The organism is Neorhizobium sp. SHOUNA12A, assembly GCF_023006505.1.
Lineage (GTDB): Bacteria > Pseudomonadota > Alphaproteobacteria > Rhizobiales > Rhizobiaceae > Neorhizobium.
In genome coordinates, this window is record NZ_JALBGV010000044.1 from 1 (window position 1) to 47,782 (window position 47,782).

48 protein-coding genes and 2 pseudogenes are annotated in these 47,782 nt (G+C 62.9%); 32 read left to right on the forward strand and 18 right to left on the reverse strand.

What is annotated here, in order from left to right; all coding sequences use genetic code 11:
• Both MOV63_RS19215 and MOV63_RS19220 read left to right on the forward strand, forming a co-directional pair.
• Positions 1-124: pseudogene (locus tag MOV63_RS19215) on the forward strand (sugar O-acetyltransferase); the annotation flags it as partial.
• Positions 125-252: 128 nt separating this feature from the next.
• Entirely contained in the window at positions 253-1,323 is a 1,071-nt protein-coding gene (locus tag MOV63_RS19220) for a GH25 family lysozyme (RefSeq protein WP_247035901.1), read from the forward strand.
• Between the two features lie 51 nt (positions 1,324-1,374).
• Here MOV63_RS19220 and MOV63_RS19225 read toward each other — a convergent pair whose 3' ends face one another.
• Positions 1,375-2,727: a PLP-dependent aminotransferase family protein gene (locus tag MOV63_RS19225; protein ID WP_247036006.1), complete on the reverse strand. Its 1,353-nt coding sequence runs from the start codon at positions 2,725-2,727 to the stop codon at positions 1,375-1,377.
• Between the two features lie 215 nt (positions 2,728-2,942).
• On the opposite strand from MOV63_RS19225, the gene MOV63_RS19230 reads away from it, so the two are divergent.
• A complete protein-coding gene (locus tag MOV63_RS19230; RefSeq protein ID WP_247035903.1) occupies positions 2,943-3,806 on the forward strand; it encodes a DMT family transporter in 864 nt (287 codons plus the stop codon).
• A gap of 88 nt (positions 3,807-3,894) precedes the next feature.
• Positions 3,895-4,218 carry a hypothetical protein gene (locus MOV63_RS19235; RefSeq protein ID WP_247035905.1) on the forward strand — a complete coding sequence of 108 codons (324 nt, stop codon included), beginning with the start codon at positions 3,895-3,897 and terminating at the stop codon, positions 4,216-4,218.
• Positions 4,219-4,284: 66 nt separating this feature from the next.
• Here the strand turns inward: MOV63_RS19235 and MOV63_RS19240 are convergent, their stop codons facing one another.
• The 5 genes from MOV63_RS19240 to MOV63_RS19260 form a co-directional block, all read right to left on the reverse strand.
• The gene (locus MOV63_RS19240; protein ID WP_247035907.1) at positions 4,285-4,956 is read right to left on the reverse strand and encodes a DUF2161 domain-containing phosphodiesterase; all 672 of its coding nucleotides are present in this window, start codon (positions 4,954-4,956) and stop codon (positions 4,285-4,287) included.
• 39 nt (positions 4,957-4,995) lie between these two features.
• Positions 4,996-5,433 (reverse strand): type II toxin-antitoxin system PemK/MazF family toxin, encoded by a 438-nt coding sequence (locus MOV63_RS19245; RefSeq protein WP_247035911.1) that lies wholly within the window; start codon positions 5,431-5,433, stop codon positions 4,996-4,998.
• On the reverse strand, positions 5,430-5,690 hold the full coding sequence (locus MOV63_RS19250; protein ID WP_247035913.1) for a type II toxin-antitoxin system prevent-host-death family antitoxin: 261 nt from the start codon (positions 5,688-5,690) through the stop codon (positions 5,430-5,432). Before MOV63_RS19250 ends, MOV63_RS19245 begins: the two co-directional genes overlap by 4 nt.
• A gap of 82 nt (positions 5,691-5,772) precedes the next feature.
• The gene (locus tag MOV63_RS19255) at positions 5,773-7,491 is read right to left on the reverse strand and encodes an ABC transporter ATP-binding protein (RefSeq protein WP_247035916.1); all 1,719 of its coding nucleotides are present in this window, start codon (positions 7,489-7,491) and stop codon (positions 5,773-5,775) included.
• 121 nt (positions 7,492-7,612) lie between these two features.
• Positions 7,613-8,554 (reverse strand): LysR substrate-binding domain-containing protein, encoded by a 942-nt coding sequence (locus MOV63_RS19260; RefSeq protein WP_247035918.1) that lies wholly within the window; start codon positions 8,552-8,554, stop codon positions 7,613-7,615.
• A 182-nt stretch (positions 8,555-8,736) separates the two neighbouring features.
• On the opposite strand from MOV63_RS19260, the gene speB reads away from it, so the two are divergent.
• The 13 genes from speB (at position 8,737) to MOV63_RS19325 (ending at position 21,677) form a co-directional block, all read left to right on the forward strand.
• Positions 8,737-9,795: an agmatinase gene (gene speB, locus MOV63_RS19265; RefSeq protein ID WP_247035920.1), complete on the forward strand. Its 1,059-nt coding sequence runs from the start codon at positions 8,737-8,739 to the stop codon at positions 9,793-9,795.
• 74 nt (positions 9,796-9,869) lie between these two features.
• On the forward strand, positions 9,870-10,958 hold the full coding sequence (locus MOV63_RS19270) for a PotD/PotF family extracellular solute-binding protein (protein ID WP_041364026.1): 1,089 nt from the start codon (positions 9,870-9,872) through the stop codon (positions 10,956-10,958).
• A gap of 188 nt (positions 10,959-11,146) precedes the next feature.
• A complete protein-coding gene (locus tag MOV63_RS19275) occupies positions 11,147-12,184 on the forward strand; it encodes an ABC transporter ATP-binding protein (protein ID WP_247035923.1) in 1,038 nt (345 codons plus the stop codon).
• Positions 12,181-13,035: an ABC transporter permease gene (locus MOV63_RS19280; protein WP_247035925.1), complete on the forward strand. Its 855-nt coding sequence runs from the start codon at positions 12,181-12,183 to the stop codon at positions 13,033-13,035. Before MOV63_RS19275 ends, MOV63_RS19280 begins: the two co-directional genes overlap by 4 nt.
• Positions 13,032-13,826, forward strand: a complete 795-nt coding sequence (locus tag MOV63_RS19285; RefSeq protein WP_247035927.1) for an ABC transporter permease — start codon at positions 13,032-13,034, stop codon at positions 13,824-13,826. Before MOV63_RS19280 ends, MOV63_RS19285 begins: the two co-directional genes overlap by 4 nt.
• 12 nt (positions 13,827-13,838) lie before the next feature.
• Positions 13,839-14,609 (forward strand): carbon-nitrogen hydrolase family protein, encoded by a 771-nt coding sequence (locus MOV63_RS19290; protein WP_247035929.1) that lies wholly within the window; start codon positions 13,839-13,841, stop codon positions 14,607-14,609.
• Between the two features lie 112 nt (positions 14,610-14,721).
• A complete protein-coding gene (locus tag MOV63_RS19295; RefSeq protein WP_247035930.1) occupies positions 14,722-15,801 on the forward strand; it encodes an iron-containing alcohol dehydrogenase in 1,080 nt (359 codons plus the stop codon).
• 59 nt (positions 15,802-15,860) lie between these two features.
• Positions 15,861-16,763 (forward strand): IclR family transcriptional regulator, encoded by a 903-nt coding sequence (locus tag MOV63_RS19300; protein ID WP_051900293.1) that lies wholly within the window; start codon positions 15,861-15,863, stop codon positions 16,761-16,763.
• Between the two features lie 121 nt (positions 16,764-16,884).
• Positions 16,885-17,934 (forward strand): gentisate 1,2-dioxygenase, encoded by a 1,050-nt coding sequence (gtdA, locus tag MOV63_RS19305; RefSeq protein ID WP_247035947.1) that lies wholly within the window; start codon positions 16,885-16,887, stop codon positions 17,932-17,934.
• Between the two features lie 25 nt (positions 17,935-17,959).
• Entirely contained in the window at positions 17,960-18,829 is an 870-nt protein-coding gene (locus MOV63_RS19310; RefSeq protein WP_247035949.1) for a fumarylacetoacetate hydrolase family protein, read from the forward strand.
• A complete protein-coding gene (locus MOV63_RS19315; protein ID WP_247035951.1) occupies positions 18,826-19,326 on the forward strand; it encodes a MarR family winged helix-turn-helix transcriptional regulator in 501 nt (166 codons plus the stop codon). The genes MOV63_RS19310 and MOV63_RS19315 overlap by 4 nt, the downstream gene beginning before the upstream one ends.
• A gap of 318 nt (positions 19,327-19,644) precedes the next feature.
• Positions 19,645-20,703, forward strand: coding sequence for an alcohol dehydrogenase (locus tag MOV63_RS19320; RefSeq protein WP_247035953.1), 1,059 nt, complete (start codon positions 19,645-19,647; stop codon positions 20,701-20,703).
• Positions 20,700-21,677 (forward strand): thioesterase family protein, encoded by a 978-nt coding sequence (locus MOV63_RS19325; RefSeq protein ID WP_247035955.1) that lies wholly within the window; start codon positions 20,700-20,702, stop codon positions 21,675-21,677. Before MOV63_RS19320 ends, MOV63_RS19325 begins: the two co-directional genes overlap by 4 nt.
• Positions 21,678-21,714: 37 nt before the next feature.
• Here MOV63_RS19325 and MOV63_RS19330 read toward each other — a convergent pair whose 3' ends face one another.
• The 6 genes from MOV63_RS19330 to MOV63_RS19355 all read right to left on the reverse strand — a co-directional run bounded on the left by MOV63_RS19330 (position 21,715) and on the right by MOV63_RS19355 (position 28,950).
• On the reverse strand, positions 21,715-22,776 hold the full coding sequence (locus MOV63_RS19330) for a class I SAM-dependent methyltransferase (RefSeq protein WP_247035957.1): 1,062 nt from the start codon (positions 22,774-22,776) through the stop codon (positions 21,715-21,717).
• Between the two features lie 216 nt (positions 22,777-22,992).
• Positions 22,993-23,715 (reverse strand): enoyl-CoA hydratase/isomerase family protein, encoded by a 723-nt coding sequence (locus tag MOV63_RS19335; protein WP_247035959.1) that lies wholly within the window; start codon positions 23,713-23,715, stop codon positions 22,993-22,995.
• A 10-nt stretch (positions 23,716-23,725) separates the two neighbouring features.
• Positions 23,726-26,077 (reverse strand): xanthine dehydrogenase family protein molybdopterin-binding subunit, encoded by a 2,352-nt coding sequence (locus MOV63_RS19340; RefSeq protein WP_247035961.1) that lies wholly within the window; start codon positions 26,075-26,077, stop codon positions 23,726-23,728.
• A gap of 285 nt (positions 26,078-26,362) precedes the next feature.
• Positions 26,363-27,133, reverse strand: a complete 771-nt coding sequence (locus MOV63_RS19345; RefSeq protein ID WP_247035963.1) for an alpha/beta fold hydrolase — start codon at positions 27,131-27,133, stop codon at positions 26,363-26,365.
• A 14-nt stretch (positions 27,134-27,147) separates the two neighbouring features.
• A complete protein-coding gene (locus tag MOV63_RS19350; protein WP_247035965.1) occupies positions 27,148-28,272 on the reverse strand; it encodes an LLM class flavin-dependent oxidoreductase in 1,125 nt (374 codons plus the stop codon).
• Between the two features lie 66 nt (positions 28,273-28,338).
• A complete protein-coding gene (locus MOV63_RS19355; RefSeq protein ID WP_247035967.1) occupies positions 28,339-28,950 on the reverse strand; it encodes an NADPH-dependent FMN reductase in 612 nt (203 codons plus the stop codon).
• Positions 28,951-29,144: 194 nt separating this feature from the next.
• Here MOV63_RS19355 and MOV63_RS19360 point away from each other — a divergent pair, with 194 nt between their 5' ends.
• A complete protein-coding gene (locus MOV63_RS19360) occupies positions 29,145-29,852 on the forward strand; it encodes a GntR family transcriptional regulator (protein ID WP_247035970.1) in 708 nt (235 codons plus the stop codon).
• Positions 29,853-29,906: 54 nt separating this feature from the next.
• Here MOV63_RS19360 and MOV63_RS19365 read toward each other — a convergent pair whose 3' ends face one another.
• The 4 genes from MOV63_RS19365 to MOV63_RS19380 all read right to left on the reverse strand — a co-directional run bounded on the left by MOV63_RS19365 (position 29,907) and on the right by MOV63_RS19380 (position 33,223).
• Complete coding sequence (locus tag MOV63_RS19365) at positions 29,907-30,578, reverse strand: spermidine synthase (protein WP_247035972.1); 672 nt, start codon at positions 30,576-30,578, stop codon at positions 29,907-29,909.
• Between the two features lie 133 nt (positions 30,579-30,711).
• Positions 30,712-30,873 carry a hypothetical protein gene (locus tag MOV63_RS19370; RefSeq protein ID WP_157885280.1) on the reverse strand — a complete coding sequence of 54 codons (162 nt, stop codon included), beginning with the start codon at positions 30,871-30,873 and terminating at the stop codon, positions 30,712-30,714.
• Between the two features lie 407 nt (positions 30,874-31,280).
• Positions 31,281-32,441: an LLM class flavin-dependent oxidoreductase gene (locus tag MOV63_RS19375; RefSeq protein ID WP_040124067.1), complete on the reverse strand. Its 1,161-nt coding sequence runs from the start codon at positions 32,439-32,441 to the stop codon at positions 31,281-31,283.
• On the reverse strand, positions 32,438-33,223 hold the full coding sequence (locus tag MOV63_RS19380; protein WP_247035973.1) for an alpha/beta fold hydrolase: 786 nt from the start codon (positions 33,221-33,223) through the stop codon (positions 32,438-32,440). Before MOV63_RS19380 ends, MOV63_RS19375 begins: the two co-directional genes overlap by 4 nt.
• Positions 33,224-33,616: 393 nt before the next feature.
• Here MOV63_RS19380 and MOV63_RS19385 point away from each other — a divergent pair, with 393 nt between their 5' ends.
• The 6 genes from MOV63_RS19385 to MOV63_RS19410 all read left to right on the forward strand — a co-directional run bounded on the left by MOV63_RS19385 (position 33,617) and on the right by MOV63_RS19410 (position 42,073).
• Positions 33,617-34,408: an SDR family NAD(P)-dependent oxidoreductase gene (locus MOV63_RS19385; RefSeq protein ID WP_247035977.1), complete on the forward strand. Its 792-nt coding sequence runs from the start codon at positions 33,617-33,619 to the stop codon at positions 34,406-34,408.
• A 139-nt stretch (positions 34,409-34,547) separates the two neighbouring features.
• On the forward strand, positions 34,548-36,011 hold the full coding sequence (locus tag MOV63_RS19390) for an NAD-dependent succinate-semialdehyde dehydrogenase (RefSeq protein WP_247035979.1): 1,464 nt from the start codon (positions 34,548-34,550) through the stop codon (positions 36,009-36,011).
• 61 nt (positions 36,012-36,072) lie between these two features.
• The gene (locus MOV63_RS19395) at positions 36,073-37,773 is read left to right on the forward strand and encodes a thiamine pyrophosphate-requiring protein (RefSeq protein ID WP_247035981.1); all 1,701 of its coding nucleotides are present in this window, start codon (positions 36,073-36,075) and stop codon (positions 37,771-37,773) included.
• A gap of 12 nt (positions 37,774-37,785) precedes the next feature.
• Positions 37,786-39,015 (forward strand): alpha-hydroxy acid oxidase, encoded by a 1,230-nt coding sequence (locus MOV63_RS19400; protein ID WP_247035983.1) that lies wholly within the window; start codon positions 37,786-37,788, stop codon positions 39,013-39,015.
• Positions 39,015-40,700, forward strand: coding sequence for a thiamine pyrophosphate-requiring protein (locus MOV63_RS19405; RefSeq protein ID WP_309500839.1), 1,686 nt, complete (start codon positions 39,015-39,017; stop codon positions 40,698-40,700). Before MOV63_RS19400 ends, MOV63_RS19405 begins: the two co-directional genes overlap by 1 nt.
• A complete protein-coding gene (locus MOV63_RS19410; protein WP_247035988.1) occupies positions 40,697-42,073 on the forward strand; it encodes an FAD-binding oxidoreductase in 1,377 nt (458 codons plus the stop codon). The genes MOV63_RS19405 and MOV63_RS19410 overlap by 4 nt, the downstream gene beginning before the upstream one ends.
• Positions 42,074-42,096: 23 nt before the next feature.
• Here MOV63_RS19410 and MOV63_RS19415 read toward each other — a convergent pair whose 3' ends face one another.
• Positions 42,097-42,600, reverse strand: coding sequence for a hypothetical protein (locus tag MOV63_RS19415; protein ID WP_247035989.1), 504 nt, complete (start codon positions 42,598-42,600; stop codon positions 42,097-42,099).
• Positions 42,601-42,764: 164 nt separating this feature from the next.
• Between MOV63_RS19415 and MOV63_RS19420 the strand changes: the two genes are divergently transcribed.
• From MOV63_RS19420 to MOV63_RS19455, 8 genes are all read left to right on the forward strand, one after another.
• A complete protein-coding gene (locus MOV63_RS19420) occupies positions 42,765-43,028 on the forward strand; it encodes an AbrB/MazE/SpoVT family DNA-binding domain-containing protein (RefSeq protein WP_247035990.1) in 264 nt (87 codons plus the stop codon).
• Positions 43,028-43,399 carry a type II toxin-antitoxin system PemK/MazF family toxin gene (locus tag MOV63_RS19425; RefSeq protein WP_247035992.1) on the forward strand — a complete coding sequence of 124 codons (372 nt, stop codon included), beginning with the start codon at positions 43,028-43,030 and terminating at the stop codon, positions 43,397-43,399. Before MOV63_RS19420 ends, MOV63_RS19425 begins: the two co-directional genes overlap by 1 nt.
• A 64-nt stretch (positions 43,400-43,463) precedes the next feature.
• Positions 43,464-43,838, forward strand: coding sequence for a GFA family protein (locus MOV63_RS19430; protein WP_040124052.1), 375 nt, complete (start codon positions 43,464-43,466; stop codon positions 43,836-43,838).
• Between the two features lie 59 nt (positions 43,839-43,897).
• Complete coding sequence (locus MOV63_RS19435) at positions 43,898-44,317, forward strand: HD domain-containing protein (protein WP_247035993.1); 420 nt, start codon at positions 43,898-43,900, stop codon at positions 44,315-44,317.
• A gap of 90 nt (positions 44,318-44,407) precedes the next feature.
• Positions 44,408-45,190: an SDR family NAD(P)-dependent oxidoreductase gene (locus MOV63_RS19440; RefSeq protein WP_247035994.1), complete on the forward strand. Its 783-nt coding sequence runs from the start codon at positions 44,408-44,410 to the stop codon at positions 45,188-45,190.
• Between the two features lie 639 nt (positions 45,191-45,829).
• On the forward strand, positions 45,830-46,393 hold the full coding sequence (locus MOV63_RS19445; protein ID WP_247035995.1) for a hypothetical protein: 564 nt from the start codon (positions 45,830-45,832) through the stop codon (positions 46,391-46,393).
• Between the two features lie 140 nt (positions 46,394-46,533).
• A complete protein-coding gene (locus MOV63_RS19450) occupies positions 46,534-46,767 on the forward strand; it encodes a hypothetical protein (protein ID WP_247036001.1) in 234 nt (77 codons plus the stop codon).
• A 226-nt stretch (positions 46,768-46,993) separates the two neighbouring features.
• A complete protein-coding gene (locus MOV63_RS19455) occupies positions 46,994-47,551 on the forward strand; it encodes an isochorismatase family protein (protein WP_247036005.1) in 558 nt (185 codons plus the stop codon).
• Positions 47,552-47,557: 6 nt separating this feature from the next.
• Here the strand turns inward: MOV63_RS19455 and MOV63_RS19460 are convergent.
• Positions 47,558-47,782, reverse strand: a pseudogene (locus MOV63_RS19460) (ABC transporter ATP-binding protein); the annotation flags it as partial.

Below are 47,782 nucleotides of genomic sequence, written 5' to 3' on the forward strand. Positions count from 1 at the left end.
CCTCGGCGGCATCACGATCGGCGATGGGGCGATCGTCGGCGCCGGCTCGGTGGTGACGCGGGACGTGCCGCCCGGCGCCACGGTTGCGGGAAATCCAGCCCGGCTGATCACGCCGCGCGTCTGATTTCAGAACATCGCCGCGCGTAAAGATTGGATTCAGCATTTTTTGGTAATTTTCCGTTAGCAATTCCTGTCAGGGGTTCTCGACGGCAAGGGGCGGCCGTCTTCGTTGTTTTGCGTACGGGTTATCAAATGCGTTTATCGGCTGTGCCAGCACTCCTCGTCACCTGCTTCGCCTTGGTGGGCTGCGCCTCGACATCCGGCCCGGAAGAGCTGGTGGCCGGCGTCGCGACGCAGGAGAAGACGGGCTCCGTCGACCTGCCCGCCGCCCCCGTTCCATCGGTCGGTGTAGGCAAGACCTCCCGGATCAGCCCACCGCAAACACCCCAGCGGCAGGCACCGCCACAGCAGGATATCGCCTGGACCGGTCCGATGCCGGAGCCGCAAGCCTTCGTGCGGGAAACGACGGTCGGCATGCCGCTTCCCGCCGAGCGACCGGTCGCCATGCTGATGCCCGACAGTCCGGAGGCGGAACCCGCCCCCCGCCGCGGGCGAATGCAGATCTACAGCCGCCAGTTCCGCGATGCCAAGCCGATCAACTTCGGCAGGATCTCGCCGAGAAGTTATGCCGTCCACGGCGTCGACGTGTCGCGCTGGCAGGGTGATATCGACTGGGCGAAGCTGAGGACGCAAGGGGCCAACTTCGCCTATATCAAGGCGACCGACGGCGGCGACCATCTCGATCCGATGTTCAAGACCAATTGGCGCCGGGCCAAGGAAGCCGGCATCAAGCGCGGCGCCTACCACTTCTTCTACTGGTGCCGCACCGCCGGCGAACAGGCCGACTGGTTCATTCGAAACGTGCCGCGCGATCCGGACGCACTGCCGCCGGTCATCGACGTCGAATGGAACGGCGAGTCGAACTGCAGGGCAAAACTTTCGCGCGCCCGGGTGCTCGACAAGATGCAGGTCTTCATGGACAAGCTGGAGCGCTATTACGGCCAGCGGCCGATCATCTACACGGCGCCGGATTTCTACGAGGACAACCTGTCGGGCGAGCTTCTCAACTATCCCTTCTGGCTGCGTGCCGTTGCGCAGCATCCCTCCAAGGTCTATCCGGGCCGCAAATGGCTGTTCTGGCAATATTCCGGCTCCGGCCTGTCGCACGGCGTCGCCGGCAAGATCGACCTCAACGTCTTCCATGGCTCGGAAGAGCAGTGGCACAGCTGGATCGGGCCGCGCACGACGCTGGCGCAGAACTGAGCACGACGGCAGGCGACCCCCTGAGCCCGGTTGACAGCTGTCAACTCATTGTTAACCACAACGGCCGAGCGCCCGTTCGAGGCTCCGGAATATCCTCGCGTCCTCCGACTGCGCCACGTTGAAGCGCAGGAAACTTCCGGCATTCTGGGAGAGGCTGAACGCGTTGCCGGGAGCGAGCACGATATTGTCGGCAAGGCAGGCGCGCGCCACATCCGCCGCCTCTATCCCGTTCGGAAGCCGGCACCAGAGAAACAGGCCTGCGCGCGGCTGAAGCCAGGGGGTGATGCCGAGCGTTGCGAGCCGGCCCGTCGTCGCGTCCATTGCCCGCGACAGCCGGACGCGCAGTTCTTCCAGATGTTTCCGGTAGCTGCCGTCGGTCAGCAGCAGCAAGACGAGCTCCGAGGACAACCGGCCCGCCGCGAAGCTGGTGGCGATCTTCAGGTCGACCAGACCTTCGATCCATTCCGGCCTGGCGGCGATAAAGCCGCAGCGGACCGAAGCCGACAGGGTCTTCGAAAAGCTGCCGATATGCACCACGCGGTCAAGGCCATCGAAGGCGGCAAGTCGCGGCGCCGGATCGTGTTCCAGGTCGGCGAAGATATCATCCTCGATGATCGTCAGGCCGGCGCGGTCGGCGAGTTTCAGCAGCCGGTGCGCCACGACCGGCGAAAGCGTGGCGCCGGTCGGATTGTGGATTGCCGAATTGGTGATGTAGAGCCGCGGCTTGTGCGCCTCGATCGCGTTTCCGAAAGCCTCGACATCCGGCCCGGCCGGCGTCATCGGCACGCCGACGACCTTTGCGCGATGCGCACGCAGCAGGGCATGGAAATTGAAATAACAGGGATCGTCGACCAGAACCGCATCGCCCGGCTCGATCAGGAAACGGCAGAGAAGGTCGATCGCCTGGGTGCCGGATTCAGTGAGGATGATCTGGTCCGGAGCGGCCGGTATGCCGTGTTCGCCCATTCGCCGGGAGAGGAGCTGCCGCAATTGCGGCGAGCCGAGCGGCGTGCCGTAGTCGGACAGGACCCGGTCCTCGCTGCGCGACAGGCTGCGCAAAGCCCTCCGGATCGCCGCCTCCGGCATCCAGGAGGACGGCAGCCAGCCACAGCCGGGCTTCAGCAGGTCACCCTCCTCCAGCGCCTGGCGTGACACCCAGAACGGATCGACAGCCCTGTCGAGCTTCGGGCCGATCTCGGACAGCGACAGCGGCGCCAGCGGGGTCGACACGTAGAAACCCGATCCGGGTCGCGAGCGGATCAGCCCCTCGGCGGCCAGCCGCTCATAGGCCTCCACCACCGTCGAGGCGGAGACATGCATCGCCTTGGCGAAAGCCCGCACCGAGGGAAGCCGCGCGCCGGGCACCAGTCCGCGCCCGGCGATGCGACTGCGGATCTCCGCCATGACGGCGCCGATACGCTGGCCACCGCCCTTCTGATCCGCCCTTGCATCCACCGTACTGCTCCGCAAACCATAACAGTTTCTGGAAATTGTATCGCATTGTCTCTGGCGCCGCCATGGCTTCCGGCCGATAGCGGGAAAATACCCAAGGAATGTCTGCGAGGAACGTCCAAGGGAGACGTTCAAGGGCGATGCTTCGCCAATACAGGAGACTTTCGATGAGCAACACGACAAGCGGCTGGATCAGCGGTTTTGTTGGCGTTCTGATCTTCAGCGGGTCGCTTCCCGCGACCCGCATTGCCGTTGCGGATTTCGATCCGCTGTTCCTGACCGTGGCCCGCGCCACGATCGCCGGGCTGCTCGCCATATGCCTGCTGCTGGCCTTTCGCGAAAGACGCCCGGCACGCTCCGATCTCCTGCCGCTCGCCATCGTCTCGCTCGGCGTCGTCATCGGCTTTCCGCTGTTGACGGCGCTGGCGCTGAAGCACATCACCTCGGCCCATTCCATCGTGTTCGTCGGCCTGCTGCCGCTGTCGACGGCGATCTTCGGGGTGCTCCGGGGCGGCGAGCGCCCGAAGGCCGTCTTCTGGCTGTTCTCCTGCCTCGGCAGCGCCATCGTCGCCGGTTTTGCGCTGTTTCAGGAAGAAGCCGCCTCGTCGGTCGGCGATCTCCTGATGCTCGGAGCGATCCTCGCCTGCGGGCTCGGTTATGCGGAAGGCGCCAGCCTGTCGCGCAAGCTCGGCGGCTGGCAGGTCATCTCCTGGGCGCTGGCGCTTTCCCTGCCTGTGATGCTGGCCCTGTCGATTGCCGTCATGCCGGTCTCCTTGCCCGATCTCGAGAGCACGTCCTGGTTCGGTCTTGCCTATGTGTCGCTGTTCAGCATGCTGATCGGCTTCATCTTCTGGTATCGCGGCCTGGCGCTCGGCGGCATTACCGGAGTGAGCCAGCTGCAGCTTCTGCAACCCTTTTTCGGCCTGGTCCTGGCCGCCGCCCTCCTCGGCGAAAAGGTCAATCTCGGCATGTTCGCAGCGACGCTTGCGGTGGTTGCCTGCGTGGCGGGCGCCAAGAGATTTGCGCGTTAATTCGGCACAGCCTGGATTTCCCGGTTCACGAAATCGGGAACCAAAGGCGTATCGAGGCATTATCCGGCTGCAGAAGGAGGAAGCAAGCATGACTTATGATCCCAATGACAGAAAGTTCGAGACCCGTGATCCGGACCTCCGGACCACTGAAGTTCGGAGCAGCAGTTCTTCGTGGGTACCGTGGGTGGCGGTGATCGCCGTCATTCTGGTCGGCGCATTCGTATGGTCGCAGATGGGCGGCTCCTCGACCGACCAGCAGACCACGTCTTCGACCAACCCGCCGGTAACCGACAACTCCAAGTCGTCTCCCGCACCGGCTCCGATGACCCCGGCAGCCCCGCCGGCTAACAATGCCACTCCGGCAACTCCGCCGGCTGGCGGCGCAACGGGCGGCACCGGCACACGGCCTTAAGCCTCCCGCACGAGAGATTATCAAAGCCGCCCGCGTTCGAAGCGGGCGGCTTTTCCGTTGGTGCAATTAAAATTCGACGTCGCCAGGCACCGCCTGCGGCCACCGCTGCAGCGCCTGCCGCCCGACCTCCGTCAGTCCGTAGACGCCCTTGTCGATCCGTTCGAACCAGCCATAATAATTGGCGCGCAGGATCGCGCCGGCAGTGGATGCCGCTTGCTTCAGGTCGCGCGGCCGAAGCGGGCCACCGCTCAGCGCCGAAGCACAGGCGAGCGCCTGCTGGCGATAGGCGGTCATCACCGGTACCTTCGTGCTGCCGCCGACGGCCGGATCGCCGCGGCGCTTGCGATGTTCCTTGACGAGCCGCGTGCGCCGTTTCGGATTGGTGCGCGGCATCGGCGACACCGAACTGACCAGTACGCTGACCTCGCCCTGATCGGAGACACCAAGCATGCCGATGCCCAGCCGGCGGCAGAGATCGCGATACCGCTTGTCCGCCTCCCGGCCCCGGCCCTTGGCGGAAATCCGCGCAGCGATCCAGACCTCGTCCGAAACACCTGCCCGGTCGACCGCCTGCAGGATCAGTTCGAGATTGAAGGTGAGCTTCAGCTCGCAGATCACCACAACCGGCGGATCCGCCTCGCTCAACCCCACCAGATCGCAGCCGCCCACTTCCCCCTTCACCTCGTATCCGAAGCTTTCGAGAAAGGTTTTGACGGGGAGATAAAGCGAAGTTTCCATGCGGTCCGGCGGCGGTGAATCAGTCTGTATACGATAGCACTACTCAGTGCGCCCAACCTGGCCGAAACGACGGCGCCGGTGAGCTTCCAGAATCTTGTCGCGGAGATGTGCAAAGAAGCGCGGTGGCAAAATTCCGAATTCGTAGCGAGCAGGTTTTGAACCGGGCACCGGCCTCAAGTCCGGGCCTGGCCAGATAAAATCGTTCGCTTCCGTCACCACGATCCAAGATGGGATATCGTCCAACCCCAGATGCGCCTTGAGTGCCACCGGGATTTCGACTGCATCGGCCGGATCGTGCGGAGGAGCGTGAGTGACCGGTACTACCGTCACCACTTCCCGACCTTCGATGACTTGGCGCGCCGCGACGATGGCACAGGGCCGGTTCTTGGCGCCCTCCTCAAGTCCGCGTCGACTTTCAACTGCCCAAAGATAAGAGTAACAAATAACGAGGCCTGGTCGCGGGACAGGAAGGCTCACGCTTTCCAGTCTTTCAGCAGATCATCGAGGTCTGCATGGTCGACGGACACGCTGCTGTTTGCGATGGCCTTCAGCGTATCTTCATCCAGATCTTCCACATTGCGAGCAATGCGGCCCTTGATCGCCAGATCGAAGAATTCTGCGGATACCAGGACCGTATGGGTCCGGCCGTTCTTGGTTATAGCAACGGGCGAGCGCTGGGCCGCATCCTGATAGCGGCCGACATTTTGCTGAAATTCGGTGGACGTAACTTTCATTTTATGGCTCCGTTTTATCCATTATAGATAAAACGGATATTCCTGCAATGCGGTTGAAAGGACCGACTATCAGTCCTGCGCGTTACATCATCCCCACCTGCGCCGCATGCAGCCGGGTATAAGCGCCGCTTTTGGCGATCAAGTCCTGGTGGGTGCCCTGTTCGAGGATGCCGTTGCCATCGATGACGACGATGCGGTCGGCGCCCTGGATCGTGGCGAGGCGGTGGGCGATGATCAGCGTCGTGCGGCCTTGCGAGAGCTCCGCAAGGGAACGCTGGATGGCGCGTTCCGTCTCGGTATCGAGCGCCGAGGTCGCCTCGTCGAGGATCAGGATCGGCGGGTTTTTGAGGAACATGCGGGCGATCGCGACGCGCTGCTTCTGGCCGCCCGAGAGTTTCACGCCGCGCTCGCCGATCACCGTGTCGAGCCCCTGCGGCAGACCGGCGAGCATTTCTTCCAGCCGCGCCTGCCGCGCCGCCTCGATAATATCCGTTTCGCTGGCGCCGAGGCGGCCATAGGCAATGTTCTCGCGGATCGTCCCGCCGAACAGAAAGACGTCCTGTTGGACGATGCCGATCTGCTGGCGCAACGATACTTTCGTCATCCTGCGGATGTCCATGCCGTCGATGGTGATGCTGCCGCCGCCGATCTCGTAGAATCGCGGCAGCAGCGAGCAGATCGTCGTCTTGCCCGCACCCGATGGCCCCACAAAGGCGATCGTTTCGCCCGCGCGGATCGCCAGGTTGACGTTTTCGAGCACCGGCTTGTCCGGGCTGTAACCGAAAGAGACGTTCTGATAGGCGATCTCGCCCTTCAGGTAATCGACGTCGACCGCGTCGGGCGCATCGGCGATATCCGGTTCGGTATCGATCAGTTCGGTGAAGCGGCGGAAACCGGCAATGCCCTTCGGATAGGTCTCGATCACCGAATTGATCTTCTCGACCGGCCGGAAGAACACGCCGACCAGCAGCAGGAAACCGATGAAGCCGCCGGCGGTCAGTTCGCCCGACAGCACGAAATAGGCGCCGGCGATCATCACCACCATCTGGGTCAGCCGCATGCTCATGTAGCTGAGCGAGCTGCTCGCCGCCATCAGCTTATAGGCATCGAGCTTGACGCGCCGATAGTTCTGATTGTCCTGTTCGAACAGTTTCCGTTCGTGTTGCTCGTTGGCGAAGGCCTGGACCACGCGGATGCCGCCGACATTCTCCTCGATGCGAGCATTGAAATCACCCACGCGCTGAAACAGCCTACGAAAATTATGGGTCATGCGGCCGCCGAAATGGCTGGTGACCCAGGCGGTCAGCGGCACCACGACGGCGGTGATCATCGCCAGCTGCGGGTTGACCGAGAACATCAGCGCGAGAGCGCCGGCAAAGGTCATGATGGCGATGAACAGGTCTTCCGGCCCGTGATGGGCGACCTCGCCGATCTCTTCGAGGTCCTTGGTGAGGCGCCCGACGATATGGCCCGTCTTCTGGTTGTCGAAATAGCTGAACGAGAGTTTCTGCAGGTGGTTGAAGGCGGCGCGGCGCATGTCCGTCTCGATATTGATGCCGAGCATGTGGCCCCAATAGGTAACGATCGCCATCAGGCCGGTATTGATCGCATAGATCACCAGCAGCGCCGCCGAGGCGAGCAGGATCAGCAGCCATTCCTGGCTTAGCAGAAGCCGGTCGACGAACAGCTTCACCGCCATCGGAAAACCCAGTTCCAGCACGCCGGAGATGATCGCGCAGCCGAAATCGAGGATGAAAAGGCCGCGATAGGGCCGGTAATATGAGAAAAAACGGCGGAACATCGGACACTCTGAAATCGATAGATGAGCAACAGGGGCAAGTTTTAGACCCGCTTAGCCGGGTTTGCCGGCAAGGTAAACCTCCGCTCTCCTGATCGCCCGGACAATGGATGCGGGATAGATATCAGGCGCGGCGGCTGCGCAACAACGTGCGGGCCGAGGTATGCGGTTCGGCGAGCTGATCTGCCTCCAGTGAAGCGAACAGCCAGTCGATGAAGACCCGCACGATCGGTGCCGAACGCATGGCCGGCCGGCAGGCGACGTAAAAGGCGTCGTTGGCCGGAACGCTGAGGTCGAAAGGCACGACCAGTTCGCCGCGGGCGATCAGCTTGCTGGCGGTGATCGTGTCGCCGAGCGCGATCCCCTGGCCGTGCAGCGCCGCTTCCGTCGAAAACCGGGCGTCGCCCATGAAATACTGCTGCCGGCGCGGCAGGTCGACGGCGTCGGCAGCGGAAAGCCAGGTGTTCCACTCACGCCCGTCCGCATCGCCATGCAGTAGGACGTGGTCTTCCAGATCGCGCATCGAACGCAGCGGCCGACTGTTGAGCAGGGTCGGGCTCGCAACCGGAAAGAGCTGCAGGTTGCTCCACAGCCGGGTCCAGGCATCCGGCCAGTTGCCGTCGCCGTAAAGGACGGCGACGTCGACATCCGAGGAATGCAGCACCGCCGGATCGTTGGAGGCGGCAAGCTTCAGCCTGACGCCCGGAAACTGCTCGGTGAAGGAATTGAGGCGCGGGACGATCCAGAAGGACAGCAGCGCCGGCACGCAGGTGATCGACAGCTCGCCTGATGTCGCCGGCCGCTTCATCAGCGCGGTGGCGGCGGCGATCTCGCCGAACGCCTGGCTGACGGCGGGCAGCAGCAGCGCACCCTCCGAGGTGAGCTTCAGGCGCTTGGCGCCGCGTTCGAACAGCGAGACCTGCAGCGAGCTTTCCAGCGCCTTGATCTGATGGCTGACCGCGCCGTGGGTGACGTTGAGCTCGCGGGCCGCTGCAGAAACCGAGCCGCGGCGGGCCGTGGCCTCGAAGGCGCGCAGCGGATTGAGGGGCGGCAGGCGGTTGCTCATCTTGATCCCGGACTGATCCTCGAATTGATCTTAAGTGTTAGTTTTTCTCACAGCTACTGCTAGAACAATCTCAATTGCTTTTCCACCCGCACCTGACGGATAATGATGAAAACAAGGGCGGTAAGCCCAGTGGAACAAAAATTAGGCTGCTCACAAGCGGCTGGCAGACAGGCGAGGCGATCATGACATTCGACGCGAAGAAGCTCGACGAATTGCGCGCAAAATATCTCGACAGCCGAGGTGGCGAGATTTTTGACCCGAAATTCAAAAAAGTCGGAGAGAAGATCTTCGACAAGGCCGGCACCCGCGTCGCGCCCTATGCGGGCATTCCCACGCTTCTCGATGCGCCCTACAGGCCGCTCGATGCGGAGAACCCCGATTTCGGCGACCTGCAGGTGGCGATGCTCGGCATGCCGATGGATCTTGGCGTCACCAACCGGCCGGGCTCGCGTTTCGGGCCTCGGGCATTGCGCACGATCGAGCGCGTCGGACCCTATAACCACGTGCTGGAATGCGCGCCGATCTATGAACTGAACGTCGCCGATATCGGCGACGTGGCCTTCCGCAGCCGCTATCGGCTGGAAATGAGCCATGACGATATCGAGAAGCGCGTGGGCCAGATCGTCGATGCCGGCGTGCTGCCGCTCTCGGTCGGCGGCGATCATTCGATCACCCATCCGATCCTGAAGGCGGTCGGCAAAAACGCGCCGGTCGGCATGATCCATATCGATGCCCATTGCGATACGAGCGGCTTTTTCGACGAGACCAAGTTCCACCACGGCGGCCCGTTCCGCAACGCGGTGCTCGACGGCGTGCTTGATCCGACCCGAACGATCCAGATCGGCATCCGGGGTGCGGCCGAATATCTCTGGGAGTTCTCCTACGAATCCGGCATGACGGTGATCCACGCGGAGGAAGTGACCGGCATGGGGCTGCCGGCGATCATCGAAAAGGCCAAGACAATCGTCGGCGATGGCCCGACCTATGTCTCCTTCGATATCGACAGCCTCGACCCGAGCTTTGCGCCCGGCACCGGCACGCCGGAGATCGGCGGGCTCACCACCCGTGAGGTGCTGGAACTCGTCCGCGGCCTCAAGGGCATCAACATCGTCGGCGGCGATGTGGTCGAGGTGGCACCGCAATATGACGCGACCAACAACACCGCCCATGCGGGCGCTCAGATATTGTTCGAAATCCTGAGCCTGATGGTCTTCAGCCCTTCCGTGAAGGGCCGCGCCTGACATAAACTGCTGACAACAAGGGAACTCGCCAGCCGGCAAAGCACCGGCAGGCCTAAAAAACAAAGGAGAACATCATGCGTGACATTCTGAACGCCAAACTCGGACGCCGTAGCGTGCTCGGTGCCGGTCTCGCCGGCGCCTCCATGCTGGCCATGCCCTCGGTGCTGCGCGCCCAGGACAAGTCGCTGAAGGTCGGCGTCTATGGCGGCTTCTTCAAGGATTCGTTCGACAAGAACATCTTCCCCGACTTCACCAAGGCGACCGGCATCGCGATCGAATCCGTCGCCGAGCCGACAGGCGAAGCCTGGCTGGTTCAGCTCGAACAGGCCGCCAAGGCGGGTGCGGCTCCGGCCGACGTCTCGATGATGTCGCAGGTGGCGATGCTGAAGGGCCAGACGACCAAACTCTGGGCGCCGCTCGACGCCGCCAAGCTGCCGAACTCCAAGAACCTCATTGAGAACTTCGTCAACAAATATCCGGACGGCAAGATCGCCGGCATCGGCGCCGTCTCCTGGTACATCACGCTGGTGACCAATACGCAGGCCTACAAGGAAGCCCCGACTTCCTGGGCTGCCCTGTGGGACAAGGCGAATGCCGACAAGCTCGGCCTCCTGGCACTCGTCTCCAACTCCTTCCTGCTTGAAGTGACCGCAAAAACCTTCATGGGCGGCACCAAGGCGCTCGATACCGACGAAGGCATCCTCAAGGCGCTCGAAAAGCTCTCGGAAGTGAAGCCGAACGTCCGCCTCTGGTATCGCGACGAGGCGCAGTTCGAACAGGCGCTGAAGTCGGGCGAAATCCCGATGGGCCAGTATTACCACGACGTCACCGGTCTTGCCGCCTCGCAAGGCAGCCCGGTCCGCTCGACCTTCCCCAAGGAAGGCGGCATCCAGGACAGTGGCTGCTGGGCGCTGTCGCGTGCCTCGAAGAAGACCGAGGAAGCCCACACGTTCATCAACTACATGTGCCAGCCGGCCATCCAGGCGACCCTGTCGCGCAAAGTCGGCACCTCGCCGACCGTCAAGCGCGACCTGCTCGACCTGACCGCCGCCGAATTCGCCTCGGTTTCCTCCGATATCGAGCCGATCATCCCGCGTTACGATCTCTACCAGACCAAGTCTGACTTCCTGAACCAGAAGTGGACGGAGATGATCGCAGGGTGATCACAGCCTCGCGTTCCAAGGCAGCCCCTCACCCTAGCCCTCTCCCCGCTTGCGGGGAGAGGGGACGTGCCCAACGCCCAAGTTTGCGATAGCCGAGACGGTGCGGCATATTCCTTCTCCCCGCGAGCGGGGAGAAGGTGGCGGCAGCCGGATGAGGGCACTAGCCCGTTAAGACACACGGAGACCGAATGTCCGGATTGAACCTCAGCCATGTGACGAAGCAGTTCGGCAACTTCACGGCCGTCAACGACGTGAGCCTTTCGGTTCCGGACGGCACGTTCGTCTGCCTGCTCGGGCCGTCCGGCTGCGGCAAGACCACGCTGATGCGGATGATCGCCGGCCTGGATCTTCCGACCAATGGCTCGATCGAGCTCGGCGGCGCCGATATCACCGCCGTGCCGACCCACAAGCGCGACCTCGGCATGGTCTTCCAGTCGCTGGCGCTTTTCCCGCACCTGACGGTCGGCGAGAACATCGCCTATTCTCTACGCATCCGCGGCACGCCCAAGGACGTGCAGAAGAAACGCGTCGACGAACTGCTCGCGATGATCCATCTGCCGGGCTTCGCCGACCGTTCCGTGGCAAAACTCTCCGGCGGCCAAAGGCAGCGCGTGGCGATCGCCAGAGCGCTCGCCATCTCGCCAAAGCTTTTCCTGCTCGATGAGCCGCTGTCGGCGCTCGACGCAAAACTGCGAGAGGCGATGCAGGTGGAACTGCGCCAGCTGCAGCAGCGCCTAGGCATCACCACCATCGTCGTCACCCATGACCAGCGCGAGGCGATGACCATGGCCGATACCGTCGTCGTCATGAACGGCGGCGAGATTCGCCAGGCGGCCGCTCCGGTCGATATCTACCGCCGCCCGGCCGACAGTTTCGTCGCCGACTTCATCGGCCAGACCAACCTCCTGCCCGTCGCCGCCGACAGTACAGGCCGCGCCAGCGTGCTCGGCGAAGTGATCGAGGGCATCACGCTCCCCGCCGGCGCGGCAAAAGGCATGCTGTCGGTGCGGCCGGAAGACGTGCAGCTCACCGCCCCCGGCCACGGCGCGATTGCCGGCACCGTCACCTTCATCCGCGATCTCGGCGGCGCCATCGAAACCTTCGTGGAGGCGGGCAGCACCCAGGTGATCGCGGTGTCTTCGCCGCGCAACCGGCCGGACGTCTCGGTCGGGCAGAGCGTCGGCATCAGGCTCGATCCGGCCACCAGCGTGGTGCTTGCCAGATGAGACGCGAACCGCCCCAGCGTCTTGCCGATTACGGGCCGCTCTTTTTCCCGGCGGGCATGCTGACCGTGTTCTTCGTGGTGCCGTTCGCCACGATGATCGCCGTGTCCTTTTTCCAGCGCGAACAGGGCGGGTTCTATACGCCCGCCTTCGTGTTCGACAACTACGCCCGTTTCCTCAGCATGTTCTTCGGCAAGGTTCTGGGTTTCTCGCTGTTTCTCGCCGTCGCGGTGGCGATAACCTGCGTGGTGATCGGCATTCCCTTCACCTATCTGCTCTCCCGGTCGGCGCGAAAAATCCAGGTTGTCTGGCTGGTGGCGCTCTTGTCCATCCTGTCGCTCTCCGAAGTGATGATCGGCTTTGCCTGGTCGACGCTGTTTTCGCGCACCGCCGGCGTCACCAACCTGTTCGTCTGGCTGGGGTTGATGGCGCAACCGCAGGCGCTGACCCCGAGTTTCGGCGCCGTCATGACCGCCATGACCTATCAAGCCTTCCCCTATACGGTCCTGGTCCTCTATCCGGCGCTGGTCCGCCTCGACCCGACACTGACCGAAGCCGCGCGCACGCTCGGCGCCTCACCGGTCAAGGCCTTCTTCACCGTCGTGGTGCCGGCGCTGCGCAACACCATTCTGGCGACGCTGATCATGGTCTTCATCTTCGCGCTCGGTTCGTACCTGCTGCCGCAGCTGCTCGGAAGGCCGCAGCACTGGACGCTGTCGGTGCTGATCACCGATCAGGCGATCTACCAGTCGAACATGCCGTTTGCCGCCGCCATGGCCGTTTTCCTCGTGCTCGTGTCGCTGGCGCTGGTTGGCCTGGCCCTTTACGCCGGACAGCAGAGGCAAGCGAAATGACAGCTCTCCGCCGCCTGTTCTTCTTCGTCGTCGGCCTGTTCCTGGCCCTGCCGCTGATCGTCGTCGCAGGCGTCTCGATCAATGCCCGCCAGACACTGGCCTTTCCGCCACAGGGCTTTTCGCTCTCCTGGTACGGCCAGATCTTCACCAATCCCGAATGGCGTAATGCGCTGGTCGCCTCACTGACCCTGGCTGCCTCCTCCGCGCTTCTGGCCCTGCTGATCGCCCTGCCGCTCGCCTGGTTCCTGTGGCGGCGGATCGCCCCCTGGGCCAACATCTTCCAGCTTCTCGGCGTGGCACCCTTCACCCTGCCGCCGGTCATCACCGCGCTCGGGCTCCTCACCTTCTGGGCGACCACCGGCTTCTACGGCCAGGCCTGGACGGCGGTGATCAGCCACGGCATCTTTTTCGTCACCCTGCCGCTGGTGACCTTGTCGCTCGGTTTTTCGGCGATCGATCGTTCGCTGGTGGAAGCGGCCGCCACCATGGGCGCCGACGACGGCAAGATCTTTCGCACCGTAGTGCTGCCGCTGATCCTGCCCTATCTCGTCTCCGGTTACGCCTTCGCCTTCGTTCTGTCGCTGAACGAATATATCGTCGCCTACATGACCGTCGGTTTCACCATGGAAACCCTGCCGATCAAGATCTTCAATGCGCTGCGCTACGGCTATACGCCGACCATGGCCGCCGTGACGGTGCTGTTCCTGGTCATCGCCGCAGTCGTCTTCGGTCTGGTGGCGCGCTTCGGCGACCTGCCCAAACTGCTCGGCGCCATGTCGGACGAGCGCTAAAGGAACAAGCCCATGAAGATCGCCGGCTTCCAGATGCAGCCCGTCGTCGGTGACGTCGAGGCGAACCTCGCCAAGATCGAGGCGGCGGCCGAAGAGGCGGCCGCAAAGGGCGCCGCGCTGCTGATCGCGCCGGAGCTGGCGCTGACCGGTTATGGCGCGGGGGAGAAATTTCCCGATCTCGCCACGCCCGCCCATGGCCCGGTGACCGGCCGGCTGTCGGAGATCGCCTCGAAACACGGGCTGGCGATCGTCGCGGGTTTTGCCGAAAAGACCTTCGAAAACACCTTCAACAGCGCCTTCTTCACCGACGGCAAGGGCCAGACGGCGGTCTATCGCAAATGCAATCTCTACGGCCTCTATGAGCGCAAATGGTTCGCCCAGGAGGACCGCCGCCAGGTTCTGGTTACGCTCGGCGGTATCAGGCTGGGGTTCCTGATCTGCTACGATGTCGAGTTTCCGGAAAACGTCCGGCAGCTCGCGAAAGGCGGCGCCGATCTCGTCGTGGTGCCGACGGCGCTGCCGACCGGCTGGTCCGGTCAGTTCATCGCCGAACACATGATCCAGGTCCGCGCCTTCGAGAACCAGGTTTTTGTCGCCTATATCAACCACAGTGGTTCGGACGACTTGTTCGCCTATGCCGGCCTTTCGCGGATCGCGGCACCGGACGGCAAGCTGATTGCCGAGGCGCCCGCCGAGGGCGAAGCCCTGATCATCGCCGAGGTCGATCCGGCGGCCTACACCCGGTCGCGGGCGGAAAACACCTACCTCGCCGATCTCGTGTGAACTCCAAGCCGACCGGAGTACTCGACCCCAGGTCAATACGACCTTAGACAAGCTCCCATCTCCTTTGATAATGTTGTATAGCATTCAGCGTTACAGCATTCCGGGGGGAGGCATGACACGCATATTCCGGGCGCCGGCCTTTTATATTCAAGGCCCGGGAGCCCTGAGTCAGCTCGGCGAAAAGGCCGCGACGCTCGGCCGGTCGGTCGTGGCGATCTGCGACGCCGTGGTGCTTCCGCATATCGAGGCGGATCTCACCGAGACCCTGAACCGGCAGGACATCACGCCAACCGTGATCCCCTTCGACGCGGACGTCACCCACAGGGAAATGGACCGCCTGGCCGAAATGGTGCGCGCTAGGGGCGGCGAAGTGGTTGTCGGCATCGGCGGCGGGCGCACGCTCGACGTCGCCAAGGGTGTTTCTCGCCGCACCGGCCTGCCCTTCGTCAGCGTACCGACGGTCGCGTCCACCGATGCGCCCTCGACCCGCGGCATCGTCATCTATGACGACCACCACCGGATGATTGCCGTCGAACAGATGGACCAGAACCCGGCCGTCGTGATCGTCGATACGGCGATCATCGCCAAGGCCCCTGCCCGGCTGCTGCTCGGCGGCATCGGCGATGCGCTGACCGCAAAGTTCGAGACGGAAGGCGCCTGGAAGGGCACCGGCCTTTCCAAGCAGGGAACGCGGCCTTTGAAGACCGGCGTGATGCTCGGCGATATCTGTTACCGGATGCTGCTCGAACACGGGCCGGGTGCCATGCGGGTGGCCGGCACCGGAGAGGTGACGCCGGATCTCGAAGCGGTCATCGAGGCGATCCTCTGGCTCAGCGCCGTCGCCTTCGAAAATACCGGTCTCTCCATTGCCCATGCGGTCGCGACCGAACTCGGGGCGATCGAGCCGGTGCGAAAACAGTCGCTGCATGGCGAACATGCAGCCTACGGCACGCTGGTGCAGGCAATGGCGGAAGGCCGCCCCGAGGACGAACTGACGACGCTGTTCGGCTTCTATGACGAGATCGGCATGCCGCGCCGGCTTGTCGACCTCGGCATGCCCGATATCGGCGATACGGCGATCGAAAATCTTGGCGCAGCCTGCGCAAAAAGCCCGTTCCTGGTCAACCAGGAACGGATGCTCGATGCGAATGATCTGGCCGCCGCCTTCCGGGCTGTGGAAAACTACGCTTAAAGCGGGCTCGACCTGCTACAGATATAAATATAATCAACTGGGAACACAGGGGATTTAGGATGCCGTCAGATAAGACCAAGGCGCCGGTGGAATGGACCCAGCGCCGCATTCAATCGATCGAGGTCGGCTTCCAGGTTATTCGCGCCATGGAGGCGGCGAACGGCCCGCTGCCGCTGCGCGATATCGCCGCCGCCGCCGGCATGCCGCCAAGCAAGGCGCATCTCTACCTCGTCAGCTTCGTCAAGGAGGGCGTCGCCTTCCAGGATCCGGTCACCGGGCATTACGGGCTCGGCCGTTTCGCGATCCAGCTCGGCCTGTCGGCCATCCGCCAGCTCGACGTGGTGGAATTCGCCCGCGAAGAACTCGCAGCGCTGCAGCGCACCGCCGGTTTCGCCACCTATCTTTCGCTCTGGGGCGATCGCGGCCCGGGCATCGTTTCCAAGGTGGACGGCGAGCGGCAGGGATCGCTTGCCGTGCGCCTCGGCTACGTGCTGCCGCTCCTGACCTCGGCGACCGGCCAGGTCTTCCTCACCTATCTCGACGAGAGCGAGACCATGGCGGTGCGGCAGGACGAAATTGCCGCGGCCAAGCGGGATTCGTCGGATGACGCGGCCTCGCTCTCGCCGCGCGTTACCAGCACCAAGGAAATCCAGAAGATCATCGAGACCGTGCGCCACCAAGGTTATGCGATGACGGTCAACAGCATCAATTCGAGCTTCGCCGCTATCGCTGCGCCGGTCTTCGATTATAGCGGCCGGATCGTCGCGACCATGACCGTGCTCGGTTCCGACAAACAGCTCGCCGGCCCCCGCAAGAAACCGACGATCGACGCCCTGATGGCAGCCGCCCACCGGCTTTCCGAACGGCTCGGCGCACCCGGCCGCGGGGCAAAGGGCGAGGACAAGGTCAAGCCTCCCGCGCCGCCGAAGCCGACCCGGGCGAAGAGCACGGCGGGACGGTAAGCGGATCTTCCCCTTATTCGGAGATCAGGTACTGCCAGCGGCAATCCCAATGCGATTGACCTCCCCAAATTAATTAGTATACCTTACGATCTTGGCTGGAGGAGCCGAGGAGGAGGATTTCATGCAGGAGATTGCTGCCACCACCGTTGCGAAACGGGAAGAATTTTATGCGCGGCTCAAGCCGCACAACATGGCGCCCCTTTGGGAAGTGATGAAGGGCATGCTGCCGCCCGAGCCGACTTCGAAGGCGCAGGCGCATCGCTGGCGTTACGACGACATCCGCCCGCTGATCCTCGAATCCGGCAATCTGCTGACCGCCGAAGAGGCGGAGCGCCGGGTGCTGATCCTCGAGAACCCCGCCTTCCCGGCCCAGTCGCGGGCCACCTCGACGCTTTATGCCGGCATCCAGATCATCATGCCGGGCGAAGTGGCGCCGGCTCACCGCCACACGCCGTCGGCGCTGCGCTTCATGCTGGAAGGTTCGGGCGCCTATACGACCGTCGGCGGCGAGCGCACCCGCATGGCGTTTGGCGATTTCGTCATCACGCCCGTCTGGGCCTGGCACGACCACGGCAATGACGGTTCCGACCCGGCCGCCTGGCTCGACGGTCTCGACGTGCCGATGATCGCCTTTTTCGAGGCGGTGTTCCGCGAGGATTCCGACGACACCGAACAGGAACTGCTTCGGCCGGAAGGCGACTCGCTTGCCCGGTTCGGTTCCGGCATGCTGCCGATCGGCGGCGCCAGCCCCTACGGCCAGACGACGCCGATCTTCAACTATCCCTACGAGCGCAGCCGCGAAGCCCTCTACCGCGCCTCGCGTGGCGAAGAAATCGACGCCCATATCGGCACGACGCTGCGCTATGCCAACCCGATCGACGGCGGCTGGACGATGCCGACCATGTCCGCATGGCTCAGCCATTTCCCGAAGGGCATGGAAACGGCGAAAATCCGCTCCACGGACCACATCGTCATGTGCATCGCCGAAGGCACCGGCTCGATCACGATAGGCGCCAAAACCTTCGACTTCGGCCCCAAGGACGTGATCGTCGTGCCCGGCTGGTCGTGGCGCTCGTTCAAGGCGAACGACGACGTCGTCGTATTCTGCTTCTCCGACCGCGTGGCGCAGGAGAAGCTCGGCTATTTCCGCGAAGACCGCACCCGCGTCTGAGCGAACGACATCAGGGAGAGAAATCATGCGTTTTTGCCGCTACGACGATAATCGTCTCGGCGTGGTCGTCGGCGATCAGGTGAAGGATGTCACCAGCGTCCTCGATCGCCTGCCGAACTACCGTTACCCCTTCCCCCACGGCGACCAGTTCATGGCCCATTTCGCCGAGCTGCGGCCAGTCATGGAGGAGATGGCGAAGACCGCGGCTTCGAAGCCGCTGTCCGAAGTCGCGCTTCTCAGCCCGATCGCCAATCCGGGCAAGATCGTCGGCGCCCCGGTCAACTACCGGCTCCATCTCGACGAAGTGCTGGACAGCGACCAGCTCCATCACGGCATGAAGATCAAGCCGATCGCCGAGGCCGGCGTGTTCCTGAAGGCGGTGAGCTCGCTGGTCGGCCCCTCGGAAGGCGTCGTCGTCGACTGGGCGGACCGGCGCACCGACCACGAGATCGAACTTGCCGTGATCATCGGCAAAAAAGGTTTTCGCGTGTCGGAAGCCGATGCGCTGGACTACGTTGCCGGTTACGCGATCTGTTACGACATCACCATCCGCGGCCCGGAAGAGCGCAGCTACCGCAAGTCGCTCGACACGTTCAGCGTGCTCGGCCCTTATGTGGTCACCGCGGACGAGATCCCGAACCCGAACAATCTCGACTTCGAACTGACGATCGGCGGCGAGAGCCGCCAGAAATCGAACACCAGCATGCTGATCTTCAATGTCCAGAAGCTGATCGAGTTCGCCAGCAAGGCCTACACGCTTTATCCGGGCGACATCATCATGACCGGCACGCCGGAAGGCGTCGCCCCGATCGCTCCCGGCGACGTGCTGCACGGCAGGTTCGAAGGCATCGGCGCGATGGACGTGAAAGTCTACGGCAACTGGAACAAGACATGAGTTTGGAACCGAATGCACCGGCAGAGAGGGACGGCCATGCCGTCCTTCTCGACGGTGTCGTCGGCATCCGCATCCGCCGCCTGCAGGCGCTGTTCGGCATCCACTGGCAGAACTGGTTTCGCGCCCGCTCGCTCGCCGTCACGCCGGTCCAGGGTGGCGTGCTGCTCCTGATCCGCCGTTATCCCGGCATCAGCCAGATCGCGCTCGCAAGGCGGCTGCGCATCGAACCGCCGACGCTGGTCCAGACGCTTAGTCCCCTCATCAAATACAAACTCGTCGAACGCGACCGCGCCGCCGATGACGGCCGCGTCTCCGAACTGCGGCTCACCAAGGCCGGGCTGGACGCCGCCGCACTGGTGGAAACCTCGCTGCCGCAGCACGAGGCCGACCTGCTGCGGTTTTTGTCCGTCGAGGAGCGGCAAGCGTTTCTGGAACTGCTCGACAAGGCGATTGCCGGCGCTGAGGCGGCGATCGAGGGGCAGGAGAAGGCGGAGTAGCGGGACTCGATACGGCGGCCCTAAGCTGCCCTCGTTCTCCTTTCCTTTATGGAGAGCCATCCCAACCTCTCCGCAGCTATCCAACCTCTCCGTCGTCATCCTCGAGCTCGACCCGAGGATCCATCCACGCGAAGTCCTTCACGTGAAAAGAGCCCTTCGCCGCAGACGCGGCGCTGAATCCTCGGGTCGAGCCCTAGGATGACGGCGTGGTTGGGCAGCCGCCACCGATTTTGAACCAGCGCATAACCCAACTCCAATTCCCAATTGCCATATAACAGGCAGCCTGATACGCTCCATACATCTGGGAGGAGCTGGATCATGCGGTCATGGCAGGTATTTGAAGCATCGGAAGTGCTCCGGGAGATCGAGGAGGCGAACCCGCAGCCGGCGGGCTCGGAGGTCGTCGTTTCGGTGTCTCATTGCGGGCTTTGCCATTCGGACCTGACCCTGTGGAAGGGCATTTTCGACATGGGCGACAGGCAGGTGTCGATCGACAGCATCGGCATGAAATACCCGCTCACCCTCGGTCACGAAATCCTCGGCACCGTCACCGCCGTTGGCCCCGATGCGACGGGCGTGAAAGTTGGCGAAATAAGGCTCGTCTATCCGTGGCTCGGCTGCGGCGAATGCGAAACCTGCCGTGCAGGACAAGAGAACCTCTGCATGCAGGGCCGGCCGCTCGGCATGCGCAGGCCCGGCGGTTTCGGCAGCCATGTGGTGGTGCCACACAGCCGCTATCTAATCGATACCGGAGACCTCGACCCGGCGCTTGCGGCCACCTATGCCTGCTCCGGCCTCACAGCCTATTCCGCCATCCGCAAGGCCGTGCCGGTTCGCCCAGACGAGGCGATCGTCGTGGTCGGCGCGGGCGGGCTCGGCCTCAGCGGCATCGTCATCCTCAAGGCGCTCGGGCACGAAAACATCGTCGTGGTCGATGTTTCCGAAGAGAAATTGAAGATCGCTGCGGATGCCGGCGCCCACAAAACCGTGCTTTCGACCGGCGACGACGTGACGGCGAGGATCGTCGATACGGTCGGCCGGCCGGTGCGCACCATCATCGATTTCGTCAACAACAGCCAGACGGCGGCCTTTTGTTTCCCGGCGCTGGCGCGCGGCGGCCGCATCATCATGGTCGGCATGTTCGGCGGCCAGTTGACCATCCCGACCATGCGCATGGCGCAAGGGGGCCTGAGCCTGATCGGCAGCATCACCGGGTCTCTGCAGGAATTGCAGGATCTGGTGGATCTCGCCAAAAGCGGAAGGCTCGACGCCATCCCCTACGAGGCCGTCCCGAAATCATCGATCAACGGCGCGATGAGCCGGCTCTCCAAGGGCGCCGTCAGGGGGCGTATCGTTCTGGAGGAGGAGCTGGCGTGAGTGCGCAGCAAGGCGAAATGACCGAAGCCCCGATGATCGAGGCCCCGATGATCGAGGTTTGGCGCGGCAGCGTGCGCCAATGGGAAGTGGACGAAAATGCGCACTGGAACACCCAGTATTACGTCGCCCGTGCCAATGAGGGCGTGGCGGTTCTGTTCGGCCTCAACGGCCTGACAGGCCTGTTTTCGCCGAGGTCGGCCACGACGATCGCCTATAACGAACATCATATCCGTTTCCATCGCGAAGCGCATGCCGGCACGTCGCTGCATATGACAGGCGGTTTCCTCGAGATCGGCGAGACAACGGCGTTTGCGGTGCTGATGCTTTACAACAGCCATTCCGGCCAGCTTGCCGCGAGCTTCAGGGTGCGGCTGACCCATGTGGATACGGCCGACCTCACGACGCCCCTTCCCTGGCCAGCGGCCTTCCGCGAAAAGGCTTCCGCCTCGCTGGTCGACGCTCCCAGGGAGGCAGTCGCCCGCGGCACCGGCAATGAACCGGTGACGATCAGCGCCTCACGCGACCGGGCAATCACGCTCGGCCTGAAACGCACCGCGATGAGCCTGATCGAACCGGAGGCCTGCGACGCATTCCACCGCCTCGGCCCCCAGAAATTCATCGGCGCGGTCGGCGGCGGGGTGAAGCAGCTCACCGGCCCGATCCGCGAAATCGTCAGCAAACATGCCGAAACGCCGCCCGGCAAGGTGGGCGGCGCGGTGCTGGAATTCCGCATCCTTTATGGCGAAACGCCGCGTCTCGGCGACTGTTTCGAGATCTGGGGCGGGTTGCAGAAGACCGACCAGCGCGTCATGTCGCTGATCTTCTGGATGGTCGATCCCTTCACCGGCCGGGTATTCGGCACGATGCAATCGGTCGCTGTCGTGTTCGATCTCGATGCACGGGCCATCGTGCAGATCTCGCCGGCGGCCACGGAGGCGCTGGCTCCGCTGGTGACCGAAGGTCTGGCGCTTTAGGCGGCCGCTCTTGGGAACCGCGTAGACCCGAAGCAGTTCAGGCTCTCACCTCGAAGATCATGTTGAACGGAGTTTCGCTCGCCCGTCGGAAGTGCGAGTAGCCGGCGTCGAGCACCACCTTGCGAAGCTTCATCTCTCCAGCCTGCGCTCCAAGGCCAAGACCTACCTCCTGCGCCATGGAGGCGGGGGTGCAGATCATCGTCGAGGCGCCGTAATAAACGCGCCCGACCGGGTTGAGGTTGTCCTTCAGGCCGTCATGCGCGAAAGGTTCGACGATCATCCAGGTGCCACCCTTCGCCATCGTCTCGCGGATATGACGGCCCGCTCCGACCGGATCGCCCATATCGTGCAGGCAGTCGAACATGGCGACGAGATCGTAGTTGCCGCCGGGGAACTCCTTCGCCGTTGCCTGGCGGAACGTCACCCGGTCGTCGACGCCAGCCTCCTGCGCTGCACGCTTTGCGCGTTCAATGGAGGGGGCATGGTAGTCGAACCCGTGGAAATGCGACTTCGGAAAGGCCTTGGCCATGAGGATCGTCGAGGCGCCATGGCCACAGCCGACGTCGGCGACCTCCGCCCCTCGCTCCAGCTTTTCCCTGACGCCTTGAAGCGCCGGAATCCATTCGTCGACCAGATGGCTGTTGTAGCCGGGCCGGAAGAAGCGCTCGGTGCCCCGGAAGAGGCAGGTGCTGTGTTCGTGCCAGCCGAGCCCGCGGCCGGTGCGAAAGGCTTCCTCCACCTTCGGTTCGTCCATCCACATCGACTGGACGATTTCGAAAGCGCCCCCGAAAAAGGCCGGGCTGTCCTCATTGGAAAAAACCATCGCCTGCTCAGGCGTCATACCGAACTTGTTCGACTTTTCATCGAACATGACGTAGTCGGCCGCAGCCATGGCGGCGAGCCATTCGCGCACATTGCGCTCGGTCAGCCCCGTCGTTTCCGCTATTTCCATCGAGGATCGCAGCCGTCCGTCCATCATTGCCCGGAACAGGCCGAGATGGTCGCCGAGCACGACGAGAACACCGGACACGCCAGCGCCGAGATCGCCCACCAGCCGACCGACAAGTGCATCGAGTTTCTGCATATCAGGTTCCTGCATGGCACCCTCCATAGATACCGTCAGCCCCCAGCCCAATGGGTTTTACCCAAAGCGATCCTACGCCGGGTCCGCACCCGGTCAATGAAGCATTCGGACTAGGTGGCCGATCAGAAGGCTTAACTCCCCGAGGCATGACAGCATTATTCCGCATCCCTTCTCCCCAACGGGAGAAGGTGCAGGTATGTGGATGAAAGGGATTCTGGCTACGGATCTATGTCAGCGGAACTTTTCCGCCGTCGCAACGCAGTTGATCAGTGCGGCCAGTTCCTTGCGGGAGGCGAAAGAAGTTTCCGGGCTCATCGAGAGAAATGCCTTGATGCCGCGCACGGTCGGCACCGAGTTCTTCTCGAGCTGGCCGACCACGCGTTCGACTTCGGCGTCGATACCGGCATCGGCGACCGTGATGCCGACGATGCCGAGCACCTTGGCTTCCGTCGCGGGGATCACGTCGCGGGTGAGCACCATGCGGGAAAGCGTAGCGCGGGAAACCCGGTCGGCGAGCGCGTTGAGTACCAGCGTCGGGGCGATGTCGTGGTTCATTTCCGGCACCTGGAAAGTGGCGCTTTCGGCAGCGATCGCCACGTCCGCGAGAGCCGCGATGGCGCAACCGACGCCGGCGGCCCTGCCGCGGATGGCGGTGATGAACGGAACCGGGATTTCGCGCAGCACTTCGTAAAAATCGAGGACCGGATCGGAGATCGCGGTGCGCAGGTCGAGCGCCGTGGCGCGAGAACCGGCAGCCGGCATGGCGGCGCTGCGGCCGGTGCAGAAATCGCCGCCCTTGGCGTTCATCAGCACGACGCGGGTTTCCGGCGACAGGGATTTCAGCGCAGCGGTGATGGCCTGCGCCATCTCGGGCGTCAGCGCATTGCCCTTGTCGGGACGGTTGAGAGTGATCTCGAGGACGTTCCCCCGGGTATTGATCAGGACGTCGGACAATGCTTTCTCCTCACGCTTCTTGTTTGGCTTTCGCCGCCCGGATCGCTTCCCATATACGGGAGGGCGTTGCCGGCATTTCGATATGGGTGACGCCGAGATCGGCGAGCGCATCGGTGATGGAGTTGATCGTCACGCCGAGCGACGGTGTCGTACCACCCTCGCCGCCCGGACGGAAACCGAGCGGATGGCTTTTGGCCGGCACTTCGCTGATATGGGTGTCGAAGCTCGGGAAATCGGAAGCACGTGCCACCTGATAGTCCATGAAGGTGGCCGACAGGTTCTGGCCGGTCTCCTGGTCGTAATGCGACCATTCGAAAAGTGCCTGGCCGACACCCTGGACGATGCCGCCATGGGTCTGGCCATCGACGATCATCGGGTTCAGCGCCTTGCCGACGTCATCGACGGTCGAATAACGCGGAATATGGAAGAACCCGGTTTCCGGATCGATCTCGATTTCGCAGACCGCAGCGCCATAGGGATAGGCGAGCCCATGGGTGGTCTCGTCGGAAATCGCCGCAAGCGTGCCCCGCAGCTCGTCCGGCAGGCCGAGATCGTTTTCCGCAGCCTGGGCCGCCTCGAACAGGCTGACGACGCCGTTCGATCCGCGGGCGCGAAAATGGCCGTCGGTGAAGTCGATCTCTTCCGGCGCGACGTTCAGCATGAAGGCGGCGATCCTGCGGCCGCGTTCGATGATCTCGGCAGTCGCCTTGTGCATGACGATGCTCGCGAAACGCAGCGAGCGTCCGGAATGCGAACCGCCGCCGGCCGAGACGAAATCCGTATCGCTGGCGCGGATCTGCACGACCTCGTGGGAAACGCCGAGGAAGGACCCGACGAGCTGGGCAAACGCCGTCTCGTGCCCCTGCCCCGTATTCTGGGTGCCGATGACGACATCGACGATGCCGGCGGTCGGATCGACCGTGATCTCGGCGCGCTCGCGCGGCACGCCGCTGGTGCCCTCGATATAATTGGAAAGGCCGATGCCACGATACATGCCGCGCTTGCGGGCTTCTGCGCGGCGCGCCTCGAAACCCTTCCAGTCGGCCATCTCGAGCACCTTGTCCATGCAGCCGATATAGTCGCCATTGTCGTAAATGACGCCCATCGGGTTGGAATAGGGAGAGGCCTCTTCCGGGATCATGTTGATGCGCCGTAGCTCCACCCGGTCGAAACCGAACTTGCGGGCGGCAAGGTCGATCATCCGCTCGATGATGTACATGGCTTCGGGGCGGCCGGCGCTGCGATAGGGGATGGTCGGTACGGTATTCGACATCGCCGCGCGGAATTCCACATGCGCGACCGGCACCCGATAAAGGCTGGTCATCAGCTGGATGCCCTTGTTGAGGGGCGTGTAGGACACCGTATGGGCGCCGATATTGCTGGTATTGATAGAGTGGAACGCGAGGAACCTGCCGTATTCATCGAGCGCCAGCCTGGCCTTCACATGCAGGTCGCGGCCCTGAAAATCCGACAGGAACGCTTCGATGCGTTCCGCCTGGTGTTTGACCGGCCGGCCGGTGAGCTTGGCGGCGTATGGCAACAGCACGAATTCCGGATAGGTGGCGTTGCGGGTGCCGAAATTGCCGCCGACATCGCGGGGCGCAACGACGCGGACGAAGGCCATGTCGACGCCGAGAGACGCAGCGATCTGCTCGCGCATCATCACGACGCCATGGCCGCCGGAAGCGTGGATGGTGAATTTGCCGGTCTCCGGGTCGTATTCGGCGGCGGAGGAACGCGGCTCCATGTGCACGCCGGTGACGCGTTGCGCCCAGCTGGTAAATTCGAGGACGTGGGCGGCCTTGGCGAATGCCTCTGCGGTGCCCGCCCTGTCGCCGATTTCGCCGTCCATCGCCTTGTTGCCCGGAACATGGTCCCAGAGCTGCGGCGCGCCTTCTTCCAGCGCGTCGACGCCGCGCACGACCGCGGGCAGTTCCTCCCAGTCGACTTCGATGGCTTCGGCGGCATCCTTGGCGAGATTGGTGCTCTCGGCGATCACCATGGCCACCGCCTCGCCGACGAAGCGGGCACGGTCGGTCGGCAGCGCCTGGTGATGGGTGCGAGCACGCTCGGTGCCGTCGTAGTTCTTGATGCGGATGTCGGAGCCGAACTGCGAACTGCCGATTGCGTGCGGGATCGGCGCAATGCCAGCCGCAACGATATCCTCGCCGGTCAGGACGGCGAGCACGCCCGGCATGTCGCGGGCAGCCGACGTGTCGATGCCGCGGATGATCGCATGGGCATGCGGCGAGCGCACGAAGGCGGCATAGGCCGTGTTCTCGAATTTGAGGTCGTCGGCATACTGGCCCTTGCCGGTGATCAACCGGTTGTCTTCCTTGCGCCTGACGTCTTCACCGATCATGCCATTCCTCCCATTCACATCGTCCCACATATCCCGGACGATGGCATTCCGCATGCGGCTCTTGGGCCTTCCTGAAGCGAAACGCAAATCAATTCATAATAGACACATTATATCCGTCAATGTTGAAAATTACAGCTTGCGAAAATTGCCTGTAAAGCCTTTCTCTTTCGACGACAGCCGAGCGCCCACCGGAATGAGGGAGAACGCAATGTCCCTACAAGAAAAAAGGCCCAGACCGAGGTCTGGGCCAAGCTTCCCCTGGGAAGGGTATCGCCTCAGGCGGCATCAGGCCCCCTGGTTGAGCACGTAGCCGGGGCCGCGCTTCAGGAAGTCGGTCCAGAGCCGCAGCGTACGTTCCGGCTGGTCGACCTCGATCGAATGGGCAGCGTCGAAGATGAAGGCGCGCTGCGAGGTCGGGATGTTGCGCTTCAGGTGCGCACCGGCCTCCGCCGGCACGACCTTGTCTTCGGTGCCGAGCAGAATCAGCGTGACCGCCTCGATCGAGGGCAGGCGCGCACTCAGTGCCTCGTCAACCTGAATGTCGTTCGCGAGGCGCTCGTAGGTTTTGCCGTTGGCGGCCATCACTTCAGGCGATTTCGGCGTCGACTTGATCTTCTGCGGATGGGCGTAGAGCGCCTTGAAGCGCGCGTCCGGATCGGCGGGGAGCCCGCCCTTGCCCCCGAAGCGGAACCCGGCCGGGACGCCGAGGATCAGGTGGTCGACCATTTTCGGATGCTCGGCGGCAAGCCACAAAGCCGACCAGCTGCCGAAGGACGAGCCGATCACATCGAACCGCGGGCCGACCAGCTTTTCGGCGAACTCAGCGACCATGGCCACCCAGTCCCGCACCGTCTTCAGGTTTTCGTTGCCCTCGGTGCCGTCGAAGCCCGGGCAGACCGGCGCATAGACCGTGTGGTTCGCGATAAGCGCCTTCAGCGGCTCGGTCAGCATCACGCCGCCGGCGGCATGCAGGTAGACAACCGGCTGCCCCGTGCCGCCGACATGGTAGGAGAGCCTGCCGCGGGAAAGCTCGATCGTCTTCAGTTCAAAGCTCATGGATCAAACTCCTCTTACAGGCCAGCGACTTCGGGGGCGACGCGGTCGCGGAACAGTTCCATGCCGCGGCGAACGACGCTGCCCGGCATGTTGCCGACTTTGATCGTCAGGTTCAGCAGGCCGCAATCGAGTTCCTGGCGCAGGCGCTTGATCTGCCGGATGACCGATTGGGGGCTGCCGCAGATGATCGAACCGGCTTCGATCTGTTCTTCCACCGTGCGGCCGCGCAGCGTTGCGAGGCGCTTCTGGAAATTCTCGCCGGCATCGGCCTCGGTGTAGTAGCGGCTCTGCCCGAGCACGAGCTGCTGGGCGGAGCGCTGCGGGCGCATCAGCGTCTGGTGGAAATAGGTTTGGGCGGCGGCCATGTGGTGCCTGGCCTCCTCGTCCGTATCGGCAATGCAGATCTGCTGGCCGACCAGGATATCGTCCGGCGTCGGTTCCCAGCCATAGGAACGGGCGGTCTTCTTGAAATTCTCGACAGCAGCCTTGGCGATCGACAGATCCTGGATCAGCGTGATGCCCATGATGGCGCGCATCTTGGCGACGAATTCGGCCGATTCCGCGTTGCTGGCGGACATCAGGATGCGCGGATGCGGCTTCTGGATCGGCTTCGGCCAGATCGAGATAGCCGGGAACTGATAGTGCTCGCCTTCCCAGCCGAAGGGCTCGTCCTCCGTCCAGCACTTGATGATCAGCTCGGTCGCCTCGCGCAGCCGGCTGCGGGATTCGCTCGGGGGGATGTTGTAGGCGATGTATTCGTGCGGGATGCCGCGCAGGAAGCCGGCGACGAGGCGGCCGCCCGACATCACGTCGATCATCGCATATTCTTCGGCGACGCGGACCGGGTTCAGCAGCGGCAGCAGGTTACCGACGATGGCGATCTTCGCCTTGGACGTCTGGCGGGCGAGCGCGCCGGCGATCAGGTTCGGGTTGGACATCAGGCCGTAGGGGCTGAAATGGTGCTCGTTGCAGCCCACCCAGTCGAAACCGTAATTCTCGGCATCGACCATCTCGTCGATATATTCGTTGTAGAGCGCCTGGATGCGGGCGCTGTCGATCCCGTGGGTGCTGACCGGCCATTCGTGCGGCAGCTTGTCGTAATCGGGATAAGGCATCAGGTGGAAGAAATTGAACTTCATGGAAAGCTCCGCTGGGACCGCGGCCGGATGAAGGCAACGGATCCGACGATGGTGATTGAAATTGGATCAGTTGCTGGCGACGAGGCGCGGCGCGGCATCTCCGACGCGGCTTGCCATCATCATTTCGGCGAAGCTGACAACCTGCGAGGCGACGATTTCGAGCGGCTGTGCGACTTCCCGGCGGGCCGGACGGCCGTCGACGAAAGGTTTCTCGTTGGACTTGATGGTCGCCGCATAAGGGGTCGGCCAACCGCGCAGCGCATGCACGATCGAGCGCAGCCCGATCAGCGTCGAGCCGAGCGCCTGGTCGCCGGCGGCGCAGATAATGCAGCCGACGGCGCGGCCCTCGAAATAGGAGCGGGCGTCCTCGCGCATGTCTTCCGTATAGTCGATGACGTTCTTGATCATGCCGGACATGCCGCCGTGATAGCTCGGCGTTGCGATGACGATGCCGTCGGCGCGACGAAGGGACTGAAGAAGATTAAGGGCGGCCGGCGTGCGGTCCGTCACGCCCGGATCGAAGAGCGGCAGTTCGAGCGCCGTGCCGCAGATGAGGTCGGTTTCCGCGCCGGCCTTTTCGGCCGCGGCGAGGCAATGGCGCAGGGCGAGCTCGGAGCTCGAGCCAGGGCGCTGGGTTCCGCCGATACCGACGATAAAAGGTTTGCGGGCTTGAGTCATGGTGGTCTCCTCCCTCGGCCGTAGCCGATTGCCTTGTCAGGCCTCCTGAAGAAATATTTGTATACCTTTTATGCGGAAGTCAAGGCATAACCATCGTATAAGAGCTTGCCACGCTAGTCTGGTATACACTTTTTGACGATAGACGATTGTCATATTTTCCCGCATCATCATCACGACAAGGAAAAGGTGGCCGCTTGACCAAGGAGACAACCAGAGACGATGCCAAGGACGGGGCAACGCAGAGCGCTGTCGAAACTGCCTATCACCGTATCCGGCATCTGATCCTCACCGGCGAAATGCGCTCCGGCGACAAGCTGCTCGAAAACCAGCTTGCCGCCGCGATCGGGGTGTCCCGCACGCCGATCCGCGAGGCGTTGAACCGGCTGAGCGCTGAGGGCCTGGTGGTGCTGGAACGTTACCGGCGGGGGATCGTCGCGGATTTCTCGCTCGACGACGCGATCGAGATCTTTCGGTTACGTGCCATTCTCGAAGGCCATGCGACCAGCCGCGCCGCCACCCGCATTTCGGAAGCCGACCTGCAGCGGCTGCAGGAGCTGGAACGGGTGATGGAGACCCAGTTCGAGGAACTCGGCTGGAACGAGCACCTCGAAGGTTTCGACAGACTCAACGCCGAATTCCATGCGGTGATCGCCGCCGCCGCCGAAAGCCCGCGGCTCGAAAAGATCCTGGCCTCTTCGCTGGAACTGCCGGCCTCGATCTTCAACCGTTACTCGGAGCCGGTCGAGGTGCGCACCCGCCGCACCCATGCCCAGCACCGGGAAATCCTCGCGGCGCTCAAGGCCCGCAACCCCGAATGGGCGCAGGCGGCAATGAACGCCCATCTCTTTTCGCTTTTGCCGTCCGCCTCCGGCTCGCTTGAGCATGAAGACGGGGCAAAATGAGTGCGGTAGTGCCGCTCTCTTCGAAGCTCCCGCCGACGGGCCGTTGCCGACCTGCTACCGGTTGGTCGCCATCCACAGGACGTGGCGGCCACCGCGCTTGCCGTTGGCGCGCACAAAGATTTCCTCGGCGGCAAACCCCGCATCCCGCAGCCGGCGGGTAAAGGCGGCATCCGGCGCCGACGACCAGACGGCCAGGACGCCATTTTCGCGCAGTGCAGCCTTGGCGGCCCGGAGCCCGGCGCGATTATAAAGGCTGTCGTTGGAGGCCCGCGTCAGCCCGTCGGGGCCGTTGTCGACATCGAGCAGGATCGCATCGTAGGCGCCGTTGCGCGACCGGATCAGCGCCCCGACATCACCGACATGAATATCGACACGCGGATCATCGAGCGTGCCCTTGTGAAATTCCGCCATCGGCCCCCGCGCCCAGTCGACCACGGCCGGCACCAGTTCCGCGACGGTGACCCTGGTGTCGCCTGGCAAAGCGCCCAAAGCCGCCCGCAGGGTAAATCCCATGCCGAGGCCGCCGATCAGCATCCGGGCATTCTTCCGCCCGGCGATCCGCTCGCAGGAGAGCGTCGCCAGCGCCTCTTCCGAACCGCTCAGCCGGCTGTTCATCAACTCCGTCGAGCCGAGCATGATCGAAAATTCGGCGCCGCGCTGCTTAAGGCGCAATTCGCCGCCCTCACCGGGAATGGTTGCACGGTCGAGCTGGATCCAGGGAAGCATCGGCATGTCTCATTGTCTTGCGTGAGGCCTCCTAACACAGACCTCATGCGAAAAACACAGCTATGCATTCGGTCATCGTCGAATGGACAGCCAAAGGGAAATCGAGCCTATGGACACGTTGAAGGGAGGTCGTTCAGCCTCCGTCGCCCGGCTTCCAGCCGATCGGCGGAGGTGGAAATGTAAGTGCCTCGATCAGCACGGGGACGAACTTTTCAAGTTCGTCATCGGTAAGCTCCGGATAACCGTCTCCGTTCGGAAAATCATCCGAGCACGCGTCGTCGTTTTTTGGAATCATGTCTCGCCCCAGCCCGCGGCGAACATGCATGGAATTTGGCAAATAGCATCATCTTTTCGATGTCGTACTGCAAAAATAAAAAGGCCCGCGCCTTTTTCCCCCTGCGCGGGCCTCTCCTAAGCCGGTACCTCTTCTACGTTCGGCTTAGGATGCAGTCATTGTACTCCCGACTGCGAAGTCCTCAACTCGTCCAAAGGACCTAGCGCAAGGGGTATAGCCCCGAGGGGGTAGCGGCCGGCTTTTTTGGGGCGCCGGCCGCTGAGACCGCATCGACTGGGGGGTGACAATTGCGCGGTCCTACGCCTCAAATGACGGCATTCACAACCGCACATCAAGCTGAACCTTGGGTGATATGGCTACGCCCAAAGGCTTCATAGCGTTACCAAACTCATCAAATCGGCGCCCCCTCAAGCCGCCGTCCTGGATGTCGCGTTGCGCAGATACGGCATGACCTCCCTGGAATAGATCTCCATGTTCTTACGCGTTAGCTCGGCCGGTAGGGTGCCGAACTGCAGGAGCGTCAAAAGATGACCGAAGCCGATCTGGGCCTGGTACTCTTCCAGCTTCTCCCGCACCGTCGCCGGGCTGCCGCAGATGAACTTGCCCTCTTCGATGACGCTGTCGATCGTCTGCTTCATCGCATGGCCGGCCTTGGCCGACATCGCCCCGACCATCGACTTTACCGAGGTGTAGCCCGGCGGCAGCAGCATCTCCATCGGCATGCGCAGGAACTTCTGCAGGAAGGCCTCGATATGCTCCTTGGCTTCGCGGCGGGCGATCTCGTCGGTCTCGGCGACATAAAGCGGCAGCGACCAGCCGAGCTGATCTTCGGTCGCCTCGTAGCCGTAGCCGGCCGCAACGTCCTTATACATCTTCATGTAGCGGGCGACGGTGGAGACCGAGGCGAAGGTCTGGAGATAGGTGTATTTGCGGTCCGGATGGGCCGCCCATTCGATCGTCTCGCTGGAACCCTGGCTCGGGATCCAGATCGGCGGGTGCGGATTGTCCTGGTAGACCCGCGGCCAGACGTTCACGTATTCGAAATTGTAGTGCTTGCCTTCGAAGACGCTCGGGCCGGGTTGCGTCCAGGCCTGCAGGATCAGGTCATGGGCTTCCTGGAACCGCTCATGTGAAAAGGCAGGGTTGACGCCCCAGGAATGGTATTCGGCGCCGATGCCGCGCACCATGCCGGCGATCAGGCGGCCACCGGTAATGTTGTCGACCATCGCGAATTCTTCCGCCACGGTCAGTGGGTTGTTCAAGAGCGGCAGCGCCCGGCCGAGAATGGCGATCTTGACGTTCTTGGTGCGGCGGGCGAGCGCGCCGGCCATGACGCCGGGGATCGGCATCAGGCCATAGGCGTTCGAATGGTGCTCGTTGACGCAGATGCCGTCGAAGCCGAGCTGGTCGGCATATTCGAGCTCGTCCAGGTAACGATTGTAGAGCTGGTGGCCCTTCTTCGGATCGTAATAGGTGTTCGGCAGGGTGACCCAGGCGGAATTGTGCTTCTCGTCATAGGACAGATCGAGATCCGCATAGGGCATCAGGTGCATGAAGTAGAATTTCATCGCGTAACCTCCGCGATGAAGCCATTGACCAGTTCGACGAAACGGTCGGCCTTTTCGATCTGCGGCACATGTCCGCAATTCTCGATGATCTCAAGCCGCGAGTTGGGAATGAGGTCGCGCCAGGCCGGGGCGTAACCGACCGGCATCGCCTTGTCGTCGTCGCCCCAGACGATCAGCGTCGGCACCGGAATCCGATGCAGCCACTTGTGCAGGTGCGGATTGAGGAAACGCGGCTCCCAGGCGAGCTTGGCCGACGTGAGCTTGTTCCTGAGAAGAATTTCCATCCCCTCCTTCGACGGCGGCGGGGCGGCCAGCATCGCTTCCGCAAACGCCTGGTCGTGGAAGAGGTTGCGGGCGGTCTCCTCCGGGTTCCACATGAAGACGTCGCCCTTGCGCACGCCCTTCACCCGGATACCGGCCGGCGCCACGACAGTCAGGGAGCCGAGTTTCGTCGCATTGCGGACGGCGATCTCCGCCGCCAGCCATCCGCCGATCGACTGGCCGACCAGATTGACTTTATCGAAGCCGAGATGGTCGAGGACGTCCAGATAAAAGAAGGCGAGGTCGGAAATATTGTCCAGCCATTCCGGATTGTCGGAGCCGCCGAAACCCGGATGTTCCGGCACGATCACCTCGTGGGTTTCGGAGAGCTTCTCCATGAAGGGCAGCCAGCGCGAGGCGCCGCTCGCACCGTGCAGGAAAAGCAGCGGAGCGCCCTTGCCTCCCCGCATGAGCCGGATCTTCGTGCCGGTGACGGTTTCAAAGCTTTCGGTAAAGCTCATCGGTGTTTCATCCTCCCCGGGACCTGACGACCGTTAAGGCAGGCGCTCCTCGGCACCCGCGAATGGCGGCAATCTGTATAACCTTTCGGGGAGGGTCAATATGACTCTGTCAAATTTTGATTGATAATAGCAAATTTCTAACTTGCATCTTCGACAATTGCATACAAGGTTGGAGCCGCTTGGGTGGGTGATTTCGCTTGATCAGGCGTGGGCGTCCACCGTCCGCCCCTCATCCGGCTACCGCCACCTTCTCCCCGTTCTTGACGGGGAGAAGGGATATGCCGCACCGTCGCCGCTCCCCCTCGCCCCGCGTGCGGGGAGAGGGTCGCCGAGCGCAGCGGAGGCGGGGTGAGGGGCTGTCACGGCGCCCAGGAGACTAAGGGAGGAGGAAAAATGCAGGCCGAAAAACTATTCGATCTCAAAGGCCAAATCGCCGTCGTCACCGGTGCGGCGAGCGGCCTTGGCCTTGCCATCACCAAGACGCTGGCGGCCAATGGCGCGCATGTGGCGCTGCTCGATCTCGACGCCGAGACGCTTGCCGCCGCTTACCAATGGCTGAACGGCCAGGGCTTTTCCGCCGAAAGCCATCAGGTCGATGTCTCCGACAGCGCGAGCCTGCGCAACACCATCGATGGCATTGCCGAAAAACACGGGCATCTCGATATCCTCGTCGCCAATGCCGGCATCAGCGGGGGCCCGAATTCCCGCACGGAAGCGGGCGCGATCGAAAATGTCAGCGACGAGCTGTGGAACCGGGTGGTGGATGTGAACCTCACCGCCACTTTCGTCGCCATCCAGTCCGCCGCCAGGCATATGAAGAAACAGAGACAAGGCCGCATCGTCGCAATCGCCTCGATCGCCGGCTTGCGCGCCGACCCGATGACCGGTTACGCCTATGCATCCAGCAAGGGCGCCGTCGTCAATCTCGTCAAGCAGGCCTCGTGGGAGCTGGCGCCCTATAACGTGCTCGTCAACGGCATCGCCCCCGGCCCGTTCCGCACCAATATCGCCGGCGGCCGCATTCGCGAACCGGAGGTGGAAAAGGCCTTTGCCGACACGGTGCCACTCGGCCGCATTGCCGAGACGGACGAGATCATGGGCCTCGCCCTGCTTTTGGCATCGAAGGCCTCGAGCTTCATGACCGGCGCGGTAATCCCGATCGACGGTGGTACGATCGCTATTTGAGCCGACGTGAACGTCGGAATTGACAATATCAGGCTCCCTGCTTTATCCCCTTGAAGTGGACGAGGAAGCCGGGCTCACGAAAAGCCCGAAATTGACGAATGCCAGACGCATTCGTCTGATGAAAAACGGAGGAGACGACATGAACATCGCAACCAATCCAGACCGCTCGTCCGACGCTTACCAGTCCGCGCGTCTCCTGATCGATGGGGTCTGGCTGGAGAATGGCGACCGCAAGACGCAGCCGCTGATCAATCCAGCCACCGAAAAAGCGATCGGCGTTGTGCCGCATGCGACGGCGCAGGATCTCGACCAGGCGCTCGAAGCCGCAAGCCGAGCCTTTCCGCTATGGCGCGCGACGAGCCCGCGCGAGCGCGGCCGCATCCTGAAGCGCGCAGCCCAGTTGATGCACGACCGGCAGGAAGAGATCGCCACCCTTGCCACGCTCGAAATGGGCAAGCCGATCGCCGAAGCGCGGCTCGAAACCCATTTCGCCACGGAAGAAATGGAGTGGTTCGCCGAGGAAGGCCGCCGCACCTATGGCCGCGTCATTCCGGGCCGCATCGGCGAAACCCGCTTTCAGGTCGTCAAGGAACCGGTCGGCCCGACCGCCGGTTTTTCGGCGTGGAACTTCCCGGTCGGCAATGCCGCCCGCAAGATGGGCTCGGCGCTCGCCGCCGGCTGCACGATGATCTACAAGCCCGGCGAAGAGGCCCCGGCGTCTGCCGCGGCCGTCGCCCAGTGCCTTATCGATGCCGGTGTTCCGGCCGGTGTCATCGCCGTCGTCTACGGCGTGCCGGACTTCATCTCGCGCCACCTGCTCGCCTCGCCGATCATCCGAAAGATCTCGTTTACGGGCTCGGTCCCGGTCGGCCAGCACCTCATCCGGCTTGCCTCGGAAACCCTGAAGCGCACCACGATGGAGCTCGGCGGCCATGCGCCCGTGCTGGTCTTCGACGATGCCGACCAGACCGCCGCACTCGACATGTCGGTGCAGCGCAAATACCGCAACGGTGGCCAGGTCTGCGTTTCGCCGACCCGCTTCTACGTGCAGGACAAGTCGTACGACGCCTTCTGCGCCGGTTTCGCCGAGCGCGCTTCCAAGATCAAACTCGGCGACGGCCTCGATCCGGCGACCGGCATGGGACCGCTGGTCCACGGCCGCCGCCGTGACGCAATCGAGGCGCTGGTGCAGGACGCCACCTCCAAGGGCGCCAAACTGCTCGCCGGCGGCCATCGCATCAACAACGAAGGCTTTTTCTACGCCCCGACTGTTCTCGCCGACGTGCCAGGCGATGCGCGGATCATGAGCGAGGAGCCGTTCGGCCCGGTCGCGGTGCTCAACCGCTTCTCGGATTTCGACGATGCGGTCACCAAAGCAAATGAACTGCCCTACGGCCTTGCGGCCTATGCCTTCTCCAATTCGCACAAGACCATCGCAAAACTTTCCGACGCGCTGGAAGCGGGCATGGTCGGCATCAATTCCTTCAACATCTCGATGCCAGAAACGCCGTTCGGCGGGGTGAAAGCGAGCGGCCACGGTTCCGAAGTCGGGATCGAGGGCGTCGATGCCTACATGGTTACCAAAACGGTCAGCGTAAGCTGATCCGTCTGGTCAGCATCACCTGAGAGCTTCGGGTCGAAAGAGCTTCCAAGAGGACAAGAGCATGAAACACGAAAAACCGACCGGCACATTCGCCGCCGAAGCTGTGCTGACCCACATGAAGGCCGCAGGCATCGACGTCCTGTTCGCCAATGGCGGCACCGACTTCCCGTCGATCATCGAGGCGTTCGCCCGCCAGCCGGAAACCGGTCTGAAAATGCCGGAAGCGCTGGTCATCCCGCATGAGGGTGTCGCGGTCGGCATGGCGCACGGCTACTATCTGATGACGTCAAAACCGGCCGGCGTCATCGTCCACGTCAATGTCGGTCTTGCCAACTCGGTCATGGGCCTGATCAACGCCCGGTCGGAAAACGTGCCTGTCATGATGTTCTCCGGCCGCACGCCGATCACCGAACACGGCCGCTTCGGCTCGCGCTCCTCGCCAATCCATTGGGGCCAGGAAATGTTCGACCAGGGCGGCATGGTCCGCGAAGTGGTCAAGTGGGACTATGAACTGCGCTACCCTGAACAGGCGGGCATCGTCATAGACCGCGCCATGAGCATCGCCATGAGCGAGCCCCGCGGTCCCGTCTATCTGAGCCTGCCGCGCGAGGCGCTGGCCGAAGGTGCCGAGATCGAGATCAATCACCGTTCGACGGTCACTCCGACGACCTTCGGCCCGGCCGATCCCGATCTGATCGCAGAGGCCGCTGACCTACTCGCCAAGGCAAAGAACCCGCTGATCATTACCCAGAGCCCGGAGCTCGCTGCGGATTTCGAGCCGCTCGCCGGCTTCGTCGAAAAGTTCGCGCTGCCGACAATCGAGATGTGGGCAACCCGCCTGGCACTGCCGAGCGACCACCCAATGATGATCGGCCGCGACTCGACCCAGGTCCTGAAGGAAGCCGATGTCGTGGTCGTGATCAATGCCGCGGTTCCGTGGATTTCAGACCATACGGAGCTTTCAGCCGGCGCCAAGGTCATCGCCATCGGGCCGGACCCGCAGCATAGCCGCGTACCGATCCGCAGTTTTCCGATCGACATCGCGCTTGCGGGCGGCATCAACAAGACGATCGCAGCGCTTGCCGCTGCGGTGGCCGAGCGCGTGCCGGCTTCGGAAACCTTCTCCGAGCGTCGCGAAAAGTGGGCGAAGATCAAGGCGGCCCAGGCAGAGGCCGCCGACAAGCGCGCCGCCATGGGCAACGGTTCGCCGATGACACCGGCCTATGTCAGCCGCTGCATCTCCGATATTCTGGACGACAGGACGACTGTGGTGAACGAACTCGGCATTGATCCGTCGGTGATGAGCTTCAAATATCCGAAATCCTACTTCTCGACCCCGCTGTCCGGCGGTCTCGGCTTCGGCCTGACGGCAGCGCTCGGCGCCCAGCTCGGCGACCGCAGCCGCCAGGTGATCGCCACGATCGGTGACGGTTCCTACATGTTCGCCAACCCGGTCGCTTGCCACCAGACCGCGACCGCGCTGAAACTGCCGCTGCTGACGGTCGTTTTCAACAACGGCATCTGGAATGCGGTGCGCCGCTCGACGCTCTACATGTATCCGGATGGAAGTGCGGCGACCGCCAACACCATGCCGATCACCGCGCTCGATCCGGCTCCGGACTATGCCGCCGTCGCCCGCGCCCATGGCGCCCATGCCGAACGCGTCGAGACCGGCGCCGATCTGCCGGCGGCGCTGCAGCGGGCATTGGCCGCGACCAGGAGCGGGCAGCAGGCCATGCTCGAAGTCATGGTTTCGTACTAAGAGGCGTCGGTCATGGGGGGAGCCGGGAACGACGCAAGGACGATCGAGACGCTGGCGGAGCTCCGCCGGCGTTATCCGATGGTCGGCGATCTCGAAAAACGGGCGAAATGGCGCATTCCGCGTTTTGCCTACGAGTTTCTCCAGGGCGGCGCCGGCGACGAGACCGGCCTCAACCGCAACCGGACCGCACTGCAGGCGGTCGAAGTCGTACCGCGTTATGGTATCGACGTTTCCAAGGTCGACACCTCGGTCGAGCTCTTCGGCCATCGTTACGCCGCCCCGATCGGCATCTCGCCGATAGGTTTCGACGGCATGATGTGGCCGGGCGCCACCGAACAGTTCGCCAAGGCCGCCCAGGCCCACAATATTCCCTATCTGGTCGGCACGCTTGCCTGCGCGACGATCGAGAAAGTCGTGGAATGGGCGCCCGATGTCACCTGGTTCCAGCTCTACCCGATGGCGCCGAACAACCACCAATACAGCCTGGAAATGACTGATCGCGCCCGCATCGCCGGCGCGAAGGTTCTGGTCGCGACACTCGACGTGCCGGTGCGCGCCAAGCGCCCGCGCGATCTTCGCAACGGCCTCACCATGCCCTTCAAGCTGACGCCGAAGACGATGATCGCGGCGGCGATGGCACCCTTCTGGCTGGATGCGATCCGCCGCAAGGGCATGCCGACCTTCGCCAACATGGCAGGCTTTGCCGGCGCGCCAGACCGCGTCACCACCTCCGCCTTCGTGCAAAAGCATATCGGTGGCGGCTTCCCCTGGGAGCAAATCGCCCGGCTGCGCGACAGATGGCCGGGGCCGATGATGGTCAAAGGCGTCATGCACCCGGCGGATGCGGAAAAGGCGCTCGAACTTGGCCTCGACGGCGTGATCGTCTCCAACCATGGCGGCCGCCAGTTCGATGCGGCACCGGCAACGATCGACGTCCTGCCCGAAATCGCCCGCACGGTCGGCACCCGTGGTACGGTCCTGTTCGACAGCGGCGTCGTCTCCGGCGTCGACATGGTGCGCGCAGTCGCCTGCGGCGCCCATTCCTCCTTTGCCGGCCGCGCCTTCATGCTCGGTCTTGCCGCACTCGGAGACCATGGCGCCACCCATATGGCGCAGGCCTTCATCGAGGAATACCGCATCACGCTCGGCCAGAGCGGACTGCTGAATACGGACCAGGCCCGTCGCGCATCCGTACGCCATCCCGGCGCCTGGACCGCACAAGACTTCCAACCGCACCTCTAATCGACCATGTCTCCGGGGAGGAGAAACCCATGAAAGTTGCCGACGCCATCGTGGAAATTCTGAAACGCGAGGGGATCGAGGTCATTTGCGGTTACCCCGTGAACCACGTTCTCGAACACGCGGCCATGGGCGATATCCGCCCGATCATCGTGCGCCAGGAGCGCCACGGCCTGCATATGGCCGACGCCATGTCGCGCTTAAGCTCCGGCAAGACGATCGGCGTCTTTGCCATGCAGCTCGGACCGGGCACCGAAAACGCCTATGGCGGCATCGCCCAGGCCTATTCGGAATCCGTGCCGATCCTCGTGCTGCCAATGGGCTACGAGCGCCGCGTCGCGCATGTCGATCCGAACTACAATGCCACCCGCTCGATGCGCGACATCACCAAGTCAGCCGAGCCGATCACCTCGGCCGCCGAGATCCCGAACATTTTTCGACGCGCTTTCTCCAAATTGCGCAATGGCCGCGGCGGGCCGGTTCTGGTCGAGATCCCGAACGACATGTGGCAGGACGAGGTGCCGGAACCGCTGAACTATCGCCCGGTTCTTTCCACCCGCTACGGGCCGGACCCGATTGCCGTGCGCGACGCCGTCGATCTGCTGCTCGCCGCCAAGCGGCCGATCCTCTATGCCGGCCAGGGCGTCCATTACGCGCAGGCCTGGCCGCAGCTGAAACAGCTCGCCGAACTGCTGGCGATCCCGGTTTCGACCAGTCTCGAAGGCAAGAGCGCGTTTCCGGAAACCCACCCGCTGTCGGTCGGCGCCGGCGGTGCGGCGATCTCCAAGACCCTGCGCCATTTCCTCGACAGTTCCGACCTGATCTTCGGCATCGGCTGCTCGTTTACCGAAACCGCCTTCGGCGTGCAGATGCCGCTCGACAAGACCGTCATCCACGCGACGCTCGACCCCGACCACGTCAACAAGGATATCGAGGCCAAGGTGGCGCTGGTCGGCGATGCGGCGCTGACGCTCGACGCGGTGCTTGCCGAGCTCGAAGCCCGCAAGGTTTCTCCCCGCGACCACACGGAAGTCGCCGCCGAGATCGCCAAGGTCCAGGCCGAGTGGCTGGCGGAATGGATGCCGAAGCTCACCTCCGACAGCAAGCCGCTATCGCCCTATCGCGTGCTCTGGGACCTGCAGCACACGGTCGATATCGAAAACACCATCATCACCCACGATGCCGGCAGCCCGCGCGACCAGCTTTCACCGTTCTGGAAGTCGGTAAAGCCGCTCACCTATATCGGCTGGGGCAAGACGACCCAGCTCGGTTATGGCCTGGGCCTCGCCATGGGCGCCAAGCTGATGCATCCGGACAAGCTCTGCATCAACGTCTGGGGCGATGCGGCGATCGGCTTTACTGGCATGGATTTCGAGACCGCAGTGCGCGAGCGCCTGCCGATCCTGTCGATCCTCCTCAACAATTTCTCGATGGCGATGGAACTGCCGATCATGAAGGTGTCGACCGAGAAATACCGCTCGACCGACATTTCCGGCGACTATGCCGCCTTTGCCCGCGCGCTCGGCGGTTACGGCGAACGGGTCACCGACCCGGCCGAAATCATCCCGGCGATCAAGCGCGGCATCGAACAGACACAAAAGGGCGTGCCGGTCCTCCTCGAATTCATCACAACACAGGAAATCGCCCGTTCCCGCTACCACCGCATGCTGACGGGTGAGAAAAAATGACCTCCCTGAAATCCACCCTCGACGCCCTGAAGCTCCACTTCGGCGACCGGCTTTCCACCACGGAAGCGGTGCGCGAACATCACGGCCACGACATGTCCCGACAGCCCACAAGGCTGCCGGACGCAGTGGTCTATGCCGAAAACGAGGACGAGGTGGCGCGCGTCGTCTCGGCCTGTTTCGGGGCCGGCATACCAGTAACGCCGTTCGCGGCAGGCTCGTCGATGGAAGGCCACACGATCCCGCTGAAGGGCGGGATTTCGCTCGATCTCACCCGCATGAACAGAATAGTCCGGGTCAACCACGAGGATTTCGACGTGCAGGTCGAGGCGGGCGTCACCCGCAAGCAGCTCAACGCCCATATCCGCGATACCGGCCTGTTCTTCCCCATCGATCCCGGCGCCGACGCCTCGCTCGGCGGCATGGCCTCGACGCGCGCCTCCGGCACCACGGCCGTGCGCTACGGCACGATGCGCGAAAACGTGCTGGCGCTGCGCGTCGTCACCCCCCAGGGCAAGATCATCACCACCGGCCGCCGCACCAAGAAGTCCTCCACCGGCTACGACCTGACCAAGCTTTATGTCGGCGCCGAAGGCACGCTCGGCGTCATCACCGAGGTCACCGTCAGGCTGCACCCGATCCCGGAAACAATCGCCTCCGCCGTCTGCGCCTTCGAGACGATGCGTGGCGCGGTCGAAGCCGTCGTCGCCACTATCCAGAGCGGCATCCCGGTCGCCCGCATCGAATTCCTGGATGAAGTGGCGGTCGAAGCCGCCAACCGGCATGCCGGCCTGACCCTGAAGCTCGCGCCGACCCTGTTTCTCGAATTCCACGGCAGCCCGCGCTGGGTGGAGGAACAGTCGAACACCGCGCGCGAGATCGCCAACGAATTCGGCGGCTCGGACTTCGAATGGTCGACCCGCACCGAGGACCGCGAGCGGCTGTGGAAGGCCCGCCACGAGACGATCTATTCCAACCAGACGCTGCGCCCCGGCTGCAAGGCGTTTACGACGGACGTCTGCGTACCGATCTCGCGGCTTGCCGAAGCCGTCCTCGCCGCCCGCGAGGACATCGACAATTCCTTCGTGATGGGCAAGATCATCGGCCATGTCGGCGACGGCAATTTCCATGTCGGCTACCTGATCAAGCCGGAAATCCCGGAAGAACTGGCCGAAGCGGAACGCCTCGCCGAACGGCTCTATCAGCGCGCCATGGACATGGGCGGCACCTTCAGCGGCGAACACGGCATCGGCATCTCGAAGCTGAAATATCTCCGCCGCGAACATGGCGACGCCGTCGACATGATGAACGCCATCAAGGCCGCGATCGACCCGAAAGGCATCATGAACCCCGGCAAGCTGGGTCAGGTGGAGTAAGGGCGGACAAGGCCCTTAGATGATCACCGGCTGAGATCGATGCGGCTGGTCACCACCGATTTGCCGCTCGAAAGATCCTTGTCGACCGTTTGAAGCCGGAGGCGGTCATTGCCGATCTTCTCGATCGTCATGTTGGCGACGCGATCCCCGTTGATCACCCTCGCCCAGCGGACGCCAAGATTGATCGCATTGCCGCGGCGGTTGCCGGAAAGCATCGAAGGCTGCCCGGAGGGCCCGACATAGGTGCCGCTATAGCCGCGATCCGAAGCCTGGAGATCGGCCGATATACTGCGCCGGACGACCAGCAGGCCGCGGCAGGTTCCCTGCATCGACAGGGTGGTCGCTCCTGCGGTGGACGTGAAGCTGCAGGTGACATTGATGGGCGTTGCCCCGATGCGGATCAGAACCGTGCCCTCGCCGCTCCAGTTACCGGAAAGCGTTTTCAGGAAATCGCTTTCGGCGGCCAAAATGAGGCCCGGCAAAAAACCGGAGGCGATAAACGCAGCAGCGGCGAGAAATGAGCGCATGGCGACGATCCATCTGAACGCTCGCATCGAACGCCGGTTGAGCCATTCCGTTCCATCCGGCATCCAGAGCTGCCATCAAGTGGCCCAGCGGCGCGCGTTACACGCGTTTCGACTTGTTGCCGCGTGAGAACATGCTACATATGTAGCACTTTCAGGAGCTAACCATGCCGGTCACCACCAAAATCCGACGCCAGGGCGGTGCCGCGGTGATTACCATCCCGCCGGCCCTGTTGAAGTTGATGCATACCGAAATCGGCGATCAACTCACACTCGACGTCGCCAACGGTGAATTGATCGCCCGTCCCGTCGAGAACGGCCGCAAGCGCTACACCCTTAGCGAATTGCTGAAGGGAAGCGATGCTATGGCGATGCTGAACGCCGCTGTCGCCGATGCGCAGGAAGGCGATCCGATAGGACACGAGATCTGATGATCCGCAGCAACGTGCCGAGGCGCGGCGATGTCTACTGGATCGACCCAAACCCCGTCGCCGGCCGGGAAATGAAGAACCGGCATCGTTTCGTTGTCATCACACCGATCGAGATCAACAGGCTGGGCGTCAGCATGACGGTGCCCATCGCCACCGGTGGGGCTTTTATCCGCGATGTCGGTCTTGCGGTGGCGATTTCCGGCCATGACACGACCGGCGTCGCCGTTTGCAACCAGGTCCGCAGCTTCGACATTCCCGCCCGCATCCAGCAGAAAACCGCGCAATATATCGAGACGCTGGACGAGGCGACCATGAACGAAATCGTCTCGCGGGTGGTCAGCGCCATCGACCCTGCACCTGAACCCGCCTGATCTCTTTCCTTCATCCTCCCCTGCCCTAACTGAATTTTCCGGGCGAGGAAGAAGGAGAGAAAGGATGATCATCCGGTCTGGAAGCTGCCTTTGCGGCAACGTTCGGTATTCGGTGAAGGATGCGCCGGTCAGGATCGGGCTTTGCCATTGCGCCGATTGTCGCAAGGAAAGCGGATCGAGCTTCGTCACGTTCGGCATCTGGCCGCGGCACGGCTTTGAAAGCACAGGCGAGGTCAAGTATTTCCATGGCCGCGGTTTCTGCCCCGAATGCGGCTCTCGCGTCTTCAACGAGAGCGACAGCGACGAGATCGAGATCCGGGTCGGATCGCTCGACATGGCGCCGACCGACTTGGAACCGGTCTACGAAATATGGGTGAAGCGGCGGGAGAACTGGCTGAGCCCGCTTGCCGTCCCTCAATTCGAAGAAGATCGCAATTGACGCATTGTCGTCACGCGAGGACCCTATAAAGTGCCGCCGAGCGGACGGGAGACAGACAGATGTCGGAACTGATCGACAAGGCAATTGTCATCGCGACCGAAGCGCATCAAGGACAGTCGTCGAAAACCGGCGGTCCATTCATCGACCATGTCCGGCGCGTCGCCGAAAACGTCGCCGGCGAGGACGAAAAACAGGTCGCCTGGCTGCATGACGTGGTCGAGAAAGGCCCCGGCTGGACGTTCGAGCGGCTGCGCGAAGAAGGCTTTTCCAAAGCGGTCGTCGATGCCGTCGACGCGATGAGCAAACGCGACGGCGAGGAATATTTCGCCTTCGTCCGCCGCTCGATCGAAAATCCGCTCGCCCGACCGGTCAAGCGCGCCGACCTCACCGACAATCTTGCCCAGATGCGCCAGATGGGCGGCGACGGTTCGAAATTCGCCGAAGGCCTGCGTATCCTCAACGAGCGATATCCATCCTGAGATATCCAACCTGACGGGCGGAACCTTGCGCCATCCCTTGCCGTTCGTTTTCGCACGGCAGAAGCCGCGATCCAGCGACAGGATGGACTCATGGAACTCAAGAATCAGGTGGCTCTGGTAACCGGGTCAGGCTCGGGCATCGGCAAGGCGGCGGCGATGAAACTCGCGGCGGAGGGCGCAAAGATCGGCCTGCTCGGTCATACGAGAACGGAGATCGAAAAGGCTGCCCGGGAAATAGAGAAGGCCGGCGGAGAAGCGCTGGTGCTCGAAGCCGACGTTTCCGACGAAAACCGGATGCGCGAAGCGATCGACCGGCTTGCCGAAAAATTCGGGCGGCTCGACATTGTCGTCGCCAATGCCGGCATCAACGGCGTGTGGGCGCCGATCGACGACCTGAAGCCGGAAGAATTCGACAGGACGATCGCCGTCAACCTGCGCGGCACCTATCTGACGCTTCACCTCACCGTGCCGCATCTGAAGGCGCAGGGCGCAGGCTCGATTATCGTCGTCTCCTCGATCAACGGCAACCGCACCTTCACGACACCCGGCGCCACCGCCTATACCGCCACCAAGGCCGCGCAGGTGGCGATGGTGCAGCAGCTGGCGCTGGAACTCGGCAAGCACCACATCCGCGTCAACGCCGTCTGCCCCGGCGAGATCGAGACCAATATCCACGACAACACCAGGCTCCGTCACGAGCAGGAAACCGCGATCCCGGTGGAATGGCCCGACGGCCAGGTCCCGATCAGCGACGGCCGACCGGGAAAAAGCGCGGACGTCGCCGAAGTCATCGCCTTCCTCGCCTCCGACCGCTCCCGGCACGTGACGGGCACGCCGATCTACGTGGACGGCGGCCAGGGGCTGCTGAGGTAGGATTGTTTTCCGGTTTGATAGGGGCCGCTCGTGTCGTGCTAACGAACGAGAATGAGCCGAATGGAAGCGCTACGACAGGCTCATCATTCCGTTGGCCAAATTCCTCAGTTATAGTGCCACTTCGCTCTGAAAAATTCAGATGCGAAGTGCGCCTAAAACTTGCCTCGCACGATCTTCGAGAGTGATTTACTGTGCCGAACTGACGAAGTAGCTCGAACGTAAGCAGAAAGCACAAAATTTCTTCTGGAAGAGGAAAGAGATGCTCTAGACTCAACGTCCCGGAGCGGGAGAAGCTTTCCCTGGTTGTTTATGATTCGCATCACACCTGCCCGGTCATGTCTTACAGGCGGACCACTGTCCGGGAAAGGAGGTGAATGTGATGAGCAAGACGACCAAAATCGGCCGTAGCGCGATTACGGGGCGCTTCACCACGGTGAAAACCGCGGATTCGAAACCCCGTACTCACATCGTTACGACTCTCAAGAAAAAGTGACGTGACTTAGTCATCGACCTTCCGGGCGGCTGTTCTTAGCGGGATTGTCGCCCGGTTTTCTTTTAGCCTGAATTCATTGCGCGAGGCTTGATGTCTGCGCAATGGCGCCGCCCTTCTCCTCGTTTACTTTCTTAACGGAGTTTGAGATGCACGATAATTTCCGTAACTTGGATTTTGATCCCCGCAATTTGCCTGCAAAGTACCTAGAGGCAATCGGGCTTGCTGTCGCATGTTCCGCACAGACGGAAGACCATATGCAACTGGCTATCACCGGTTGTCTTGGACTAGATGGCGAGCTCGGATGGGCGATAACATCCCACATGACGGTCCCGCTACGGGAGAACGTTCTTAAGTCAGTTGCGGAAATAAAAATAGATAGCTTAGACGATTTAGACCAGCTCGATGAGCTAATAGACAAGGTCAAACTCGCCGCCGAGAGGCGTAATGCCATTGTTCATAATTTGTGGTGCCGCGACGAAAAAACTAACGATGTTTTCTTACTTAGAACGACTGCTCGTAATACAGTTAAAGTTGATCTCGTCCCTATGCCGCTCGACACCATAATCGATGACGCTAAATTTATCTACGGCGCTGGAATAGAGCTCCTTAATTTTCTACTTTCCAAGGGCCTCATGCCTTCACTTCCGCCTCGCGACCGCCCCCGCTTCCACAAGACGAAGGCTGCACGAAAGAAACGCGCTAAAGACTGACTAAGCGTGAGTCTATTAAGATTGAGCATTCAACCTGGATACGTTACACGCTTAGTTTAGGACTTCAGTCGCAATCCCTTTCGTGGAACCTGGGCCCTCAATCCGCGTTCATGTCGCGCAAAAGATTGAGGAAACACCCAATGAAGAACCTGCTTATCGCATCGGCCCTGGCCATTTCTTCCATTCTCTCGGTCGCCGGCCCGTCCGACGCCGCGAGTGTCACCGTCACCACCCATGAGCGGGTCGCTCCGCGTCATACCGTGCGCGAAGTCTACCGTCCGTATCGTCCCCGCCACCGTGACTGCATGGTCAAGAAGGTGAAGACCCGCTACCACGGCCGGATCGTCGTCAGGACCACCCGCGTCTGCCGCTGATCGCCGGATCGCAAATGAGAGAGGGCGGCGGCGATCGGGCCGGCGCCCTCTCTTTCGGGAAACCATTCGGGCGAGTACCGGAGGTTCAGGATCGCCTTTTTCCGGGCGACAGGCGCCGTCGGAAGATCTCAATATGCCTGCGATCGATCGTGCGCATAACCGCAAAATTCGGTTGCAATGCCACAAAAATCCGGCAATTTCCCTCTCCTGAAATGGAGGCAAGCCCATGTCCAGCACATCAGCGGAAAAAGCGCCAGTCATCGTCATCGACCTGCAGACCAACATGTTCGACGGTCTTGTCGAGCCGCCTCTCCATGATGCGGATCTCCTCACCGACCGCGCCCGCAAGGTGATCGACTGGGCGCGGCGCGAAGGCCGGGCGATTGCCTTCGTGCGCCATGACGGGCCGGAGGGCGATCCGCTGGCGCCGGGAGAGCCGGGCTGGCCCGTCTGGCCGGCACTTGGCCAGCGGGACGACGAGCCGACCTTCTCGAAGACCGTCCGCGACTCGTTCAGCAACCCGGAACTCGGCCAATGGATCGAGAACCAGGGTGCGCCCGAAGTGGTGATCCTCGGCGCCCAGACGGATTTCTGCGTCGCCGGCACGGTGCAGGGGGCGATCGCGGCCGGGCTGAAGGTGACGGTTGTTGCCGATGCCCACAGCACGCTCGATCAGCCGCAGGAGAGCGCCGCCGCCATCATCCGCCGTTACAATGCCCAGTTCGCCGAGGCCGGCGTCAATCTGGTGACCACCGAGGCGCTGATCGGTTCCCCGGCCGCCTGACCGGTTCTAACCCAGCTCCAGCCGGCGGGTGATGCCGACTGCCTCGAGAAATACCTCGTCGTGGCTGACCACCAGCAGCGCGCCGTCATAGGCGCGCAATCCGGCCTCGACCGCGGCGATGGAATCGATATCCAGATGGTTGGTCGGCTCGTCGAGGATGAGCAGCGACGGCGGCGACCGCCCGCCGAGCACGCAGGCGAGCCCCGCCCGCAGCATCTGCCCGCCCGACAG

Bases quoted from the DNA above. Each gene is read 5' to 3' on its own strand.
- MOV63_RS19220 (WP_247035901.1), top strand. From the start codon at position 253: ATGCGTTTATCGGCTGTGCCAGCACTCCTCGTCACCTGCTTCGCCTTG.
- MOV63_RS19225 (WP_247036006.1), bottom strand. From the start codon at position 2,727: ATGGCGGAGATCCGCAGTCGCATCGCCGGGCGCGGACTGGTGCCCGGC.
- MOV63_RS19230 (WP_247035903.1), top strand. From the start codon at position 2,943: ATGAGCAACACGACAAGCGGCTGGATCAGCGGTTTTGTTGGCGTTCTG.
- MOV63_RS19235 (WP_247035905.1), top strand. From the start codon at position 3,895: ATGACTTATGATCCCAATGACAGAAAGTTCGAGACCCGTGATCCGGAC.
- MOV63_RS19240 (WP_247035907.1), bottom strand. From the start codon at position 4,956: ATGGAAACTTCGCTTTATCTCCCCGTCAAAACCTTTCTCGAAAGCTTC.
- MOV63_RS19250 (WP_247035913.1), bottom strand. From the start codon at position 5,690: ATGAAAGTTACGTCCACCGAATTTCAGCAAAATGTCGGCCGCTATCAG.
- MOV63_RS19255 (WP_247035916.1), bottom strand. From the start codon at position 7,491: ATGTTCCGCCGTTTTTTCTCATATTACCGGCCCTATCGCGGCCTTTTC.
- MOV63_RS19260 (WP_247035918.1), bottom strand. From the start codon at position 8,554: ATGAGCAACCGCCTGCCGCCCCTCAATCCGCTGCGCGCCTTCGAGGCC.
- speB (WP_247035920.1), top strand. From the start codon at position 8,737: ATGACATTCGACGCGAAGAAGCTCGACGAATTGCGCGCAAAATATCTC.
- MOV63_RS19270 (WP_041364026.1), top strand. From the start codon at position 9,870: ATGCGTGACATTCTGAACGCCAAACTCGGACGCCGTAGCGTGCTCGGT.
- MOV63_RS19275 (WP_247035923.1), top strand. From the start codon at position 11,147: ATGTCCGGATTGAACCTCAGCCATGTGACGAAGCAGTTCGGCAACTTC.
- MOV63_RS19280 (WP_247035925.1), top strand. From the start codon at position 12,181: ATGAGACGCGAACCGCCCCAGCGTCTTGCCGATTACGGGCCGCTCTTT.
- MOV63_RS19285 (WP_247035927.1), top strand. From the start codon at position 13,032: ATGACAGCTCTCCGCCGCCTGTTCTTCTTCGTCGTCGGCCTGTTCCTG.
- MOV63_RS19290 (WP_247035929.1), top strand. From the start codon at position 13,839: ATGAAGATCGCCGGCTTCCAGATGCAGCCCGTCGTCGGTGACGTCGAG.
- MOV63_RS19295 (WP_247035930.1), top strand. From the start codon at position 14,722: ATGACACGCATATTCCGGGCGCCGGCCTTTTATATTCAAGGCCCGGGA.
- MOV63_RS19300 (WP_051900293.1), top strand. From the start codon at position 15,861: ATGCCGTCAGATAAGACCAAGGCGCCGGTGGAATGGACCCAGCGCCGC.
- gtdA (WP_247035947.1), top strand. From the start codon at position 16,885: ATGCAGGAGATTGCTGCCACCACCGTTGCGAAACGGGAAGAATTTTAT.
- MOV63_RS19310 (WP_247035949.1), top strand. From the start codon at position 17,960: ATGCGTTTTTGCCGCTACGACGATAATCGTCTCGGCGTGGTCGTCGGC.
- MOV63_RS19315 (WP_247035951.1), top strand. From the start codon at position 18,826: ATGAGTTTGGAACCGAATGCACCGGCAGAGAGGGACGGCCATGCCGTC.
- MOV63_RS19320 (WP_247035953.1), top strand. From the start codon at position 19,645: ATGCGGTCATGGCAGGTATTTGAAGCATCGGAAGTGCTCCGGGAGATC.
- MOV63_RS19330 (WP_247035957.1), bottom strand. From the start codon at position 22,776: ATGCAGGAACCTGATATGCAGAAACTCGATGCACTTGTCGGTCGGCTG.
- MOV63_RS19340 (WP_247035961.1), bottom strand. From the start codon at position 26,077: ATGATCGGTGAAGACGTCAGGCGCAAGGAAGACAACCGGTTGATCACC.
- MOV63_RS19345 (WP_247035963.1), bottom strand. From the start codon at position 27,133: ATGAGCTTTGAACTGAAGACGATCGAGCTTTCCCGCGGCAGGCTCTCC.
- MOV63_RS19350 (WP_247035965.1), bottom strand. From the start codon at position 28,272: ATGAAGTTCAATTTCTTCCACCTGATGCCTTATCCCGATTACGACAAG.
- MOV63_RS19355 (WP_247035967.1), bottom strand. From the start codon at position 28,950: ATGACTCAAGCCCGCAAACCTTTTATCGTCGGTATCGGCGGAACCCAG.
- MOV63_RS19365 (WP_247035972.1), bottom strand. From the start codon at position 30,578: ATGCTTCCCTGGATCCAGCTCGACCGTGCAACCATTCCCGGTGAGGGC.
- MOV63_RS19370 (WP_157885280.1), bottom strand. From the start codon at position 30,873: ATGATTCCAAAAAACGACGACGCGTGCTCGGATGATTTTCCGAACGGA.
- MOV63_RS19375 (WP_040124067.1), bottom strand. From the start codon at position 32,441: ATGAAATTCTACTTCATGCACCTGATGCCCTATGCGGATCTCGATCTG.
- MOV63_RS19380 (WP_247035973.1), bottom strand. From the start codon at position 33,223: ATGAGCTTTACCGAAAGCTTTGAAACCGTCACCGGCACGAAGATCCGG.
- MOV63_RS19385 (WP_247035977.1), top strand. From the start codon at position 33,617: ATGCAGGCCGAAAAACTATTCGATCTCAAAGGCCAAATCGCCGTCGTC.
- MOV63_RS19390 (WP_247035979.1), top strand. From the start codon at position 34,548: ATGAACATCGCAACCAATCCAGACCGCTCGTCCGACGCTTACCAGTCC.
- MOV63_RS19395 (WP_247035981.1), top strand. From the start codon at position 36,073: ATGAAACACGAAAAACCGACCGGCACATTCGCCGCCGAAGCTGTGCTG.
- MOV63_RS19400 (WP_247035983.1), top strand. From the start codon at position 37,786: ATGGGGGGAGCCGGGAACGACGCAAGGACGATCGAGACGCTGGCGGAG.
- MOV63_RS19410 (WP_247035988.1), top strand. From the start codon at position 40,697: ATGACCTCCCTGAAATCCACCCTCGACGCCCTGAAGCTCCACTTCGGC.
- MOV63_RS19415 (WP_247035989.1), bottom strand. From the start codon at position 42,600: ATGCGCTCATTTCTCGCCGCTGCTGCGTTTATCGCCTCCGGTTTTTTG.
- MOV63_RS19420 (WP_247035990.1), top strand. From the start codon at position 42,765: ATGCCGGTCACCACCAAAATCCGACGCCAGGGCGGTGCCGCGGTGATT.
- MOV63_RS19425 (WP_247035992.1), top strand. From the start codon at position 43,028: ATGATCCGCAGCAACGTGCCGAGGCGCGGCGATGTCTACTGGATCGAC.
- MOV63_RS19430 (WP_040124052.1), top strand. From the start codon at position 43,464: ATGATCATCCGGTCTGGAAGCTGCCTTTGCGGCAACGTTCGGTATTCG.
- MOV63_RS19435 (WP_247035993.1), top strand. From the start codon at position 43,898: ATGTCGGAACTGATCGACAAGGCAATTGTCATCGCGACCGAAGCGCAT.
- MOV63_RS19440 (WP_247035994.1), top strand. From the start codon at position 44,408: ATGGAACTCAAGAATCAGGTGGCTCTGGTAACCGGGTCAGGCTCGGGC.
- MOV63_RS19445 (WP_247035995.1), top strand. From the start codon at position 45,830: ATGCACGATAATTTCCGTAACTTGGATTTTGATCCCCGCAATTTGCCT.
- MOV63_RS19450 (WP_247036001.1), top strand. From the start codon at position 46,534: ATGAAGAACCTGCTTATCGCATCGGCCCTGGCCATTTCTTCCATTCTC.
- MOV63_RS19455 (WP_247036005.1), top strand. From the start codon at position 46,994: ATGTCCAGCACATCAGCGGAAAAAGCGCCAGTCATCGTCATCGACCTG.